Raw genomic sequence first — 55108 nt, forward strand, 5'->3', positions numbered from 1 at the left:
ACCGACGCGGTCGCCGCGGCCCTCGGCGCAGGCGCTCGCAATGTGCCCGAACGTGTCGGAACCGACGTCGCCGAAGTGCGCGGCGTCGGCCGCCCCGCCAATGCCGAAGGAATCCAGAACAAACAGGAATGCACGCGCCATCTACAAGGGGCTCTCAATTGCCGGTCCGCCAGACATAGGATCAGTCGCGGACGTTGGCAATTATCCGGCGACAGCTGACAGCTTCGCGGCACAGGGCTGTGCCGGTTCAGCAGTTCGTGCAGGGAACCGATGCGCTCATGCGGGGGCGCAGATAGTAGGTTTCCGACATCGGGATACTGGCGAAAGCCGCGCCCAGGCCAAGCGTCTGTTTGCTTGTGGGTGTCCAGACGATGACGGGCAGGTAGTCGAGGTTGCTTTCGACGCGGATGAGGAAGGTTCCTCTGATCTTGAGTGCCGTCGGCACCGTTGCCGGAGCGTCTTTGGGGGCGTCCATCGAGGCAGTGCCGTTCACGAGTTTGCGTGACCAGGCCACCTTTACGACAGGTGTCGGTTCATCGGTTATCTCGATCGCGGTGATCACGATCTTGCCGACACTGCGATTGTAGGGCTGCAGGATCGATTCACCGATCTTCATGATCGCATCGATCTCGGCCGTGGTGGTGGTCTGCTGCTGGGTGACGAGGTCGGCGACCATCGAGCCGACGCGGCTGACCTTCTTGTTGGTCTCGATCCCTTGCGAAACCTCCATGGTCACGAAGTAGAGCGACAACAGCAGCGGCGCGATGATGGCGAATTCGACGGCGGCAATACCGCGCCTGTCACCGACCAGCGCGCGAGCGCGACACCGCCATTGCTCCAGCAAGGATCGTGCTCCCGCGCAGAAAGACATGTTGCCCCTTTTCCCAGGTCCGCGGCTCTCGTGGCCGATCGGTTCACTCAGTCGTTAAACGGTTCGTTCTGCCAGGTGACGGTCGCGTATTGCAGGGTCTTGCCGTCCTTGAGGTTCGACATCGATGCCCGCATGAAATCTGTGATGACAGGCCACTTGTAGATGACCTGCAGCATGTTCTTGGACATCGAAGGGCCTGGTGTGACGGCAAAGCCTGTCGTGTCGACATCCCTGTCGCTGGTCAGTTTGAGCTTGACCTTTGCCGCTTCGGCAAAGGTCGGATAGCTGCGCAGATCGACGATAAGCTGGGCCTTGCAGTCCTTCGAGACCAGGACTGCAAGCTTCTCGCAAATCTTGTTCTTCAGTTTGTCCTCGGTGAAACCTGCCGCCTTTTCCTGGCCCGTGCGCAACTGCCGTGCAACTTCGTCGGCGGCATTGGCGAGCACCTGTTGCCCGGCAAACGCAATGCAGCTTTCCAGGATGGCAAAGACCAGCAGCGAGAACGGGATCGCCAGCACGGCGAATTCGATCGCTGTACTGCCGCTCCGGTTCCGCATGAACCTGATGAGGTGGCTTGGCTTGGATCCGTTCACATCAATGCCTTCTGCAACCGCTGCTGCGCTCATGTCCCGACCGCGTTCCGTGGTTCGCGTCGACGTATAAGGGAAAGCTGTTGAGGTCCGGTTTGAATGACCGGGAAAATTGTGCGAATCCGGTTTACCCGCGGCTAACCACGCGGCGCAGTGTCACGCATCGACACCTACTGGCTGGCGTTCATCTCGCTCTCGGACATCCGCTCGGCATCGCTCTTGTAGGAGCTCTCGCAATAGGGCGTGCAGGACAGCGTCTGGATCTCCGAACGCCGGTAGATGCGGACGGATGAGGCGTCATGGCGGATAACCGTCACCTGCTCGTCGACGATCGGGCTGCCGTCGGCATCGAGCACCACGAGGTTGGTGACTCCGAAACCCTTGCCGGTGAGCACGATGGTCGAGGCGTCCTGTATGGCAGCATCGGCGATCGCCGAATTGCCGACCACAATGGTATCGGCCGGGCGCGTGAGCCGCACGATCTTGGCCTGGTTCATCGTCACTTCAATGCCCGCGCCGGCATATGCGTATGTTGCGGCCGCGAGAGATGCCAGCCAGGCGCAGGTTCCCAGGACATAAAGGTTTGGCTTGGCCATGTCGTCGCCCCCTCGGCGGCTGTCGGTGTCGGTCCACTGTTCAATGGAAGATGAACGACTTTGGTGAACCAACGGTTAAGCGTTGCATGGTGACAACCATAGGGCGAGGCGGCATCCCTTTCGAACAGTCTTCATGTCACGTTGCCGGCGCCGAAGAACGCCTTCCCGAGGCAGGGGCCATCCCTGACAATTGTTGGGCTGCGCTTAGTTCGCAGTTAACCAAATGGAGCCAAGCCGCCACGAAAGGATTCGGTAAGGCTGTTTCTTAAGTCGATCGAAAGAGCTCCCCGCTAGGTTGCAGTCATCCGATCGACGACAAAGAAATGTTGGCGGAAGTGCTGTAACACGGAGCAAGGAGCTTATCATGTCGAACCTCATCGCACGTTTTGTGAAGGACGAATCCGGCGCGACCGCCATCGAATACGGTCTGATCGCCACGCTTATCGCGCTTGCCATCATCGTTGCCGCCGGCAGCGTCGGCACGCAGCTGGATGCACGCTTCGACGCCATCGCAACGGCGCTGACGCCCGCCCCGTAATATGGGCGCAAAGCCTCTCCGGCGCTTCAGTCGGTAAGGTTCACGGAAGGCTGCTCGCGTTGAGCAGCCTTTTTGCTTTCGGGCGGCAATCGATGGATCCCGCCGCCGGTTCATCGAAGCTTAATGCCGCTTCGTTAGCTTCGACCCATGTGGTGTGAATGGCGGAGATGTAGCCATGCTTGAAGCGTTGATTTTTGTCGTATTTCCCTTCTGCATGGTCTTTTCAGCCGTCTCCGACACCTTGTCGATGACGATCGCCAATCGTGTGCCGCTGCTGCTGCTCGGTGTGTTCCTCGTTGTTGCACCGCTAACTGGAATGGCGTGGGCGGATATCGGTTTGCATCTTGCCGCCGGTGCCTTGCTGCTGACGGTTACATTTGCTTTGTTTGCCTTTGGCGGCATGGGCGGCGGCGACGCAAAGCTGATCGCTGCCACCGGCGTCTGGATGGGGCTAGGTATGCCCCTGATGGAGTATCTGCTCACCTCGACGATCCTTGGTGGTGTCCTGACGCTCTCGATCCTGGCTTTCCGGAGTTCGTTGCTGTCTCGCGTCGTCAGCCAGAACATGTTCCTCAAGAACTTCTCCGAAGACGCAGGCGGCGTGCCCTATGGCATTGCCCTTGGGCTCGGCGGGCTCGTCACCTACCCGGCCTCGCCGCTGGCGGTCTGGGCAGTGGAGCGTCTGGCGTCACAATAGCCCTGCAGACACCACGCGTAAGAAACAATTAATCACGCTTGTAAGGACTGCATTAACCATAAGTTGACGATTGCCTATGCAAAGTCCGGCTTGGCTTGATGGGGTGCCAGGGCGAGGTTTCGGACAAATGGCTGCATCGCGACTGATGATACTGGGCGTAGCGGTCGCTGCCGCAGGCGGCGCCGGTTTTGTCGCCAAGAACATGTCGGCACCGCCGCCGGCCGAGGTCATTGTCGAGTCCGGCCCACAACAGCCACAGATTGCCCTTACGGATGTTCTGGTGCTGACCGCCGACGTGCCCATGGGTGGCACCGTCGAAAACAACATCGGCTGGCAGCCCTGGCCCAGTGACGGCGTCAATCCCAATTTCATTACCCGGGATGCCGAGCCCGAAGCGCTCGACAAGTTCAAAGCCTCAGTGGCGCGACTTGCCATGTACAGTGGCGAGCCGCTGCGCAAGTCCAAGCTGATCGGCGAAGGCCAGAGCTTCATGTCGGCGGTCCTGCCGTCCGGCATGCGCGCTGTCGCCACCACGATCTCCGCCGACACTTCGGCTGGTGGTTTCATCCTGCCCAACGACTATGTCGACGTCATCATGACGCGCCGCACCGACGCATCGAAATCCGGCGGCGGCTTCACCACCGAAACCATTCTCAGTAACATCCGCGTCCTGGCCATCGATCAGGCCATCCAGGAGGATGAGGAAGGCAAGAAGGTCAAGGTTGGCGAAACCGCCACGCTCGAGCTTACGCCGCAGCAGGCCGAAATCATCACCGTGGCGCAGCAGATGGCTGACCGACTGACACTGGCGCTGCGTTCGGTTGCCGACACCCAGCAGAAGAACCTCGCCGAGGCCGATTATCTGGTTTCCGGCTCAGGCAAGCGCGGAACGGTGCGGCTCATCAAATCTGGCGAGATTTCTGAATCGGGAGCACGGAAATGAGGTCCTGCATCAGACTTCTGGCGACCGCTGCCACAGCCCTTGGCATCCTGGCCGGCGGCTCCCTTGTTGCCAATCTCGCCCCGGCTTCCGCAGCCCAGGCCAAGATCGGCTCGAACACGACCAACAGCCAGCGCGTCAAGCTAGGTCTCAACAAATCGGTTGTCATCGACCTGCCGAGCGACGCCTATGACATCCTCGTCGCCAACCCGGCCGTTGCGGACGCCGTCACCCGTACGGCGCGGCGCATCTACCTGTTCGGCAAGGCGGTCGGTGAAACCAACATCTTCGTTTTTGGCCCCAATGGCGAGCAGATCGTCAGCCTCGATCTCTCTGTCGAGCGCGACGTTGCCGGCCTCGAGGATTACATCAAGCGCTTCATCCCCAGCGCCGACATCAAGGTCGAACTGCTGAACGACAACGTCGTGCTGACCGGCACCGTCGACACCCCGCTCGATGCCAAGCGCGCCGTCGACCTGGCGACGATCTTCGTGACAGGCGGTGAGGCGACGACTGGTCAGTATTCGCAGACTGCCTCCGGCGGATCCCAGAACGGCGGCGTCGATATCGATAACCCCGACCAGACGCGCCAGAAGAGCAAGATCGTCAACCTGCTCCAGATCGTCGGCGACGATCAGGTGATGCTGAAGGTCACCGTCGCCGAAGTCAGCCGCAACATCATGAAGCAGCTTGGCGTCAACATGCTGGCGAATGGCGGCGCAGACGGCATTAGTTGGGGCATAGCAAACGCCGCGACAGGCGGTCTGGGCGCGCCGTTATCGGGCAAAAACTTCTCATTGATTGGCAAGAATGGCCTTGAAGCCTCGATCAACGCCATGGATCAGGCAGGTGTCCTGAAAACCCTTGCCGAGCCGACCTTGACGGCAGTGTCGGGCGAGCAGGCGACTTTCCGCGTTGGCGGCGAGTACAACATGTTGCGAGAGGTTTCGGCGCCAAAGATGAACGACCAGGGCGTCGTCACCGACCCCGGCGGCCTCCGCTACGAGACGATGGAATATGGCATCAGCCTTGAGTTCAAGCCTGTCGTGCTCTCGCCTGGGCGCATCAGCCTGAAGGTTCGGACGGCGGTCTCCGAACCGACAAATGAATCACCGGGCGCCAGTGGTTCCAATCCGATGCTGCCGTCGTTGCGCAAGCGTCTTGCCGATACGACAGTCGAACTGCCCTCTGGTGGCTCGATGATGATTGCCGGTCTCGTTCGCGACGACGTCAAACAGATCATGGGCGGGGTGCCCGGTCTTTCGAAAGTGCCGATCCTTGGCACGTTGTTTCGCAGTCGCGACTTTATCCGCAATGAATCCGAATTGGTCATCATCGTGACCCCATATCTGGCGCGCCCGGTTGCACGCAATGAACTCGCCAAGCCTGACGACAATTTCAGCGTTGCCAGCGATGGCGCCGGTATTTTCCTCGGCCGCGTCAACCGGGTCTACGGCACCATGAAAACCGACAAGCCCATGGGCCGCTATCACGGCGTCGTCGGCTTCATTTACAAATGAGCGGGGATAGGGGCATGTCTCAGGCAATCTTCACACGTACCGCCGACCGCGACAGACCGGTCAATGCGCGCTTCCTTGGTTCACTGCTTGCAGCTGCCGCGGTGGCATTGCTGGCAGGCTGCGCCAATCGTGACAGCGTCGTCGTCGGCTCGATCCCCGACGACTACCGCACCAATCATCCCATCGTCATTGCCGAGAAGAACCAGACCCTCGACATTCCGGTGGGTGCTGGTGATACCGGCATTACCAGAGGGCAGAGGATTACTTTCGAAGGATACCTGCAGCATTATGATCGCAATGCGGCCCCGACGCTGACGATCATGACCCCTGCGGGCGGGGCCAACGACGCTGCAGCTTCGAGGACTGCCCGTGGCTTGATGAACGTCGCGATGAAGGCCGGCGTTCCCAGAAACCGGATCGCCATCACCCGCTACCAGAGCGAGTACCCCGAAGCATCGTCACCCATCCGCGTTGTTTACGCGGCGATGAGGGCGCAGACGGGCCGTTGCGGCACCTGGCCGGCGGATATCGCCGACACGACCGAGAACAAACTCCACGCCAATTTCGGCTGTTCCTATCAGAACAATCTCGCGGCGCAGATCGCCAACCCGGCAGACCTGCTCGGGCCACGCAAGCAATCCGAGATCGATGCCGAAAACCGCAACGTGGTGATCGACCAGTATCGAAAGCCGCCGGCTCCCTGGGATCCGGAAACATTCTATTGATGGGATTTGGGGGCAGTCAGACATGAGCAATCTCGCCTACGATTCCCCATCCGATGGGGCCGAGCTGTCGCAGCATGATCTTGACGTCATGCAGACCTTGAGGCCCGTGCCGCGCATTTCGATCCAGGCCTTCTGCGAGACAGACAGCGTCGCCGGGCCGATTGGCCGCGCCGGCGAGGACCGTCGGATGGCCAAGGCCCATCTCCAGGTCCATATGGGCGGTATCGAAACCGCCATCGAGGTCTACAGCGGCGCACCGACCCCGAATCTGATCATCCTGGAGTCGCGCAGCGAACCCAAGAGCTTGCTTGAGGCGTTGCATCGGCTGTCGGAATATTGCGACCCGAGTTCCAAGGTGGTGGTCATCGGCCATTACAACGACGTCGCGCTCTATCGCGAGCTGATCCGCTCGGGCATCTCGGAATATGTCGTGGCGCCTGTCTCCACCGCGGATGTCGTCAGCGTCATCTCCTCGATCTTCGTCGACCCCGACGCAGAGCCGATCGGACGCTCGATTGCGTTCGTCGGTGCCAAGGGCGGCGTGGGTTCCTCCACCATTGCCCACAACATCGCCTGGGCGATGTCGAGCCTGTTCAAGTCCGAGGTGGTCGTCGCCGATCTCGACCTGGCCTTTGGCACCGCCAACATCAACTTCGACCAGGACCCGGCCCAGGGCATCGCCGAGGCGGTGTTTGCGCCGGAACGTGTCGACGAGGTCTATCTCGACCGCCTGCTGGCCCAGTGCGCCGAGCATCTGTCGCTGCTTGCAGCACCCTCGACGCTTGAGCGCGTCTATGATTTCGACGCCGAGGCCTTCACATCGATCATCGACACGGCCCAGCGCAGCTCGCCGATGCTTGTGCTCGACGTACCCCATATCTGGAGCGGCTGGAGCAAGAACACACTGCTTCGCGCCGATGAGGTGGTCATCACGGCGACGCCCGAGCTGGCCAATCTGCGCAACACCAAGAACATGGTCGATATGCTGAAGCGGCTGCGGCCCAACGATCCGCCGCCCAGGTTGATTCTCAACCAGGCCGGGGTGCCGAAACGCCCTGAGATCACCGCCAAGGATTTCGCCGAGCCGCTTGGCATCTCGCCGTTGGCGGTCATCCCTTTCGACCCGCTGCTGTTCGGCAATGCCGCCAACAATGGACGCATGCTGGGCGAGATGGATGCCAAGAACGCGGTCGTCCAGACGATCAACGAGATCGCCCATGTTCTCACCGGCCGGTCCGAGGCCAAGGCCAAGAAGGCGTCCGCACTCGGTGGAATTCTCAGTCGGCTGAAAGCCCGCAAGAAGTGATGCCAGTGCGGCGGAGGTGTTAGTCGATCATGTTTGGCAGGAGAGGCAACGACGACGGTAATCGCCCCACGCCGGGGTTCCGTCCGCTCGCAACGACGCCGCCCCCCGCGGCATCGCCACAGGCCGCCGACACGCTGGTTGCTCCACGCCCCGCGGCGCCTGCGCCGGCTGCACCGGCAGCCGCGCCGCGGCGTAATTTCGAGCCGACGCCCTCCTATGCGCCAGAGCCGCGCAAGGCGCAGCGCGAGCGCAGCGAAAGCTATTACGACACCAAGAGCCAGGTGTTCTCGGCGCTGATCGACACCATCGATCTGTCGCAGCTTGCCAAGCTCGATCCTGAAAGCGCGCGTGAAGAAATCCGCGACATCGTCAACGACATCATCGCGATCAAGAACTTCGCGATGTCGATCTCCGAGCAGGAAGAGCTGCTTGAGGACATCTGCAACGACGTGCTCGGCTACGGCCCCCTCGAACCGCTGCTGGCGCGCGACGAAATCGCCGACATCATGGTCAACGGGGCCAAGAACGTCTACATCGAAGTCAACGGCAAGGTCGAGCAGACCTCGATCCGCTTCCGCGACAATCAGCAGTTGCTCAACATCTGCCAGCGTATCGTCAGCCAGGTCGGCCGCCGCGTCGACGAATCCTCCCCCATCTGCGATGCGCGCCTGCCCGACGGCTCGCGCGTCAACGTCATTGCGCCGCCATTGTCGATCGACGGCGCCGCCCTCACCATCCGCAAGTTCAAGAAAGACAAGCTGACGCTCGATCAGCTGGTCAAGTTCGGCGCGATCTCGCCACACGGCGCCGAAGTGCTGAAGATCATCGGCCGCGTCCGCTGCAACATCATCATCTCGGGCGGTACGGGCTCCGGCAAGACGACGTTGCTCAACTGTCTGACCAACTACATCGACCGCGACGAACGCGTCATCACCTGCGAGGACTCGGCGGAACTGCAACTGCAGCAGCCGCATGTCGTGCGCCTCGAAACGCGCCCGCCCAACCTGGAAGGCGAGGGCGAGGTGACGATGCGCGACCTGGTCAAGAACTGCCTGCGCATGCGGCCCGAGCGCATCATCGTCGGCGAAGTGCGCGGACCGGAGGTGTTCGACCTTTTGCAGGCGATGAACACCGGCCATGACGGCTCGATGGGCACCATTCACTCCAACAGCCCACGCGAATGCCTCAACCGTATCGAGGCGATGATCGCCATGGGCGGATATTCGTTGCCGCAGAAGACCGTGCGCGAGATCGTCGTCGGCTCCGTCGATATCATCATCCAGGCCGCCCGCCTGCGCGACGGTTCGCGCCGCATTACCCACATCACCGAGGTGATCGGTATGGAAGGCGACGTCATCATCACCCAGGATCTGGTGCTCTACAACATCAAAGGCGAGGACCAGAACGGCAGGCTGATCGGCAGCCACGTCTCGACGGGCATCGGTCGGCCGCACTTCTGGGATCGTGCTCGCTACTACGGTGAGGAAGCACGTCTGGCGACCGCACTCGAAGCCATGGAAAAGGCTTCGGATTGACATGCATAGGATGAGGATCTGACGCCATGTTCGGCCTCGACGCCATGATGCTGATCTTCGTTGTACTGGCCGGCTTGAGTGCCGGCGCGGTCGCCTATGCCTTCCTGTTCAACAGGATCGAGACCCAGGCCAACACCGACCGTCGCATGGCCTTGGTCAGGCAGACGGAGTCGGACAAGTCGGTGGTCAAGGCCTCGCGCGACCGGGTCGCCGAAGTCGCCAAAAGGCGCAAGTCGGTCCAGGATACTCTCAAGGAGCTCGAGGAAAAGCAGAAGGCCAAGGACCGCAACATCAAGAAGCCGCCGCTGCGCGTGCAGATCAGACAGGCCGGCATGTTGGTCACGATCGAGCGCTTCTACGTTTGTTCGGCGATCTGCGGTCTCGTCGTTACGTTGCTGGTCTATCTGGCGGGCGCGCCGCTGATCCTGCTGCCTGGCGCGCTGCTTGCCGGCAGCATTGGCTTGCCCAGGTGGTTCGTGTCCTTCCGTCGCGGCCGCCGCGTCAAGCAGTTCCTCGAGGAATTTCCCAATGCGCTCGACATCATCGTGCGCGCCGTGAAGTCAGGTCTCCCGCTCAATGATGGCATCCGCCTCATCGCTTCGGAATCGCCCGAACCCGTTCGCGGCGAATTCCGTCGCATGGTCGAGGCGCAGCAGGTGGGCATCTCCATCCCGGACGCTGCCTTGCGCATGACCGAGACAATGCCATGTCCCGAAGCCGGCTTCTTTGGCATCGTCATCCAGATTCAGAGCCAGGCGGGCGGCAATCTCTCCGAAGCGCTGGGCAATCTGTCGCGCGTGCTGCGCGACCGCAAGAAGATGAAGGCCAAGATTCAGGCGCTGTCGATGGAAGCCAAGGCCTCGGCCGCGATCATCGGTTCGTTGCCGGTCGTTGTCGCCGTGCTCGTCTTCTTCTCGAGCCCGAACTACATCATGCCGTTGTTTGTCACGAGCACCGGCCACCTCATCCTCGGCATTTCAGGCGTGTGGATGGCGATCGGCATCTTTGTGATGCGCAAGATGATGAACTTCGAGGTCTAGGCCGATGACGGACCAGGTTGTTAAATCGCTTACCGATCCGTCCTTCCTCATCGCGCTGCTCGTCGCGATCGCGGTGTTCGCGACTGTGTTCACCGTCCTGCCGTCGTTGAGCGGAAATCCGCTCAAGGGGCGCATGAAGGCGGTTGCCCTTGAGCGCGACGAGCTGCGCGCCAAGCAACGCATGCGCCTTGCCGCCGAAGCCGACCGCCGCCACAAGGGCCTGCGCGAGCAGCAGTCGATCGGTATGCGCAACATCGTCGAGCGGCTCGACCTGCGCCGGGCACTCGTCGACGAAGCGACGCTCAACAAGCTGAAGATCGCCGGTTTCCGCGGTCAGAACCCGCTGACGCGCTTCCTGTTCTTTCGTCTGGTCCTGCCGTTCGTCGGCCTGATGCTGGGCATACTCTACATCTTCGTGCTTGGCGCGTTCCCCGACAAGCCGTTCCTGATGAAGGTTTTCATCTGCATCGTTCTGGCATATGCCGGCTTCTACGCACCGGTGCTTTACGTCAACAACCGAGCCACCAAACGCAAGCAGTCGATCCAGGCGGCCTGGCCGGATGCGCTGGATTTGCTGTTGATCTGCGTCGAATCGGGCATGTCGGTGGAATCGGCGCTCCGCAAGGTTGCCGACGAGATCGGCGCGCAGTCTGTCGATCTCGCCGAGGAGTTCGTGCTCACCAATGCCGAGCTGTCCTACCTCACCGAACGCCGTCAGGCCTATGAAAACCTGGCCGGCCGTACAGGGCTTGATTCGGTCAAGTCCATCACCCAGGCGCTGATCCAGGCCGAGCGTTATGGTACGCCCGTCGCGCACGCGCTGCGCGTCCTGGCGGCCGAAAGCCGCGACATGCGCATGAACGCTGCGGAGAAGAAGGCGGCCGCACTGCCGCCCAAGCTCACCGTGCCGATGATCCTGTTCTTCCTGCCGGTGTTGTTTGCCGTCATCCTCGGCCCAGCCGGCATGCAGATCAGTGAGCGCGGCCTGATGGGCGACAAGCAGCAGTCAAGCAGCGAATAGGGCAGCACCCTTCATCGAGGCACAAAAAAGCCGCGTCATGACGCGGCTTCTTGCGTTGGCTCAGACGGTTCCGTCAGTTCTTCTTCGACTTGTCGTCCGCCTTGATCTGGTTCCATGCATTCTGCTGGGCCAGCATGCCCCTGAGGTAGCTGACATTGGCCTGCGCCTGCTCGGGCGAAAGCTCCTGGCTGGCAATCTGTTCGGCCTCGTCGAAGCGGCCCTGGAGCCCGACGGCAAGCGCCAGGTTCTGGCGCACGCGGCTGTCGGCGTCAGGCTGCGAAGCGGCCGAGCGGAGATAGGTCTCGGCCGATTTCAGGTCGCCTTCGAGCACATAGGACATGCCGAGATTGGACAGCACCGACGGTTCGTTCGGCTTGAGGTCGAGCGCCTTGCGATAGAGACCGCGCGCATCCTGGGTCTGGCCAAGCTGGTCGAGGATCGCGGCTTCCGCCGACACCAGCTTCCAGTCGGGATATTCAGGTGTCTGGGCGCGCCGCACGGCATCGAGCGCCGGCTGGAATTGTCCCGAGGCGGCGAGCGCCTTGCCATAGGCTGCGAGCACGTCGCGATCCTTGGGATAGCCGATGGCGAGCTTGCGCATCACCGCCAGCGACTGGTCGGTCTGACCCTTGATCTGCAACGCCGAGGCATATTGCAGTGCCACCGGCTTGTTGTTGGGGTCGCGGGCATAGGTCCGTCCGATCTGGTCGACGGAGCCGCCGATCGCACCCGTCGACATTGTGTCGACCGCTTTGCCGCGTCCGATCGAGCCGGTCGTCATCCTGGAGGCGCCGCAGCCGGCGACGCTTGCCATCAGCAGCGTCAGCAAAGCCATTCGGGCGAGGCGTTTTCCCGTTGCGTTCATCGAGCGATTGGTCAACATCGGCGACGGGTCTCCATTCGTTCGCGTGGCCGTTCACAGGCCATTTCCCCGCTTTGGAGAAATATTCTGTTAACCCTAACGGATGGTTAAGAACGCCTGACGGCACAGCCATCCGAGACTGAAGGAAGCCGAAATGCCGGTCGAACTGTTCGAGCAAAAGCCCTCCGACGCACTGCCGATCCACCTTGTCGCCAAGGGCGGTCTCGAAAATGCCGGGCTCGCTGCTGACGTCTTGGCCTGGGCCAATGCCAACGGCTTCGCCGGCGAGGCTGGAAAGGTGCTGGCAATCCCCGGCGCGGATGGCAGGCTTGCCGGAGCGCTGTTCGGCATCGGCAATGGCGACAGCGGGCTTGCCTTCGGCGCGCTTGCGCGCAACCTGCCCGAAGGCAACTGGCACTTCCAGGGCGCGCCGGCGCAGCCTGAACTGGCAACATTGGGTGCTTCCCTCGGGGGCTATGTCTTTACCCGCTACGGCAAGAAGCCGGGCAGGGCGCTTGGCCTCGAACTGCCCGCCGGTGTCGACATGGCACGGCTGCACCGCATCGTTGATGCGGTGTTCCTCGTCCGCGACCTGGTCAACACGCCGACCAACGACATGGGCCCGTCGGCGCTCGAAGCCGCGGTGCGCAAACTCGCCGGCGTCCATGGCGCCGACGTCAAGGTGACGCTCGGCGACGACCTTCTCACGCACAACTTCCCGATGATCCATGCTGTCGGCCGCGCCTCCGACGATGCGCCGCGCCTGATCGACCTGAGCTGGGGTCCCCAGGATGCACCCAAGGTCACGCTGGTTGGCAAGGGTGTCTGCTTCGACACCGGCGGCCTCGACATCAAGCCGGCATCCAGCATGCTTCTGATGAAGAAGGACATGGGGGGCGCCGCCAACGTCCTCGGCCTCGCCTCGATGATCATGGCGGCCCGGCTCAACGTCCGGCTGCGCGTGCTCATCCCGGCGGTCGAGAACGCGATCTCGGCCAACGCCTTCCGGCCGGGCGACGTGCTGCAGAGCCGCAAGGGCATATCAGTCGAGATCGGCAACACCGACGCCGAGGGCCGGCTGGTGCTGGCCGATGCGCTCGCCCTTGCCGATGACGAGCAGCCGCAAATGCTGATCGACATGGCAACGCTGACGGGTGCCGCGCGGGTGGCGCTCGGCCCCGACCTGCCGCCTTTCTACACCGACGACGAAGCACTCGCTGCCGATCTTGCCGCCGCATCGGTCACCGTCGAGGACCCGATCTGGCGCATGCCTCTGTGGAAGCCTTATGATTCGAAGCTGTCGTCGAAGATCGCCGACATGAACAACGTCACCACGGACGGTTTCGCCGGCTCGATCACCGCCGCCCTGTTCCTCAAGCGCTTCGTCGAGAAGACGCCAGGCTGGGCGCATTTCGACATCTTCGCCTGGAACCCGAGCGATCGTCCGCACGGTCCGACCGGCGGCGAAGCCCAGGCCATCCGCGCGCTGGAAAAGGTCATTTCGGCACGGTTTGGGTGAAATTGCCCTCACCCTCACCCTGACCCGTGACGGTGGAGGGGGCATCGGCGTAGCCGCTTATCCTTCTCCCCGTATTGCGGGGAGAAGGCGCTGGCAGGCGGATGAAGGGCGGTGCGAGATATCCGCCTTGCCCGCGCCGCAAATTCTTCATTAAATGAAACGGAACCGAAACAAATCTAATGGATGCTGGCGTCATGCCGATCGCGTTGCGTCCGAGCCAGTCACTGAGACTGCTGCAGCAGTTTTCCCTGTCCGAGGTGCGCGACGACGCACCCGACCTGACTTTGCGCCAGATGGCGATCCTGCTCACCATTTATCTCGACCCGCCGCCGCACACGGTGCGCGGGTTGGCGGCTCGCCTTGGCGTCAGCAAGCCCGTTATCACCCGCGCCCTCGACACCATGGGCGCGCTCAAGCTGGTGTCGCGCCACCGCGACGAGAGCGACAAGCGCAACGTGCTCATCCGGCGCACTGTTGAAGGCGCGCTCTATGTCGAGCGATTGGGCGATGCTATCATTGCCAAAGCCATGGAGCTTCCGATTTGACCGCCCGCGACAGCCGCCTTCACGCCTTCCGACCCGATCTCGCCGACGCCCGCCTGCAAGGCGAGGTCACCGCCGAGCGCTTCGTCGCCGGCCGTCCGGCGCGCATTTCCGCATCGGTCGCCGACGTCCGCAAGGCACCGCGCCCCGATTCCGGTCTCAACACCCAGCTGCTTTTTGGCGACGAGGTCGTTGTCTTCGAGGAAACCGAAGGCTTTGCCTGGCTCCAGGCTGAGCGCGACGGTTATGTCGGTTATGTCTCGTCAGGCGATCTTGCACCACGCGGCGCGGAACCGACCCATGTTGTCACCGCCTTGCGCAGCTTCGTCTATCCAGGTCCAGACATGAAGTCTCCGCGCAATGGCCAGCTCTCCATCGGCTCGCAGGTCACCGTTACCGGCTTCGCCGAAACGCGCGGCACGCGCTACGGGCTGCTGCCGTCGGGCGAGGCCGTGGTGCTGCAGCACCTGGCGCCGCTCGGCGCCAAATCAGACGATTTCGTCGCTGTTGCCGAAAGGCTGATCGACACGCCTTATCTTTGGGGAGGTTTCAGCGCCTTCGGCATCGATTGCTCGGGCCTCGTTCAGTTGTCGATGCGCATGACAGGCCGCAAGGTGCTGCGCGATTCCGACATGCAGGAGGCGTCGCTTGGCACCCCGGTCGATGCAGGTGCCGAATTTTCCCAGCTGCGGCGCGGCGACCTGGTCTTCTGGAAGGGCCATGTCGCAATCATGACCGATGGCGAAAACATGATCCACGCCAACGGCCACACCATGACCGTTGCCCGTGAAGGCCTGCGCCAGGCCATCGACCGCATCGGCTACCTCTATGGCGGTCCGACCAGCTTCCGGCGACCGTGAGGGGCAATCAGCTTCGGGCGGTCTTTGTGATCGTGGAGAAGCGCTCCGCGCCCTGCGTTTTCTTGCTTTGGCAATTGATGGGGCTTCGGGGCCGCAGTCATCCCGGAAACCGGAGCGCAACCGGACCATCGTCAAGCACGGCCGGGTCTTCGTCCCAGCGACCGTCATGAATGCATCCGCGAACCCAGACCCCCGGCCGCGCCGATCAACGGCTCCCGGGTCTCACTGCGCTCGCCTGGGACGACGGGCGCGACTAGCTTGCCCACAAGGGGAGAAGTGACGGCGCCCTCAATAGCCGGCGTTGCGGTCGACCACGTTCTCCAGCGCAGCCCCGCGTTCAAAGGCTTCCATCTGGCTAAGCATCGGCGCCACCAGATGCGCGGGGTCGGAGGTCGCCGCCGCGTGCGGGGTGACGAACACCTTGGGGTGGTTCCACAGCGGGCTGGTCTTGGGCAAGGGCTCGACCTCGAACACGTCGAGGCTGGCTTCCTTCAGCGTGCCGTCGTCGAGCGCGCGCAGGATGTCGGCGTCGCGCTGCAGCTTGCCGCGCCCCGCATTGATCAGCACGGCTCCGCCGAGGCCGTTGCGCCGGCGCAGTTCCTTGAGCAAGCCATAATTGATGATGCCCTTGGTCGTGTCGGTCAGCGGCAACAGCACGACGAGGATGTCGGTCGCGTTGAGGAACGGCACCAGCCCGGCATCGCCGGCAAAAGTGTTGATGCCGGCTAGTTCCTGCGGCCGACGACTCCAGCCATTGATGCGGAAGCCGACTGCCTTGAGCACGTCGGCTGCGGCGCGACCGAGATTGCCCATGCCCATGATGCCGACGGAGATGTCCTCGGCTGGCCGCTGCGGCGGCTCGTGCCAGGCTTTCTTGGTCTGCTGGGCGCGGTAGAGCTGGCCCTGGCGATGATGGTCGAGCACCCGCCACAGCACATACTCGCTCATGTGCTGGCTGAGATTGTCGGCAACCACGCGCACGATCGGCACATCGGGCAGGCCGGGGTCGGCAAAGACGTGGTCGACGCCGGCGCCGATCGAAAAGATCGCCTTGAGGTTCGGCAGCTTGGCGAGCGTGCCCGGCTTCTGCTTCCACACAACCGCATAGTCGATCGAAGGGTCGGCAGCGCCATCGGGTTCGAGCACTACCTCGCGCTCCGCCGACAGCAGCTCATACCAGCGCTGCGGGTTGAACCCGGTGATCGAAAGAAGGATCTTGCCCTTGGCCTTGGTCGACATGCTCTTCCCTTGCGCCTGCTATTCGCTGACCACACCTGTCGGCGCCGTCTCGATCCGGAATGCCGCCGAGATCAGCGCCCGAGTGTAGTCGGTTTGCGGGCGCTCGAAAATCTGTTCGGAGGGTCCCGCCTCAACCACCTTGCCATTGCGCATGACGATAACCTCGTTGGCCAGCGCCCGCACCACCTTGAGGTCGTGGCTGATGAACAGATAGGCAAGGTCGTGCCTGGCCTGCAGGTTGCGCAGCAGGTCGACGACCTGTGCCTGCACGCTCATGTCGAGCGCCGAGGTCGGCTCGTCGAGCATGACGAAGCGCGGCTTGAGCACCATGGCGCGCGCAATGGCGATGCGCTGGCGCTGGCCGCCGGAAAACTCATGCGGATAGCGGAAGCGCGTTTCGGGATCGAGGCCGACTTCGCGCAGCACATCGACGACCTTCTGGTCGCGCTCGGCTGCCTTCAGCCGGGGCTCGTGGATCTTGAGCCCTTCCTCGATGATGTCGGCCACCGACATGCGCGGGCTGAGCGAGCCGAACGGGTCCTGGAACACGATCTGCATCTCGCGGCGCAGCGGGCGCATGGCGCCGAAGCTGAACTTGTCGATCTCGCGGCCTTCGAAATCGATCCGGCCCTGCGACGAGATCATGCGGGTCAAGGCAAGCCCCAGTGTCGTCTTGCCGGATCCGGATTCGCCGACGACGCCGACGGTCTGGCCGGCGCGCACCGCAACGTCGATGCCGTCGACGGCCTTCACGTGGTCGACGGTCTTGCGGAAAAAGCCTTGCTTGATCGGGAACCAAACCTTGACGTCCGAGCCCTGCATCACCGTCTTGGCCGACACGTCGACAACCGGCGGCTTGCCCTTCGGCTCGGCAGCCAGCAGGTGGCGCGTGTAGCTGTGCTGCGGATTGTCGAAAATCTCCTTCGTCGGCCCGCTTTCGACGATCTGGCCCTTGGTCATGACGCAGACCCGGTCGGCGATGCGCCGGACGATGCCGAGGTCATGGGTGATGAACAGCATCGACATGCCCTTGCGGGCCTTCAGTTTGGCGAGCAGCTCGAGAATCTGGGCCTGGACCGTGACGTCGAGCGCCGTCGTCGGCTCGTCGGCGATCAGCAGTTCCGGTTCGTTGGCTAGCGCCATGGCGATCATCACGCGCTGACGCTGGCCGCCGGAGAGCTGGTGCGGATAGGCGTCGAGGCGCTTCTTGGGGTCGCGGATGCCGACCTCCTCGAGCAGTTCGAGCGTGCGCGCCTTGGCCTGCCGCTCGCCCATGCCCTGGTGCAGCGACAGCACCTCGACGATCTGCTGCTCGATCGTGTGCAGCGGGTTGAGCGAGGTCATCGGCTCCTGGAAGATCATGGTGATCTTGTTGCCGCGCACCTTGCGCAATGCGTTCTCGTTCAGGGAGAGCAGGTCCTGGCCGCCAAACATCATCTTGCCCGACGGGTGGCTTGCCGGCGGATAGGGCAGGAGCTTGAGCACCGACAGGGCCGACACCGACTTGCCGGAACCCGATTCGCCGACCAGCGCCACCGTCTCGCCCTTGGCGATGTCGAAGGAGATGTGGTCGACGGCCTTTGTCGTTGTGCCGCCCTGGCTGAAGGCGACCGAGAGGTCCTGGACGGAGAGGAGAGGGGCGGCGCTCACTTGAACGTCTTCCTTGGATCGAAGGCGTCGCGGGTCGCCTCGCCGATGAAGATCAGCAGCGACAGCATCACCGAGATGACGACGAAGCCGGACAAACCGAGCCACGGCGCGTTGAGATTGCGCTGGCCTTGCTTGAGCAGTTCGCCGAGCGAGGCCGAGCCGGGCGGCAGGCCGAAGCCGAGGAAGTCGAGCGACGTCAGCGTCGAGATCGAGCTGTTGAGGATGAAGGGCAGGAATGTCAGCGTCGCCACCATGGCGTTGGGCAGCAGGTGGCGGAAGATGATGGTGCGGTTGGGCACGCCGAGCGCTCGCGCGGCGTTGACGTATTCGAAATTGCGGGCGCGCAGGAACTCTGCCCGCACCACGCCGACCAGCGCCACCCAGGAAAACAGCAGCATCAGCCCAAGCAGGATGAAGAAGCCCGGCGGCAGGATCGCCGCGACGATCAGCAGCAGATAGAGCACCGGGATCGCCGACCAGATTTCGATGAAGCGCTGGAACAGAAGGTCAGTCCAGCCGCCGAAATAGCCCTGCATGGCGCCTGCGGTCACGCCGATCAGCGCCGAGCCGGCGGTCAGGATCAGGCCAAACAGCACCGAGATGCGGAAGCCGTAGATGACGCGGGCGAGCACGTCGCGGGCCTGGTCGTCGGTGCCGAGCCAGTTCCAGTTGCCGACAGTGCAGTTGGGATCGTCGACGCCAAGCGGATAGCGTTGGCACCGCACGTCCTTGGCATACATCCAGGACGGCTTGGCGGGTGCCGCCTCGGGGATTTCGTTGTTGGTGGTGCGGTAGGAATAGCGGACCGGCGGCCAGATCGCCCAGCCATTGGCCGCGATCGCCTCCTGCACCAACGAGATGCGGTAGTCGGTAACAGGCAGGAAGCCCTCGTCGCCGAGGAAGGTCTCCTCGCCATAGTCGCTGATAACAGGCGAGTAGAACTCGCCCTTGAAGCGGATCAGAAGCGGCCGGTCGTTGGCGATCAGTTCGGAGAACAGCGACAGCACGAACAGCACGAGGAAGATCCACAGTGACCAGTAACCGCGGCGGTTGGCCTTGAAGCTCAGCCAGCGCCGCTTGTTGATCGGCGAGAGCCAGGGCCGCTTGACCGGCACGGATACGGTGTCGACCGCCGACATCAGACGTCCCTCCGTTCGAAATCGATGCGCGGGTCGATCCAGGTGTAGAGCAGGTCGGAGATCAGGGCGACGAACAGCCCCATCAGCGAGAAGATGTAGAGATTGGCGAACACCACGGGGTAGTCGCGGTCGAGCACGGAACGGAAGCCGAGCAGGCCGAGCCCGTCGAGCGAGAAGATGTTCTCGATCAAGAGCGAGCCGGTGAAGAAGGCGGAGATGAAGGCACCCGGGAAGCCGGCGATGACGATCAGCATGGCATTGCGGAAGACATGGCCGTAGAGCACCCGGTGTTCGGACAGGCCCTTGGCGCGTGCGGTGACGACATACTGCTTGCGGATCTCGTCCAGAAACGAGTTCTTGGTGAGCAAAGTGGTGGTGGCGAAGGCTGACAGCACGAGCGCCGTCAGCGGCAGCGCCAGATGCCAGAGATAATCGAGCACTTTGCCGCCGAGTGAGAGCTGGTCGAAATTCTCCGAGGTCAGGCCGCGCAGCGGGAACCAGTCGAAGAACGAACCGCCGGCAAACACCACCATCAAAAGGATGGCGAACAGGAAGGCCGGGATGGCGTAGCCGATGATGATGATACCGCTGGTCCAGATGTCGAAGCTCGAACCATCCTTGACCGCCTTGCGGATGCCGAGCGGGATCGAGATCATGTAAGACAGGAGCGTGATCCAGATGCCGAGCGAGATCGACACCGGCATCTTCTCGAGGATCAGGTCGAGCACCGAGACGTCGCGGAAGTAGCTCTCGCCGAAGTCGAAGCGGATGTAGTTCCACAGCATCATGAAGAAGCGTTCGAGCGGCGGCTTGTCGAAGCCGAACTGCTTTTCAAGCTTGGCGATGAACTCCGGATCGAGGCCTTGCGCGCCGCGGTACTTGGACGAACCTTCGCCACCCGCTGGATCGAAGTTGTTGTTACCGCCGAGGTCGCCGCTGCTGCCCGACAGACGGTCGGCGGCGTCGCCGCCCTGGCCGGTCAGCTTGGCGATGACCTGCTCGACCGGCCCGCCCGGCGCGAACTGGATGACGGCAAACGAGATCGCCATGATGCCGAACAGGGTCGGGATCATCAGAAGGATGCGGCGGAGGATATAGGCGCCCATCAGGCGAAGCCCCTCGAACGGAGCGTGGGTTCAGTCCTAGAAATCTCAGGTCTTGCCAATACGTGCAGCCTTGTCCTTGTCGAACCACCACATCGCCTCGACGGGAAAGCCGAAGTCCGGCTTCGGCTCCTTGTAGCCGAACATGTCCCAGAAGGCGGCGCGGTGATTCGCCGAAAACCAATTTGGAATCCAGTCTTGCCGGGCGCGCAAGAGCCGGTCGAGCGCGCGCATGGCAACCGTCAGCGTTTCGCGATCCTTGGCCGCACCCACGGCGTCGATCAGCGCGTCGACGGCAGGATCGGCAGTGCCGGGCAGATTGGTCGAGCCCTGCAACTTGGCCGAGCGCGAGTGGAACAGCCCGTCGATCTCGTCGCGGCTGGGCGTCGCCGAAAACCCGGCCGCCGCCGAAATGGCATCGTAGTCGAAGCTTGTCTGCCGGGCCTGATACTGGGTCGAATCGACCAGGCGCAGCGTAGCTTCGATGCCGATCGCCTTCATGTTTTCGGCCCAGGGCGAGTACACACGCACGAAAGCGTCGTCGTCGACGAGGATTTCGAGCGTCAGCGCCTCGCCCTTGTCGTTGCGCAGCCTGCCATCCTTGCGGACCCAGCCGGCGTCGGAAAGCAGCTTCGACGCCTGGCCGAGCAGCTTGCGGTCGCGGCCCGAACCGTCCGAAGGCGGCTGCAGCACGGCTTCGCCGAAGGTCTCGTCGGGGATGCGGCCGCGGAACGGTTCGAGCAGCGCCAGTTCGGCTGGGGAGGGCAGGCCCTCGGCCTTGTAGGCCGATTTCTCGAATGTCGACTGCGAGCGTTCGTAGGAACCATAGAACAGGTTGCGCTTCGTCCATTCGAAATCGAAGCACAGGGCAATTGCCTGGCGCACGCGGGGATCGCGGAAACGCGCGCGGCGCTGGTTCAGCGCCATCGCCTGCATCGTTGGTCGCTTTTCGCTGGGAAACTCGCGCTTGATCACCTTGCCGGCCGTGAAGGCGGGGAAATCGTAGCCGGTGGCCCAGATGCGCGCCGTGGCTTCCTGGCGGAAATGGATGTCGCCTTTCTTGAAGGCTTCAAACGCTGCCTGCCGGTCCTGGTAGAATTCGACGCGGATGCGGTCGAAATTGTAGAGGCCGCGGCTGACCGGCAGGTCGCGGCCCCAATAGTCGGCGACGCGCTCGTATTCGATGGACTGACCGGGCGACACGCGGCCGACCTTGTAGGGGCCTGAACCGAGTGGCGCCTTGAGCTCCGACGCGTCGAACGGGTGGGTCTCGAAGAAAGCTTTGGCCGGAATGGCGTAGGTCGCGACATCAAGGATGGTGCGGTCCGACTGCTTGCCGTCGAAGGTCAGCCGCAGCGTATGCGGGTCGAGCGCCTTCGCCTCCTTGAGATGGCTGAGCGGCAGAAGCAGGTTGGGATGCCCGTCCTTCTTGAACAGGTCGAAGGCAAATACCGCGTCGTCGGCGGTGAACGGCGTGCCGTCGTTGAAGCGCGCCTCGGGCCGCAGCGCGAAGTCGAAGCTGTTGCGGTCGTCGGAAATCGTCACCGAACTGGCGAGCAGACCGTAGATTGCATCGGGCTCGTCGATCGCCCGCACCATCAGCGAATCGTAGCAAAGCTCCATGCGCGGCGGCGCGTCGCCCCTGGCGACGAAGGTGTTGAGCGTGTTGAAGGTCAGCGGGCTCTGGTTGAAGTACCAGTAGTTCGGCAAAAAATTGAATGTGCCGTCCTTGGGCGCGTCGAGATTGACGAAGTCGAAATGGGTGAAGTCGGGGCCGTATTTCAGGTCGCCGAAGGCCGACAGCCCGTGCAGTCCGGTGCCGGTCGGGCTCGCCGCGAAGGCGCGCCCCGGGATGAAGGGGGCGGCCGCTGCAGCTGCGCCGAGCGCGAGGAAGTCCCTGCGGGGGAGGCGCGCGCTCAATTGACGCCCTTGTATTTGGCGGCCAGCGCCGCTTCCTTGTCCTTGTCGATCCACCATGAATTGATATCAGCGCCGATGAAGCCCGGCTGCTTGTCGGGAATGCCGAACTTGTTCCAGTAGGCCAGCCACAGCACCGAGCGGTGGTATTGCGGCACGGCGTAATAGTTCCACAACAGCACGCGATCGAGCGCATGGGTGGCGGCCAAGAGGTCATCGCGGTCGGTGGCGAAGATGACGCGCTCGACCAGCGCATCGACGATAGGGTCGTTGATGCCCATGACATTGCGCGAACCGGGCTTGGCTGCGGCCTTCGATCCCCAGAAATCGCGCTGCTCATTGCCCGGCGACGACGACTGGTTGAGGATCGTCGTCGTCACGTCGAAATCGTAATTGTCGATCCGGTTGACGAACTGGCTGGTGTCGACCATGCGCAGCGTCGCATCGATGCCGAGCCGGCGCAGGCTATCGATGAAGGGGCTCGCTATGACCTCGTCGGTGGCGTCCTTGCCGAGGAATTCGATCTTGAACTGCTCGCCCTTGTCGTTCATCAGCTTGCCGCCCTTGGCGCGCCAGCCGGCCTCGGCGAACAGGCCGATCGCCTGGCGGAGATACTGCCGCTCGGCCTGCGGCGTGTCGTAGACCGGCAGCTTGAACTCCTCGGTGAACAGCTCCGGCGGCAGCTTGTCCTTGTACTGCGTCAACAGCTCCAGTTCCTTGCCGGCGGGCAAGCCGCTCGAGGCCAGGTCTTGGCCCTGGAAATAGCTGTTCGTACGGGTGTTGAGCCCGAAGAACAGGGTCCGGTTCATGTATTCGAAATTGTAAGCCAGCGTCAGCGCCTGCCTGACGCGGCGATCCTGGAACTGCGGGCGGCGTAAATTGAGCGCATAGCCTTGGAATGGCTCGCCCGAGGTCGTCTTGAATTCCTTCTTGATGACGTCACCTGCCTGGAGGGCGGGGAAATTATACTGCGTCGACCAGCGCCGCGAGCTGTTCTCCGGCTTGATGTCCTCCAGGCCGCCCTTCTTGAAGGCTTCCCATTCGGCGTTGTCGTCGAGGAAGTAAGCGTAGCGGCGCTTGTCGAAGTTGTTGCGCCCGACATTGACCCCGACATTTGCGCCCCAATAGTCGGGCACGCGTGTCCAGACGATCTCGGTGCCCGGTTTGAAGCTCTCGACCTTGTAGGCGCCCGAGCCCAACGGAATCTCGAGCGTCGGCCGGGTGATGTCGCGCTTCTTGCCCGCAGCGTCGGTTCCTTCCCACCAGTGCTTGGGCAAGACCACCAGGTCGCCCATGATCTTGGGCAGTTCCCGGTTGCCTTTCTGGTTGAAGCGGAAGGTCACCTCGCGTTCGCCCGTCGCCACCGCCTCGGTCACGTTGACGTAGTACTGGCCATATTGCGGGCTGTTGGCCTTCAGGACATTGAAAGACCAGATGACATCATCGGTCGTGATCGGCTGGCCGTCATGCCATTTGGCGCGCGGGTCGAGCCGATAGGTCGCGTAGGAGTAGTCGGCCGGAAACTTGTAGGCATCGGCGATCATCGGGTGGCTGGTGCTGGGCTCGTCTATCGACTGCTCCATCAGCGTTTCATAGATCAGTCCGCCGCCAAAGCCGACGAAACCGGCTGCCGGCAAGCCCTTGATGATGTAGGGATTGAAGCTGTCGAAGGTGCCCGGCGTCGTCGAGTTGAGCGTGCCGCCCTTGGGCGCGTTCGGATTGACGAAATCGTACTGCTTGAAATCCTGACCGTATTTGGAAACGCCGTTCAGGGTTGACGAGGTCTGCCATTCCTGGGCGTTGGCAGGTGCCGTCGACAGGGCCGCAACGGCGAGACCTGCAATCGCAAGAAACCTGGTCAGGCAAGCCTTCATCAAAATCCCCTTCGCCCGGTGCTTCGCGACACTCTAATTCATTCCCGGCGCATGGAAACCGGCCGTTCGACAAATGTCGCCTTATGTTTGCGCCACGCAACAAAAAAGCCGGGCTAAACCCGGCTTTTTCAAGATGCGAAGATTACAAATCGCTTAGTGAGCGGTGGCCGGAGCGGCGCCCTCTGCAGGAGCCGCAGGGGCTGCGCCTTCAGCCGGAGCTGCGGCAGGCGTGGCGGCCGGAGCAGCGTCAGCCGCGGGCAGCGGTGCCGGGCTGTCCGACTGCGAATTCAGGTAGGCGATCAGGTTTGCGCGCTCGTCATCCTTCTTGATGCCGGCGAAGCCCATCGCGGTGCCCTTGATGTAGCCCTTGGGCGACGTCAGGAAGTGGTTGAGGTGCTCGAAGTCCCAGACGACCTTGCCGCCTTCCGAGAATTCCTTCATCGGGCCCGAATAGCCGAAGCCCTCATGCGAGGCGATCGGACGGTTGACCACGCCCCACAGGTCCGGACCGACCTTGTTCGGGCCGCCCTTCTCGATCGAGTGGCAGGCAGTGCACTTCTTGAACACGGCAGCACCCGCCTCGGCGTTGGCGCTGGCCAGGAGCTGGGCGATCGGTACGGCAGCCGGAACAGCCTCGCCGCCGCCGGCACCTGCGCCGCCTTCTTCAGCGGCTTCGATGGCAAAGCCGGGCTTCTCTGGAACCGGGGCTGCGAAGATCGCGTCCGACACCAGCGAGATGGAGAACACCACAAAGGCAGTACCCAGCAGACCGCCAAGCACCTTGTTCATTTCAAATGAGTCCATACGCCCCTGGCTCCCTTATCCGGCCGATCACCATCCTCTGCGATCGCTGCCGTTCGTCGGTATCGTCTGTCGCCCGGCTGGCCGGGTCAAATCGCGCGGAAACTAGGTCTTTTGCTTGCCGGTTGCAACACCTATAAGGGCCCTTCCAGTGAGACCTTTTGACACTTTCCAACACCATTAGAAACAGTCGCCAAGCCATGTCCACCCTTGTCCTGATCCCCGCCCGCATGGCCTCGACACGCTTGCCGGGCAAGCCATTGGCCGACATCGCCGGCCGGCCGATGATCGTCCACGTAGCGGCCCGCGCGTCCGAATGCGGGCTCGGCCGCGTGGTCGTGGCGACCGACAGCGACGTGGTCGCGGAAACGGTGCGGACGCACGGCTTCGAGGCGGTCATGACACGCGCCGACCATGAGTCGGGTTCGGACCGCATCTTCGAGGCACTGACGACGCTCGATCCGAAGGGTACGGTCGACACCGTCGTCAATGTCCAGGGTGACCTGCCGACGATCGATCCCGCGATCATCCAGGCAGCACTTCGGCCGCTGGAGGACGAGTCGGTCGACATCTCGACGCTCGGTGTCGAAATCACCCGCCACGAGGAAAAGGTCGATCCCAACGTTCCCAAGATCATCGGTTCGCCACTGTCGGCCGGGCGGATGAGGGCACTCTACTTCACCCGTGCGACGGCGCCCTGGGGCGACGGCCCGCTCTATCATCATGTCGGGCTCTATGTTTACCGCCGCGCAGCGCTCGAACGCTTCGTCGGGCTCGGCCCGTCGCCGCTGGAAAAGCGCGAGCGTCTCGAGCAGCTGCGCGCGCTGGAAGCCGGCATGCGCATCGACGTCGAAATCGTCGACACGGTGCCGCTGGGCGTCGACACGCCGGAGCATCTCGAACGCGCGCGCGAACTTCTCTCGAACTAGAACAGACAGGCCGACCATGCCGACGACGACCAACAAGATTTCCTTCCAGGGCGAGCCGGGCGCCAATTCCGACACCGCCTGCCGCAACATGTTCCCCGACATGGAGCCGCTGCCCTGCGCGACCTTCGAAGATGCCTTCAACGCGGTGGAGACCGGCAAGGCCGATCTCGCCATGATCCCGATCGAGAACACGATCGCCGGCCGTGTCGCCGACATCCATCACCTGTTGCCTGAATCGAAGCTGCACATCGTCGGCGAGTATTTCCTGCCGATCCATTTCCAGCTGATGGTCCTGCCGGGCGTTCAGCGTTCCGAGATCAAGACCGTGCACAGCCACATCCACGCGCTCGGCCAGTGCCGCAAATACATCCGCAAGAACAGCTGGAAGCCGGTGATCGCCGGTGACACCGCGGGTGCCGCCAAGCTGGTGTCCGAGGTCAAGGACCGGACGATGGCGGCGCTCGCGCCACGTCTCGCCGCCTCGCTCTATGGCCTGGACATACTGGAAGAGAATGTCGAGGACACCGACAGCAACGTCACGCGCTTCGTCGTCCTGACCAAGAACAAGCAGTGGGTCGAGCGTCCGAGCCAGGATGCCAAGATGATGACGACCTTCATGTTCCGCGTCCGCAACGTACCGGCGGCGCTGTACAAGGCGATGGGCGGCTTCGCCACCAACGGCGTCAACATGACCAAGCTGGAGAGCTACCAGCTCGGCGCCTTCACTGCGACGCTGTTCTACGCCGACATCGAGGGCCATCCGGAGGACCCGGGTGTCACCCACGCGCTGGAGGAGCTGCGCTTCTTCTCACGCGAGGTGCGCATCCTCGGCGTCTACCCGGCGAGCGATTCCCGCGAGGCGTGGCAGGTCGCCGACTGAGCATTTCAGTCAGCCCTCGTTCGCCCAGGCGTGGATGAGCTGGTAGGCGATGGCATTTCCCGGCGGCACCCCGGAGCTCGCCGGGATGGGTGCCGGCGCGCAACCGCAGGACCTCCGCCAGGCCACTATCGTCTCGTCTCACCACAGATTGAATTGTGCGTTCGCTACACCTGGCGCAGCATCGGCTGGCTAGGACAAGCCCATGGGCACGGCCGCCATCCAGGGAGAATTGTGGGGCGCCAAGGCGCGCGACTGGGCCGAAGTCCAGGAACCCGCATGGCGGCCGGTGTTCGAAAATGTCACGACGCTGGTCGGCGTCGGGCGAGGTAAGAGGCTGCTCGATGTCGGCTGCGGCGCCGGTGGATTGCTAAGTCTTGCGCGAGAGCGTGGCGCGGCCGTCGCAGGCCTCGACGCGTCGGAAGCGCTGGCGGCCATCGCACGACAGCGCTTGCCTGACGCCAGCATCGAAGTCGGCGAGATGGAGGAATTGCCCTTCGTCGACGGCGCCTTCGACATCGTGACTGGCATCAACGCTTTCCAGTTCGCAGGCGACATGGTCCGCGCCCTAAGCGAGGCGGCTCGGGTTTGCCACGGCCGCGGCATTGTTTTCATGCTGGTTTGGGGCCAGCGCGACAAGAGCCAGTTGCAGCTGGCAGCGATGAGCGCTCTCGGGCCGTTGCTGCCGCCTTCGCCCGCATCTGCTGTGCCACCGCTTTCGAACCCGGGGGTGATCGAGGCGTTCATGAGCAGGGCCGGGCTTGAGCCGATCGATGACGGGCAACTTGACGCCACCATCGTCTTCCCCGGTAAGGACATAGCTTTGCGAGCCTTCGCTTCGGCCGGGATTGTCACGCGCGCCGAACGCCATTCGGGGGCCGACAGAGTTCGGGACGCGCTGGTCGATGCCATTGCGCCCTATGTATGCGCAGATGGTCAGGTCGCGCTTGCCAATCAGTTTCGCTGGGTGAAGGCGAGGCCTGCGCCCTAGTCGCTCTCCGCCCAGGTGCGGATGAGCTGGTGCGCGATGGCATGTCCCGGCGGCACCCTGAGCTCGCCGGGATGGGTGCCGGCGAGCATCTGCAGGACCTCCGCCCGGGGGAACCAGCGGCAGTCCTCAAGTTCGTCGGTGTCCCTTGAAATGTCCTCGTTCAGCGCCTCGCCATAGCAGCCGATCATCAGCGAGTAGGGGAACGGCCAGGGCTGGCTCGAATGGTAGACGACGCGACCGAGCCGGATGCCGGCTTCCTCGAGCGTTTCGCGCCGCACCGCCGCCTCGATGGTTTCGCCCGGCTCGATGAAGCCGGCGAGCGCCGAATAGACACCCGGCGCGAAATGCCGGCCGCGCCCCATCAGGCACTTGTCGCCCGACACCGTCAGCATGATGGCGACGGGGTCGGTGCGCGGGAAATGCTCGGTACCGCATCCCGTGCAGTGGCGCTTGTAGCCGCCGGCGCGCATTTCGGTTGCAGCACCACAGCGGCCACAGAAGCGGTGGCTGGCATGCCAGGCAAGCAGTGCCGCGCCCTGCGCCAGGGCGCCGAGACCGGCTTCGTCGGTCAGGCGTTGCGCCAGAATCGATCGGAAGTCGATGGATTTGATGTGCTCCGGTAGGCCCTCCTGCTCCGCAGCGACGGGCAGGGCCAGCATGGCGATTTCGTCAGCGCGGCCGAGCAGGATCGCCTCGCCGGTCCCAGCCCCCAGCGCCTCGGCTGCCGCGCGCGAGAAATAGGGGGTGGCCGACCCGCCGCTGAAATCGAGCAGCAACCGCCCTTGCGCGACCAGAATCAGTCTCGCGCCGGGTTCGGCGAGGGCCTTCACAGCCGAATCGTCGCTGCGCTTTTCCGACTGGCGGTCGATGATGTTGCCGGAGAAGCCGAGGAAATGGCTGGCTTCACGCTGGGGGGCGTCGAACAGGCTGAAAGGCATCTGGAACTCTGGTGTGCGTCAGGGCAGCGTTATAGAGCCGACTTGATGCTCTCGGCAAACCGGTGGAGATCGTCGCGGCGATAGGGCTGGCGCACGCCATGGCCCCAGACCGGGCCGGGCCAGCCGGGATCGCCCTCGGTGCGCGCGACGACGTGAAAATGCAGTTGCCGCACGATGTTGCCGAGCGCGCCGCTGTTGATCTTGGCGCAGCCGGTTGCACGCTTCAGCGCATGCGCCACCATGTTGCTCTCGAAGGTCAGCATCGCCTGGTCGAGCGGGGTCAGGTCATGGATTTCCTCGACGCCGGGGCGCTGCGGCACCAGCACCAGCCAAGGCCAGCGCTGGTCGTTCATGACGCGCAATTCGCAAAGGCCGAGCCACATCAGCGGTTCGCTGTCGGCGTCGAGACGCGAATCCAGCGTAAACCCGGCCTTGAGCCCCGAAATCATTGGCGTTTCCCTTGTTTGATCGAAGGCTAGAGTGTGGCTGTCACGGCTGCAAGCGAATCATTGAAAAGGTTGGCCCTGAAACGTTGGCGCACTGACGCACCGCGCGTTGCACCGATATGCTATGCGTCGAACGTCAGCGGAGATGCGCAATGTTTGCCGGTCAGCTTGCTCTGGTTCTCGCGGCCGCCTTTGCCGGTGCGGCATTCTACATCAATTTCGCCGAACAGCCCGCACGGCTTGGCCTCGACGACAAAAATCTGCTTGCCCAGTGGAAGCCGAGCTATGCCGCCGGCTTCACCATGCAGGCGAGCCTGGCATTCGCCTCCGGCATGCTCGGCCTTCTCACCGCCTGGCTGACCGCGGATTGGCGCTGGGTGGTGGGCGCCGCGCTGATGCTTGCCAATTGGCCCTATACGCTGCTTGGTATCATGCCGACCAACAAGCGCATCGAGGCTATACCGAACGAAGAGGGCGGTGTCGCATCCCGCAGGCTGATCGTGCATTGGGGCACGCTGCATGCGCTGCGCACCGGCCTCGGCATCGCGGCAACGCTTTCCTATCTCTGGGCGCTGAATTCCGGCGGTGCCTGATCGCCGCATCAACATGTCGCCCAAGGCTCTTGCAATTGGTGTGGCAATTGCCGATATGGAGGTTGGGAGGTTGGTGGTGGACGATCCACTCGCCAACCGGGTCAGGTCCGGAAGGAAGCAGCCCTAACGAGCCCGGAACGGGTCATTGTTCCAGCCTCCCGCCTCTTCGCCCTTCTCCGCGTCATTGACGGCGTTGCGCCGTGCGGGCGAAACTCGTTTCGCGGAATCGGCCCTCGTGGCCGTGGCAGGGGCGCCAATACCAACGGGCGAACGGGGCGGATGAGCGAAGCCGGACAGACCGATAAGACCAAGGACGGCGCCTATCGCGTTCTCGCACGCAAGTACCGTCCGGCGGATTTCACCGCACTCGTCGGCCAGGAGCCGATGGTCCAGACGCTCACCAACGCCTTTTCCTCGGGTCGTATCGCCCAAGCCTGGATGCTGACCGGCGTCCGCGGTGTCGGCAAGACCACCACCGCCCGCATCTTGGCGCGCGCGCTCAACTACAAGACCGCTGACATTGACCGCCCCTCGGTCGACCTGTCGGTGCTCGGCGAGCACTGCCAGTCGATCATGGAAGGACGCCACGTCGACGTCATCGAGATGGACGCCGCGTCCCACACCGGCATCGACGACATCAGGGATATCATCGACCGTGTCCGCTATGCGCCCGTGTCGGCGCGCTACAAGGTCTACATCATCGACGAGGTGCACATGCTCTCGACGCAGGCTTTCAACGGCCTGCTGAAGACGCTGGAAGAGCCGCCGCCCCACGTCAAGTTCATCTTCGCCACCACTGAAATCCGCAAGGTTCCGATCACGGTGCTGTCGCGCTGCCAGCGCTTCGACCTGCGCCGTATCGACGCCGGCAAGCTTGTCGGGCATCTCCGCAACATTGCCCGGCAGGAAGGCATTTCGGTCGAGGACGACGCGCTTGCCATGGTCGCGCGCGCGGCAGAGGGCTCGGCGCGCGATTCTTTGTCCATCCTCGACCAGGCCATTGCCCATGGCGGCGGTACGGTGACCACGGAAGCTGTACGCGCCATGCTCGGCCTTGCCGACCGGGCGCGGGTGGTCGACCTGTTCGAAAACATCATGAAGGGCGACATCGCCGCTGCCCTTGGCGAGCTGCGCGCCCAGTACGATACCGGCGCCGACCCGGTGGCTGTGCTCAACGATCTTGCCGAATTCACCCATCTGGTCACCCGCCTGCGCTTCGTGCCGTCGGCGGCCGACGACGCCTCGCTGTCCGAGGACGAGCGCAAGCGCGGCGTGGAATTCGCCCAGGCCTTGTCGGTGCGTGTGCTGTCGCGTGCCTGGCAGATGCTGCTCAAGGGCATTCCCGAGGTGCAGTCGTCCAATCGTCCGGTCAGTGCCGCCGAGATGGTGTTGATCCGGCTGGCGCATGCCGCCGATCTGCCCACTCTCGACGAGGCATTGAAATCCCTCGGCGACGCGCCGCCGCAGCCTTCCGGCGCACCGCGCAATGGCGGCATGCCCGCTGGCGGCGGCAATGGCGGAGGCGCTTCGGCCGTGTCGCAGGCGCGCATGCCGGTCAGCAATGGCGGCGGCCAGGCGATGCGCCTGGTTGAAAGCGCGCCAGCGCCTACGGCCTTTGTCGCGCCGACGCCGACGCCGGCGCCGACGCCGGCGCCGGAACCGGTTGTCGATGCCGTGCCTGTGCGCACCATCGCCGAACTCGCGAACCTTGCCGAAGCCAATCGCGAAATGGCCTTCAAGGTGCTGATCCGCCGTGCCGTGCGCCCGGTGCGCATCGAGCCCGGCCATATCGAATGCAGCCTGACTTCGGACGCCCCGCGTACCTTCCTCAACGATCTGACGGTGAAGCTGAAGGCCTGGACCGGACGTCACTGGATGGTGTCGCTGTCCAAGGAAGAAGGCGGGCCGACGCTTGCCGAGATCGAGGCGACCAAGCGCGAAGTCGCGCTGACAGACGCCAAGGCGGACCCGACGGTGGCGGCGATCCTGGCGCGCTTTCCCGGCGCCAAGATCATCGACGTGCGGCTGCCGACAACACCGGATGCGCCCGATATCGATACCGACACCGAGTTGCAGCCCGATCCGGGCATCGGTCTCGACAATGACGACGACGACCCGTTCTGAGACGACCCGTTCTGAGACGAAAGGACAAAGACGATGAAGGATCTCCTCGGCCTGATGGGCAAGGCGAAGGAAATGCAGGCCAAGCTGCAGGCCATGCAGGAAGAAGTTGCCCTGCTCGAAGCCACCGGCCAGTCCGGCGGCGGCCTCGTGACGGTAACCCTGTCCGGCAAGTCGGAAATGAAGGCGCTGAAGATCGATCCGTCGCTGCTTAGGGAAGGCGAGGGCGAGATCCTCGAGGACCTGATCGTCGCCGCGCATAACGATGCCAAGGCCAAGGTCGAGGCGACGATGCAGGAAAAGACCAAGGCGCTGACCGCCGGCCTGCCGATCCCGCCCGGCATGAAGCTGCCGTTCTGAGAATAGGCAATAGCGAGTAGCCAATGGCGGTGCGGCGCTTGAGGTTCAGGCGCCGTTCCTGATCTATCTGTTCACTGTTCTCCTAGAATCTGGTCACGACGCTGATCCCCAGTCCTTCGAACCGGTCCATGGCCATCAGCGCCGCCGGGGCGTCGTCGAGGCTGATGTGCTTGCCGACCAGCAATTGCGGGGCAAGCTTGCCTGCCTCGATCATCTGCATCATCGCCTCGTAGCGGAACGCCTGCATGCCGTGGCTGCCGAGGATTTCGAGTTCATGGGCGATCACCTTGCCCATCGGGATCCTGGGATCAGCATGGTCGCCGAGCATCAGCCCGACCTGGACGTGGCGGCCACGCCGGCGAAGGTTGGCGATCGAGTTGTAGCAGGTGGCGGGATGGCCGAGCGCGTCGAGCGACAGATGCGCACCGCCCGCCGTGAGCTCGCGCACCGCGCCGACGACATCGGTCTCGCGTGAGGCATTGATCGTCGCCACCGCACCCATTTTCCTGGCAAAGTCGAGCTTCTCATCCGAGAGGTCGATGGCGATTGCATTGGCGCCCGACGCTGCCGCGATCATGATCGCCGACAGGCCGACACCGCCGCAGCCGTGCACTGCCACCCATTCGCCTGGCTTGACACGGCCCTGGTCGACGACGGCGCGGAACGAGGTGATGAAGCGGCAGCCGAGGCTGGCTGCGGTGACGAAATCCATGCTGTCGGGCAGCCGCACCAGGTTGGTGTCGGCGAAATCGACAGCGACATATTCGGCGAACGAACCCCAGGCGGTGAAGCCCGGCTGGAACTGGTGTTCGCAGACCTGGTGATTGCCCGAGGTGCATTCAAAGCAGCGTCCGCAGCCGCCGACGAAGGGCACGGTGACGCGGTCGCCGGCCTTCCAGCGCGTGACCTGCCGGCCGGCGGCGACGACGACGCCGGCGAGTTCGTGGCCCGGCACATGCGGAAGGGTGATGTCGGCGTCGTGCCCCATCCAGCCATGCCAGTCGCTGCGGCAGAGCCCGGTGGCCTCGACCTTGATCACCACGCCGCCGGGTGCAGGCGCTGGTTCGGCGACAGTCTGGACCTTCGGCGGTTGCCCAAATTGTTCGAACAGCACGGCTTTCATGGTCGCCTCCAACTGATTTTCGGCCGCCACGATGCGTGCCTTTGCCTGTCATTGACCTGACCATAACGACCGGCCGTCGCAGAGGCGAGCCCGGCCAGGAGGCGCTGTCTGCCGCTCGGCCATCATTTTGCCCGAAACGGGCGCATTCTTGCTGCAATCTGGGGACGTGGCGGGCTTACGAGAGGGGCGCTTTTGATCGCCAAAAATTGGAAGATGCCGATTTTGGTCGGCGTCGTCGCCTCGCCGTTCATCGTTTCCGGGTGCACCACCAGCAAGCTCGCTGACGGGATCACCACGAGCTCGGTCCGTTCGGGTTCCTACGCCTATTCGGCGAAGGACAAGGAATGCCTGGCGCGCGCGATGTTCTTCGAATCCAACCGCTCGAGCCGCGATGGCCTCGTTGCCGTCGGCAGTGTCGTCATGAACCGGCTCAAGTCGGGCGAATATGGTGACACTGTCTGCGGCGTCGTCGGCCAGAAGGGCCAGTTCGCGCCCGGCGTGCTGTCGCGGCCGATGAATTCGCAGGCACTGCCCGACGTGCAGGCGGCAGCAGAATCCGTGCTCAAGGGCGAGCGCCACCCCAAGGTGAAGCCAGAGGTGATGTTCTTCCATACCGCCGGGCTGAAGTTCCCCTACAAGAACATGCACTACACCACAGTTGCCGGCGGCAATGCGTTTTACGAGAAGCGTAGCCGGCGCAAGCTGCCCGTGGCCGAGTCGGACACGATGGTCGCTTCCGCCGCACAGCCGACGCTGCCGGGCGTCGTCGAGCAGCAGCCGACCACGGTCGCTTCTGCCGGCTCCGACGCGGCGTTGGCCAGCGCGATGTCGTTTCAGGCGACACCGGAAAACGCCGACGCGATCGGCGCGCTCATTGCGAGCCAGGAACGGCCGATGGAATGAGGGATAGCGAATAGTCAGTAGCGAGTGGAGGAAAGAGGCGGCGGCCGCTCCTCGGCCCACTATTCACTACTCACCATTGCCTAGTCGTTTTATATCGCTTCCATGTCCAAGCGAATCGCCGGTCCCGAGATCGAACGCCTGATCCAGCTTCTGGCCAAGGTGCCGGGGCTCGGCCCGCGTTCGGCCCGCCGCGCCGCCCTTCACCTGATCAAGAAGAAAGAACAACTGCTGGCGCCGTTGGCCGCCGCCATGGGCGAGGCGGTCGACAAGGTCAGGGTGTGCTCGACCTGCGGCAATGTCGACACCTCCGATCCGTGCATGATCTGCACCGATCCACGCCGCGACCCCACCACCATCATCGTCGTCGAGGACGTGTCCGACCTCTGGGCGCTGGAGCGGGCCGGCGCGATGAATGCGAAATTCCATGTGCTCGGCGGCACGCTGTCGCCGCTCGACGGCGTCGGCCCCGACCAACTGACCATCAGGCAACTGGTCACCCGCATCGCCGAGGGCGGGGTCAGCGAGGTGATCCTGGCCGTCAACGCCACCGTCGAGGGCCAGACGACCGCGCATTATCTGACCGACCAGCTCTCCGGTTTCGACGTCAAGGTGACGAGGCTGGCGCATGGTGTGCCGGTCGGCGGCGAGCTCGATTATCTCGACGAGGGCACGCTGTCGGCCGCATTGAAGTCGCGGACTGTGTTTTGACGTAATTGGCTTGCAGGGAGGCTGGATGAGACTTTCGGCATTGTATTCGCCTCTTCGCACCCTCTGGCCTGCCGGCCTCCCGCGCAAGGTGGGAGAACAGCTGTCGCCACCGTCTCCGCCATTCACCAACATCGCAGAAAGAGCGGCGAGCCCGAAGCTGCCGATCTCCCCCCTTGCGGGGGAGATGGCCGGCAGGCCAGATGGGGGTGCGAAGAGGCGCGCCGTTTCCGTCTTGGCTACCCTTGCCGCCGCGCTAATCGCCTTCGCCGCCCCCGCTTCCGCCGCCAGGATCGACGACCAGTTCCAGGCCTGGCTCGCCAAGGACCTCTGGCCCGAAGCCAAGGCCAAGGGAATCTCCAAAGCGACGTTCGACGCTGCGTTCCAGGGCGTGTCGCCCAATCTCAAACTGCCCGATCTCGTGCTCCCCGGCGAAAAGCCGAAGACACCGAAGAAACAGCACCAGGCCGAGTTCGGCTCGCCCGGCAACTACTTCTCCGAAAAGACGCTCGGTGCCGTCACCTCAGGCGGGCGCGCGCGGGCGGGCGCAAATGCGAAGACACTCGCTGCGATCGAAAAGCGTTTCGGCGTGCCAGGCGGCGTGGTGCTGGCGATCTGGGGGCGCGAGTCGGGCTTCGGTGCCGCCAAGATGCCGTACGATGCCTTCGAGGTTCTCGGCACCAAGGCCTTCCTGGCGACCCGCAAGGAGATGTTCCGCAAGGAGTTGCTGGCCGGTTTGGAGATGGTCGAACGCGGGCTGGTCAGTCGCAAGGCAATGCGCTCGTCCTGGGCTGGTGCACTCGGCCAGCCGCAGTTCCTGCCGACCTCGTTCCTGAAGCATGCCGTGGATTTCGACGGCGACGGCCGCGCCGACATCTGGAACTCGACGCCTGACACGCTGGCCTCCATCGCCAACTATCTCGTCCATTATGGCTGGGCAAAGGGCCGCGACTGGGGTTTCGAGGTGTCGCTGCCGGAGAGCGTCACCTGTGCTCTGGAAGGCCCCGACCAAGGCAAGAAGATCTCGGACTGGGCCGCGATGGGTATCACCCGCGTTGGCGGCAAGCCGTTCCCTCAGAATGAGGCACGGGCCGAGGGTTTCCTGATGATGCCGGCGGGGCGCAACGGCCCGGCCTTCATTGTCACGCCCAATTTTTATGTGCTCAAGGAATACAACGAGAGCGACGTCTACGCGCTGTTCATCGGCCACGGCGCCGACCGGATCGCGTCCGGCGACCGACGTTTCGTGGGCAACTGGGGCAAGGTCGACGGGCTCTACCGCTCTGACGTCGCCACGATGCAGCGCGGCCTGGAAAAGCTCGGCTACGACGTCGGCGGCGCCGACGGTCTGCCGGGCTTCAAGACGCGCCGGTCGATCGGCGACTGGCAGGCGAAGAATGGCCGTGCGGCGACATGTTTTCCCGACAAGGGCCTCCTCGAGGCGATGCGGTAATTTCCTTCGCACCGTTTACGGGAGAAGGTGGCCCGAAGGGCCGCATGAGGGGACGGTGCCAACTTCCGAGTTCAGCCCTGCCCCTCACTCTGCTGTGCTCGCAAGCTCGCTTGGCTTCCCTCTCCTCGTAAACGGGGCGAAGGAACGGCTACGCCGCCTTCGCCAATCTGGCACCGACTTCCGCAAGAATCTCATACGAACGCTTGCGTGATTGATGGTCGAACACCTGGGCGGTGACCATCAGTTCGTCGGCACCGGTACGCGCGATGAATGCCTCGACGCCGCGCCGGACCGTGTCGCGTGAGCCGACGACGGCGCAGGCAAGCGTCTGGGACAACATCTGGCGCGCGACGGGGTCGAGCTCGCGCTCATAGCCCTCGAGCGGCGCGGGCAGGCGGCCGGGGCGGCCGCTGCGCAGGTTGACGAAGGCCTGCTGTACCGAACTGAACAGAAGCTTCGCCTCGGCGTCGGTGTCGGCGGCGACGATGTTGATGCCGGCCATGACATAGGGTTTGGCCAATCGCTCCGACGGCTGGAAGCGCGAGCGGTAGATCTCGATCGCATGGTCGAGCTCCGAAGGGGCGAAGTGCGAAGCGAAGGCGTAGGGCAGGCCAAGCATGGCGGCGAGCTGCGCGCCATAGAGACTTGATCCCAGCACCCAGACTTCGACCTGCTCGCCCTCGCCGGGCACGGCGCGGATGCGCTGTTCGGGCGTTGCCGGATCGAAATAGCTCATCAGCTCGACGACATCCTGCGGGAAATTGTCGACGCCGGCCTCGAGATTGCGGCGCAGGGCGCGCGCGGTCAGCATGTCGGTGCCGGGCGCCCGGCCGATGCCGAGGTCGATGCGGCCGGGGTGCAGGGCGGCAAGCGTGCCGAACTGTTCAGCGATGACCAGCGGCGCGTGGTTGGGCAGCATGATGCCGCCGGCGCCGACGCGAATGGTGCTGGTGCCGGCCGCGACATGGGCGATGACGACCGAGGTCGCAGCACTGGCGATGCCGGCCATGTTGTGGTGTTCGGCCAGCCAGTAGCGGTGGAAGCCGAGCTTCTCGGCGTGGCGGGCGAGGTCGAGCGTGTTCTTCAGCGATTGGGCGGCAGTGCTGCCTTCGGTGACCGGCGAAAGGTCGAGGACGGACAAGGTGGTCATGAGGCAGCTCCGGCGGGTGAGGACCCGCCGGATATAGGGAACGTCACCTGCGCAAACAAACCTTCCCGCCGAAGGTATGTTTTGGTCCAGTGGTTGAAGCGCTCTGGAGTGCTCTTCGGCTGCTCCGTCACGCCGCCGTGCCGATAGCGGAAACGCCCAGTTCCTTACGCACCAGCGGCGCCACCTTGGTGCCGTAGAGCTCGATCGCCTTCATGATCTTGTCGTGCGGCATGATGCCGATCGCCATCTGCAGCAGGAAGCGGTCATTCTTGAAGACATTGTGCTGGGCCACGATCTTCTCTGCCACCTGCTCCGGATTGCCGACGAACAGCGCGCCGTTGGCGCCGCGCGACTGGTCGAAATGCGCCCGCGACGTTGGGCCCCAGCCACGCTCGCGGCCGATGCGGTTCATCACCTCGGCCTGCGGCAGGTAGAAGTCGTCGGCCGCATGTTCGGTGGTCTCGCCGATGAAACCATGCACGTTGATGCTGGTGGCGAGCTTGGCCGGATCCTGGCCGGCGCGGCGCGCCGCCTCGCGGTAGAGATCGAAGAGCGGCGCGAAACGGGCCGGCTCGCCGCCGATGATGGCGAGCGCCAGCGGCAGGCCGAGCACGCCGGCACGTGCCGCCGACTGCGGCGTGCCGCCAATGGCGATCCAGATCGGCAAAAGCTCCTGATAGGGGCGGGGATAGACGCCGCGATCGTTGATCGGCGCCCGGTGTGTTCCTTGCCAGGTCACGCGTTCGCTGTCGCGCAATGCCAGGAGCAGATCGAGCTTCTCGGCGAAGAGCTCGTCATAGTCCTCGAGGTTGTAGCCGAACAGCGGAAACGATTCGATGAACGAGCCGCGACCGGCCATGATCTCGGCGCGGCCACCCGACAACTGGTCGAGGGTGGCGAACTGCTGGAACACACGCACCGGATCGTCCGAAGACAGCACGGTAACGGCGCTGGTCAAGCGGATGCGCTTGGTGCGCTCGGCAGCGGCGGCAAGTGCGATGACGGGTGCCGAGGCGGCATAGTCGGGGCGGTGGTGTTCACCCAGGCCGAAAACGTCGAGCCCGACCTGGTCGGCCAGCTCGATTTCCTCGATCAGATTGCGCAACCGCTGGTGGGCTCCGATGGCACCAGGCCCCGGCTCTGGGCTAACGTCTGCAAAAGTGTAGAGGCCAAGTTCCATGATCTCTGGTCCTGTCGCTATTGTTTGTGCTAGAGGTAGCCATCGCTCCACGAGGTCGCCAGACGCGATCTAGTGAACAATCCATATCGAGATTGGCGTCAAAGAGCGTTTCCTATCCGCAACATCACGCGAATTCATGGGAGACATGCCTTTTTGGCGCTTGAACTATGCCTTCGCGCGCGTATGTAAGCGGCGCGAAGTGACTCTAGGGAAATCAAATTGGCAATCTACCGAGAAAAAGACGCCTTTGAGCGGCGGAACGCCGCCAATGACGCAAAGAAAGCCCTCCTCGAAAAGTACAAGGCACGCCCCGCAGCTGACGATCCGGCCGTTCTGGCCCGTCAGGCCGAGCGCAAGGCAATCCTCGAGGCTCGCGCCATCCGTGAAGCCGAGAAGGAAAAGCTGAGGCAAGAGCGCCTGGCCCGCGAAGCCGTTGAAAAGGCCGAACGCGAAGCCAAGGCTGAAGCAGAACGTCTCGCCGCCGAAGAGGCCGCACAGGCTGAAGCAAAGGCGCGCGAGGCAGAGGAAGGCGATCGCATCGCCCGCCTGCTCGCCGACGAAGCCGAGCGCAAGGCCAAGCGCGACGCGCGTTACGCCGCGCGCAAGGCGCGTGGCAAGCGCATGCCGCCTTCGGCCAACTACGGCTGAACGCAGGTCGACCTTCGCCTGCACTCGCCGGAATGACGCATCGGCCCGTTAGTCGGGCTCGATAGCGCAAAACTCACATCGTCAGCGATTCGCGACCGGGGACTTGCCAAGCCCCGGGCGCGGATCGCTTTTGTGCGTCCGACGCACAATGCGTCGACCCCTGTGGATGTCAGGGCGTGCCAGATGAGAAATTGGGAAAGGTGAAGCCCGCCCGTTTCGGGCGGGCCGCCGCAAGTCTGCGGATCAGGCGACCAGCTTGAGGCCGACGATGCCCGAGACGATCAGGCCGATGCAGGCGAGGCGAAGTGCTGTGGCGGGCTCGCCGAGCAGCCAGATGCCAAGCATCGCGGTGCCGACTGTGCCGATACCGGTCCAGATCGCGTATGCCGTGCCGACCGGCAGCGTCTTCAGTGCCAGGCCGAGCAGGCCGAGACTGACGATCATCGAGGCGATAGTGAGCACCGTCGGCATCGGTTTGGTAAAGCCTTCGGTGTATTTCAGGCCGATGGCCCAGCCGATTTCGAAAATTCCCGCGAAAAACAGATAAGTCCAAGCCATGGAACGCTCCAATGGGATGGCGGGTCGTCCCGGCCGGTTTTTAGGGGAAGCGCAGGGCCGTCCCTGCGCCCGCTCAGATAGGACTTTCGCGAGAGAAGTTCAACCCGCGCCCGGCCGCGACAGCCGGGCGGGGTCTGCGTCGTGCCCGTGAGGACTACTTGTCCTTAAGCTTGGTCGCTTGCACCGGAGGCGCCTTGAAAGCCGGCGCAGGTGCTGGCTTCTTGGCGTCTTTCTTGGGTTTCCGGGCTTCTTTCCCGGCTTTCATCGCACCCTTGGCCATGATTCGTTTCTCCCGCTGCTGAGAAGTGGAGTGAAACGCGAAGTTGTCCGGCTTGCAAGAGGGGTCTTGAGCGCCGGGAGCGCCGGACGCCAAGGCCGCGAAAATGACTTGAGCGGGACCTCACGCTCGCTAAAGTCGCTGCGGTGAGGGACCGATGGCAGGACACTCCGGCTCCAGGCTAGTGATCTTTGCGGCTATTGCCGGCAATCTGCTGATTGCCGTCACCAAGTTCGTCGCCGCTGCCTTCACCGGCAGTTCGGCGATGCTGTCGGAAGGCGTGCATTCGCTCGTCGACACCGGCAATGGACTTTTGCTGCTCTACGGGCTGCATCGCGCCGCCCGGCCGCCTGATCTCACTCACCCGCTCGGCCATGGCCGCGAGCTCTATTTCTGGAGCTTCATCGTTGCCCTGCTGGTCTTCGCGCTTGGTGCCGGCGTGGCCTTCTATGAAGGCATCGTCCACATTCTCCACCCCGCGCCGATCGAGAATCCGCTCGTCAACTATGTGGTGCTTGGCGCCTGCATGGTGTTCGAGGGCGGCTCGTGGTTGGTTGCGCTCAGAGAACTCCGCCGCAGCAAGGGCAGTTTCGGCTACATCCAGGCGGTGCGACGGAGCAAGGACCCGAGCGTCTACACGGTGCTGTTTGAAGACAGTGCCGCCTTGCTGGGCCTGGTCATTGCCTTTGCCGGCATCTTTGCCGCGCATTATTTCGAGCAGCCCTGGCTCGACGGTGCCGCCTCGATCGGCATCAGCCTGATCCTTGGCGCCACGGCGGTGTTCCTGGCGCGTGAGAGCAAGGGTTTGCTGATGGGCGAGCCGGCTTCGGCGGACGTGCAGGCGGCGATACTGGCGATCGCCCAGGCCGATCCCGCCGTCGAGCAAGCTAATGGCGTGCTGACAGTGCATCTGGGGCCGGAGCAGGTGGTTACCGGGCTCAGCCTCGACTTCGTCGACCACATCTCGGCGGCGAAGATCGAAGCCTGCGTCGAAAGACTGGAGGCGAAGCTCAAGGCCGAAGTTCCCGAGGTGACGTCGGTGTTCGTCAAGCCGCAGACGTCGCAGCGATGGAAGCTGCGTCATGACCGGATCGTGAACCCGAAGGCAGGGACGCCGATGCCCGAAGGCGGCTAGTGTGCCCGGGAATCACGCACTGCAGGACAGGAGGAGTTCGAAGTGAAGATCGAAGGCGGGTGCCATTGTGGCGCCATTACCTACAAGGCCGAAGTCGACCCGGAGAAGACGGCGATCTGCCATTGCACCGATTGCCAGAAACTGACCGGAACGGCCTTTCGCGTCACCGTTCCGGTGCCGGAGGACAAGATCGCGTTTTCGGGAGCGCCGAAGATTTACGTCAAGACAGGCGACAGCGGCAACAAACGCGCGCAGGGCTTCTGCCCCGAATGTGGCTCGCACCTGTTCGCCACTTCGGTCGGTGACGGACCCAAGGTCTATGGGTTGAGGACCGGAACTTCGGACCAGCGCGAGCAACTGGTGCCCCGCAAACAGGTCTGGCACCGATCGGCGTTGCACTGGCTGCCGGAGTTCGACGGCATGGAGACGGTGGAGAAACAGTCCTGAGGGCAGTGCTTTGCTGCGCTAGTCGCTTTCCTCGACGACGCGCAGCCTGAGCTGCCCAGTCTTGGAATCGGCAGCCCGGGCGCCCGGAGGCTGGGGCTTGGCCGTAACTTCCGCCTCGCCGGCATGGCCCGTGCCGAATTCCAGCGCCTCGATCTTTTCGCCGCGTTTGGTGACCTTGGACGACGATACGAGGATGTCGTCGATGTCCTTGCTCGACTGATCGAAATGCGTCTTGAGTTTACGCACGCGTTCGTCGAGGCGGCCGACATCTTCCATCAGGCGGATGACCTCGCCCTGGATCAGGTGCGCTTGTTCGCGCATGCGGGCGTCCTTGAGGATCGCCTGGATGACCTGGATCGACAGCATCAGCAGTGACGGCGACACGATGACGACGCGGGCGCGGTGGGCACGCTGCACCAGCGATTCGAAGTTCTCGTGGATTTCGGCGAAGATCGATTCCGAGGGCACGAACATGAAGGCGGTGTCCTGGGTCTCGCCCGAGATCAGGTACTTGTCGGCGATCGCCTTGATGTGGACTTCGAGATCGCGCCGGAAGGCCTGGGCGGCATATTTCTGCGCTTCAACCGCGCCTTCGGTATCGGCTGCCGCGCGAATGGCGTTCCACGCCTCGAGCGGAAACTTGGCGTCGATGACAAGTGACGGCGCGCCGTTCGGCATCCTGACAAGACAGTCCGGCCGGTTGTTGTTCGACAGCGTCGCCTGGAATTCGTAGGCGCCGAGCGGCAGGCCGTCGGCGACGATCGTCTCCATGCGCGACTGGCCGAAGGCGCCGCGCGTCTGCTTGTTGGAGAGGATCGCCTGCAGTTGCACCACCTGGCCGGCAAGCGACTGGATGTTGCCTTGTGCGGTATCGATGACCGCCAGCCGCTCCTGCAGCTTGGCCAGGCTCTCATGCGTCGATTTGGTCTGCTCGGTCATTGTCTGGCCAAGGCGGCCGGTCATGGCGTCGAGACGTTGGCTCAGCGATTGGGTCAGCTCCGCCTGGCGCGAGCCGAAGATTTCGGCCACCGTGCCGAGCCGGCCCTGCATCTCCGCCTGCGCCTGCAGGATACCCGCCATGCGGGCCTCGGCATCGCGGGCGTGGTCGGCGGCCTCGGCGGCTGCAACCGCGCGCGCCTTGGCCGAGCGCCACAGCGCCACCATCAGGACGACGACAAGTGCGACGAACAGCACGGCTGCAAACAGCAGCGCCTGCCCGAGCGTGAGCACGGAGGCGCCAAGCTGGGCGATGGGGGCGGACAGGATGCTGGAAAGCTCGTTCATGGCGCGCACCATAGCCGATTCGCACAAAAGGTTCAGATCAAAACGGGAACATCCTGGATCGAGCCCTGTTGACGGTTTTCGCCTGACATCCTAGTTGATGCGCATGACCATCAAGCCGCTCATCATCCTGCCCGATCCGCTCCTGCGCCTGGTTTCCAAGCCGGTCGAGCGCATCGACGACGCCACCCGCAAGTTCGCGCGCGACATGCTCGACACCATGTATGACGCGCCGGGCATCGGCCTTGCCGCCATCCAGGTCGGCGAGCCGCTGCGCATGCTGGTGATCGACCTTGCCAAGGAAGGCGAAGAGCCGGCGCCGATGACGGTCATCAATCCCGAGATCGTCTCGCGTAGCGACGATCGCTCGATCTATGAGGAAGGCTGCCTCTCGATCCCGGACTATTACGCCGAGGTCGAGCGCCCGGCCAAGGTGCGGGTCAAATATCTCGACGAGAACGCCAAGGAGCAGGAAGTCGAGGCCGACGGTCTGCTGGCCACCTGCCTGCAGCACGAGATCGACCATCTCGATGGCGTGCTGTTCATCGACTACATCTCCAAGCTCAAGCGCGACATGGTGATGAAGAAGTTCAAGAAGCTTGCCAAGGACCGTCCGCCGAGCCGCATGGTGGGGTGAGAGCCTGGCCGACCGGAGACTTCGACGGGCTTGACCTGAAGCTCGTAAACCCGTTTGAAGCGATGGCCTGAACGGTCGGCCGGCGCCGTCCGGGGCTGTGCGGGATAGCCGGAACAGAATGAGCCTTCGCGTCATCTTCATGGGCACGCCGGATTTTTCCGTGCCGACGCTGCGTGCGATATCAGAAGCCGGCCACGAGGTCGTTGCCGTCTATTCGCAGCCGCCGCGCGCCGCAGGGCGCCGCGGGCTGGAGCTGACGCCGTCGCCGGTGCAGCGCGAGGCCGAGCGGCTGGGCATCGAGGTGCGCACGCCGCTGTCGCTGAAGGGGGAGGCCGAACAGGCGGCCTTTGCCCAGCTTAAGGCCGACGTCGCAGTGGTCGTTGCATACGGTTTGCTGCTACCCAAGGCCATTCTTCAGGGCACGCGGCTTGGCTGCTACAACGGCCATGCCTCGCTGCTGCCGCGCTGGCGCGGGGCGGCTCCGATCCAGCGCGCCATCATGGCGGGCGATGCGGAAACCGGCATGATGGTCATGCGGATGGAAGAGGGATTGGACACCGGACCGGTGGCTCGACTTGAAAAAGTCGCGATTGGACCCGACATGACGGCCGGTGAGCTGCACGATCGCCTGATGGCGGCAGGCGCTTTGCTGATGGTGGACGCTCTCGCAGAGCTCGAAGCGGGCAAGCTGGAAACGGTGCCGCAGCCATCGGAAGGCGTGACCTACGCCAAAAAAATCGATAAAGCGGAGACGCGGATCGATTGGACCTTGCCGGCGACGGCGGTCGACAACAATATCCGCGGCCTATCGCCATTCCCCGGCGCATGGTGCGAAATCGAAATCGGCGGACGAACCGAGCGCTTGAAAATACTGCGCTCGCAACGCGCCGCTGGACAAGGAGAGCCGGGAACGGTTCTCGACGACCGGTTGGAGATTGCCTGCGGCGACGCTGCCGTGAGGTTGGTCGAGGTACAAAGGGCGGGAGGAAAACCCGTCACCGCGGATGAATTCCTGCGCGGTGCCAAGATCGAAAAAGGAATGAAGTTGTCATGAGCATGATGTCGATTAGGGCAGCTACGCCCCGCGACCGCGAGGCGATCCGCCTCGTAGAAGAACACGCCTTCGGGCAGCAGGCCGAGGCTGGTCTCGTCGATGCGCTGGTTGCCGAAGGCGATGCGGTCGTCGAACTGGTGGCTGAAGAGGATGGCGATGTGGTTGGCCACATCCTGTTTTCCAGGCTTTACATCCAGAACGGCGGCAAGACGGTTCCGGCGGTGGCGCTCGCCCCGCTGGCGGTCGAGCCCGATTTCCACGGCACCGGCATCGGTGGCGCGCTGGTCCGCGAAGCCCACATCCGGCTCAAGGATGCCGGCGAGACGATCGCCGTGGTGCTTGGCGATCCGGCCTATTATGGCCGCTTCGGCTACAGCCACGAGCGTGCAGCAGGGTTCGAGAGCGACTACCAGTGCGACGCGCTGCAGGCCCTGGCCTGGGGCGAGGCGCCCGAGACGGGCAAGCTGGTCTATGCCTCGGCCTTCGGTACTGCTCTTGCCGCGTAAAGCGGCCGGAGCTTTGACTGCACATGCCGCGCTATCGCCTTGATCTGGAATATGATGGTCGCGCCTATGCCGGGTGGCAGCGGCAGGCTGGCCTGCACACCGTGCAGGCGGCGATCGAGCAGGCGATCCTGAAGTTCTCGGGCGACGAAATCTCGCTGCGCGGCGCCGGCCGCACCGATGCGGGCGTGCATGCCACGGCTCAGGTCGCTCATGCCGACCTGACCAAGGCCTGGGCCGACGACAAGGTGCGCGACGCCGTCAACGCGCATCTGCAGATGGCCGGCGAAACCGTCGCCATCATCGCCGCCCGGCAAGTGCCTGACGAGTTCGATGCCCGCTTCTCCGCCACCGGGCGGCACTATATCTACCGTATTCTCAACCGACGCGCGCCGGCAGCGCTCGAGCGTGGCAAGGTCTGGTGGGTGCCCAAGCGCCTCGACCACGAGGCGATGGCGGACGCCGCCAAGCTCCTGCTCGGCCGGCATGATTTCACCACCTTCCGCTCGACGCAGTGCCAGGCGAACAGCCCGCTCAGGACGCTTGCCCAACTCGACGTGACGCGCAGCGGCGACATGATCGAAGTCAGGACGTCGGCGCGCTCGTTCCTTCACAATCAGGTCCGCTCGATGGTCGGCAGCCTGAAACGCGTCGGCGAGGGCGGCTGGACTGCCGACGACCTCAAGGCAGCCCTCGACGCACGCAACCGCGCCGCCTGCGGCCAGGTCGCGCCGCCCGACGGGCTCTATCTCAGCGGCGTCGATTATTGATCTCTAGAGTTGCGCTGCTTGGGGCGGAAAGCCGCGGCGCACTTGTCCTTGAATTGCTTCAGTAGATCGGATTGGTTCCGAGCTTCGGCGCCGGCCAGTCCTGGGTGATCCCGGGCTGTACAGGCCGTTCGAGATAGGTCGACAGCACGACATAGCTGCGCGTCGAGGTCACGCCTGGCGTGTCGTAGATGCGGGCGAGCAGCCCCTCCAGCGCGCGCGTGTCCTCGGTCCGCACCTTGAGCAGGATGCAGGCGTCGCCGGCAACCGTGTGGATTTCCTCGACCTCCGGAAACGACGAGACCGCCATCAGTTCCGGCGTCTTGCCCCAACCCCTGGTGTCGACATGGACGAAGGCCAGCAGCGGCTTGCCGACAGACCTCGGATCGGCCATGGCCACGGTCTGGCGGATGGCACCGGACCGGCGCATGCGCTTGACCCGCTCATGCGCCGCCGGCGCCGACAGGCCTGCCTTTTCGCCCAGTTCGGCGTAGGAGACCGTCGCGTCCTCGACCAGCACGCCTAACAGCCTTCGGTCGGCGGTATCGATCGAGCGCTCCGGCAGGCGGTTCTGCCGAATGCCGTCTGTTTCTTCATCCATCCGGAAATTCTCCGTTGAAGCCGAACATCATTCGGAGAATATGCGCCAATGTCGAACGTTGATCAAACACTTCCCGCTGCTGCCGAACCCGTGGCCCGCATTCCCCGGGCTGCCTATCTATTGACCGGCTGCATTGCCGTCATCGGTTCCAATTCGCTGGTCCTCGGCCCGATCGCGCCCGAGGTTGCGGCAGGCTTCGGCAGTTCCGTGCCGGTGGTCATGACGGCGGCCTCAGCCTTCGGGTTGGGCACCGCGGCAAGTGCCCTCTTCCTTGCCCGCTACATCGACCGCTTCGGCGCCAAGCGCATGTTGCAGCGGGCGCTGGCGTTGCTGGCCGTAGCCCTTTTGGCCAGTGCCGCGGCACCCCAGGTCATTGTGCTGGTCGCAGCGCAATTGCTGGCCGGCATCGCGGCCGGAATAGCCCTACCGGCGATCTATGCCAGCGCCGCGGCCGTTGCTCCACCCGGCCGCGAAAGCGGAACCATCGGCGTCGTGCTGACCGGCTGGACGCTGTCGATGGTCGCCGGCGTGTCGATGTCTGCCGTGCTCGCCGACCTCGTTCACTGGCGCGCGGTATTCGGCGCGGTGGCGCTGCTTTCTGCCATTGCGCTGGCAGCGATTTCGGCGATGTCGGCCGACGACAAGCCGGCCGGCGGTGTCGCTCCAGCGCCGCTGGGAGCGCTGGCGACGCCCGGCATCGTCCCGTTGTTGATCGCCTGTGGCGCCTTCATGACGGCGTTTTACGGCGTCTATGGCTATCTCGGCGATCATCTGCATCAGGCGCTCGGCCGGCCGGTCAGCGCCAATGGCCTCGCCGCCATTTCCTACGGCATCGGTTTCGGTGCCGCCGCACTGCTGGACGGCATTGTCGACCGCCTCGGCGCCCGGCGCGTCATGCCGATAGCCTATCTCGGCGTGGCAGCAATCTATGTGCTCATCGCGGCAGTCGCCGGCACTTTCACCATCCTGATCGCCACCATGGCCTTGTGGGGCTTGGGCAACCATTTCGGCTTGAACGTGCTGGTCATGCGCCTGTCCGCGCTCGACCCTAGCAGGCGTGGAACCATCATGGGGCTGAACAGCGCGGTGACCTATCTTGCCGTGTCGGTCGGCACCACCGCCTTCGGTCCGCTCTACGCCAATTACGGCTTTGCCGCTTCGGCAGTCGTTGCGGCCGTACTGATGCTAGGTGCTGCCGCTGCTGCCTGGCGTTGAGCTGCGGGCGCGGGGCGTTCAGGCCGGCAACTGGATGCCGAACAGGGCCTGCAGCGCAAACAGCACCAGCAGCGACACGAAGAACATGCCGGCGAAGACGGCCGACCCGATCGCCGCACCCTTGCCGATGGTGGCGTTGGTCATGCGCCAGGTGAACACCATCGCGAGTGCGAACACCGCCAACGACAGCAGCGAAACAACGTTGTCAGCCGCCGGAAACAGCATGCGGGCGAGCGCTGCCGGCAGCATCAGCCAGGCGATGATCGCGGACGTCCAGTTGCTGGCGACGACGTAATGGACGAAACGGTCGCCGATGCCGACGCGTGGCGCCACCAGTGCCAGCACGATGAGCGGCAAGACCCAGGCGCCGATGTCGACCATCGCCAGTCGGACGACGATCCCGAAGCGGCTGGCGAACGTCGCCGTCTCCAGCGCGACGTCATTGGACACCCCGGCCCAGCCGACAACGAGGGCGGGAACGGCAACCAGGATTGCGAAGAACGAATTCCAGAAGCCGTCGGCGCTGAGATCGAGCTGGCGCAGGCCGTCGGCCTTGCCCAGCATCAGCCGCCAGGCGCCCGCCAGATTCTGCTCGATTTCATCGCTTGCCAGCATCAGGGCCATTCGTCATCCGAACCAGTCTGCGAGGAACTGCTGGTAGACCTGTGTCAGCTGTTCGAGCTCGGCAAGCGGCACGCGCTCGTCGACCATGTGCATGGTCTTGCCGACGAGCCCGAACTCGACGACCGGGCAGTAGTCCTTGATGAAGCGTGCATCGGAGGTGCCGCCCGTCGTCGATAGTTTGGGCTTGCGTCCGGTGACGCGCTTGATGGAGCCGGCAAGCGCATCGATCAGCTTGTCGTTGCGGGTCAGGAAGACGTGGCTCGGCCGGTCGCGCCAGACGAGCTCGAACTCGACCGGCTCCTTGCGGCCCTTGCGGTACTTCTTGCGCCCGCTCGCCTTGTCCAACCGGTTATGGATCTCGGCCTGCAGCGTCTCGGCCGTCCAGCTGTCGTTGAAGCGGATGTTGAAGCTGGCGGTAGCCTTGGCCGGAATGACGTTCGTCGCCGGATTGCCGACGTCGAAGGTGGTGACCTCCAGGTTCGATGGCTGGAAATCCTTGGTGCCCTTGTCGAAGACCGGGTTGAGCAGCGCATCGACCAGGGTCATCAGCCCGCGCACCGGGTTGTCGGCGAGATGCGGATAGGCGGCGTGGCCTTGCCTGCCGTTGACGGTGATGGTGGCCGAGATCGAACCCCGGCGGCCGATCTTGATCATGTCGCCGAGCGCATCGGGGTTGGTCGGCTCGCCGACCAGCGATGCGTCCCACTTTTCGCCGCGCGAGGCCGCCCATTCGAGCAGCTTGACCGTGCCGTTGATCGACGGGCCTTCCTCGTCGCCGGTGATCAGCAGCGAAATCGAACCTTTCGGGCCGCCATGGGCTTCGACGTGGCGGGCGACGGCGGCGATGAAGCAAGCGATGCCGCCCTTCATGTCGACGGCGCCGCGGCCATACATTTCGCCATTGTCGATGGCTGCCGAAAACGGCGGATGCTTCCACGCCGCCTCGTCGCCGATCGGCACCACGTCGGTATGGCCGGCAAACATCAGATGCGGCCCGTTGCCCGAGCGGCGGGCATAGAGGTTCTCGACGTCAGGCGTGCCGTCCTCGGAAAAGGTCGGGCGGTCGACGGCGAAGCCGAGCGGCTTCAGCATGGTCTCAAGTGCGGACAGCGCACCGCCTTCGGTCGGCGTAACCGACGGGCAGCGGATGAGGGCGGCGAGGTTTTCGGCGGGATCTGTCGGCAGTTTCATGGCGACAGCGATAATCGAATCGCCGGTTCCTGTCACGACGGTCGTTTGTACCAGCGACATCGGCCTCCAGCTTCGCAAAAGCGTGGGGCGATCAGGCGCGGCCCTGGTCACGAGCGCCGCAACGGGCAAGCGTCGATGTCGAGATTGAACGCGGCAACGGGTGAGACGACGTCACCTACGATTTTTAAGTCGGTCCTTAAGTCTCCTGCAATCAGCTGCTGGCATTGTCGCGGCATGAGAATTGCCACGATCACCCACTGGGCCTACGGCATCACTGTCGTCCTGACGGCGCTTTCCGGCGTTTCGTTCATCCTGTCGTCCAACAGCGCCCTCCAGGAGCGCGCTGCGGCCGAGGAGCATCTCACGCTCGACACGCTGGCCGAAGATCTTGCCCTTGGTGCGGAAATGCGCAGCGACGAAGCGAGGCTTTACGTGATGCGCGGTGAGGTGCGCCATCTCCAGGCGTTTCGCGTGCAAGAGGCTGCGGAACGGCGGCTGGAGACCGTTGCGTCGGACCTGGCGGCCCGCGATCCCGCGCCGGCAGAAGCTGCGGCGCTGCGTGCGATCAATGCTCACGCGGACGAGCTGGACAAGCTCGAGGCAGCCGCCATAACGGCCTATCAGAACGGCGACAAGACGACCGCGCAGGAAGCTCTTTTCGGCGCCGAACACGAACGGGTCCAGAATGCGCTGCTTCAGACGGTCACCCATTTCCGCGACCTGACCGCAGCGCGCACGACTGCGGCACTCGATGCGGCTCGCGACCGCAGCAACTGGTGGAGCCTTGTCGCCAAGGTCATGCTGGCGACCACGGGGGCGCTGTTCGTGGCCGTGCTCTATTTCGTTCTCAGCCGCCGGGTAGCGACGCCGTTGCGCCACATGACCGGGATCGTCAGCCGGCTGGCCAAGCAGGACTACAGCGTCGAGGTTCCGGTCAATCGTCGGGCCGACGAAATCGGCGAGATGAGCGATGCCATCGAGGGCTTCCGCACGAACCTGATCGAGCGTGAAAAACTCGACGCCGAACGGCGTGCCGACCAGCATATGAAAGACCTCATCCTCCAGATGATGCACCGCGTGCAGGCATGCCGTGACCAGTTGGAGCTGACGGACGTGGTCGTGCGCTTCGCGCCACAGATTTTCCCCGACCTTGCCGGCGGCCTCTATGTCCTCAACGAAGGCAAGACAGCGCTGGCACGTGTCGGCCTCTGGCTCGATCCGGATCACTCCGCGGCGGAGTTCCCGGCCACGGCCTGCTGGGGTCTGCGGCGCGGCCGTACTCATCACAGCGGCGGCAGCGGCGCCGACGTTCCCTGCCAGCACGTGGATCCGCCTGGCGTCGCGACGCTCTGCGTGCCCCTGACGGCCCAGGGCGACATGATCGGGCTGCTCTATCTCGAAGAGCGCGTCGATGGCGCGCTCGAGCCGGCAGGGCCGCGGCTTTACCTCGAACTCATTGCCGAGAATGTCGGCCTTGCCATTGCCAATCTGCAATTGCAGGCAAAGCTGACGGCACTTGCGGTGAGCGATCCGCTCACCGGCCTGTTCAATCGTCGGTTCCTCGACGAGACGCTGCGGCGGCACGCCCGGGACCACCGGGACGAGCCGCTCGCCTGCCTGATGATCGACATCGACCATTTCAAGCGCTTCAACGATCAGTTCGGCCATGACGCCGGCGACCTCGTCATGCAATTCGTCGGGCAGTCGCTGCGCGAAGCCTGTGCGTCGTCCGGCGATGCTTTCCGCTTCGGCGGCGAGGAATTCACCGCCCTTCTGCCGTCCTTCGGCGAGGCGGACGCGATGGTGCTTGCCGACATGCTGCGCGACAAGATCGGCGGCGTCGCACTCTCTTATGCCGGCCAGCGTCTCGGCGCCGTCTCCGTCTCCGTCGGCGTGGCGGTGTCCCCGGCGGGCGGTTCGGTCGAGACACTTGTGACGCGTGCCGACGCGGCCCTGCTGGAGGCGAAAGCCGGCGGCCGCAACCGGACGATTGCTGCAAGCAACATCAGAAAATCGGCCTGAGGCGCAGGTCGGCTCCCTGCCGGCGACCGCCATGATGCCATGCTCCCCGGTCTGGCAGGCATTGCCACGCCGGGTCTGCTGTCGCTTATAGTGGACTTCGGGAGGGCGCATGGCCAAGGATCATCGGATGATCGTCGTCGCTGGTGCCGGCAGCATCGGCTGCCACGCCGGGGCGTGCCTGGCGCTGGCCGGGCGCGACGTGAGCCTGTTGGCGCGGCCTCGCGTCACTGCCGCGATCAAGGCCGGCGGCCTGCGGGTCAGCGACATCGACGGCTTCGACCGCCTGCTTGCCGCCGGCGCCATCGCAGTCACGATCGACCCCTCGGTGCTGTCCCACGCCGATGTCGTGCTGGTTGCCGTCAAGAGCGGCGACACAGCCGCCATGGCCGAGCTTGTCGCCCGGCATGCGCCGGAAAGTGCCGTCGTCGTCAGTTTGCAGAACGGCATCGACAACGCAGCCAAGCTGCGCGCAGCGCTCGGCCGGCGCCGGGTGGTGGCCGGAATGGTACCGTTCAACGTCGTCCAGTCGGCCGAAGGCGAGCTGCCGCTCCGTGTCCACCGCGCCAGTGCCGGGACGGTGCTGATCGAGGCCGGAGACGAGCGTCTGCGCGAGCTGCTCGACGTCGAGGGCTTTGCGGTCGCCACCCACACCGACATGCCGGCCGTCCAGTGGGGTAAGCTTTTGATGAACCTCAACAATGCGCTTGTCGCGCTGTCCGGATTGCCGCTGGCGGCACAACTGGCGGACGCCAGCTGGCGCCGCATCCTCGCCGGGCAGATCGACGAGGCGCTGGCGGCGATGAAGGCGAATGGCATCGTTCCCGCAAAGGCAGCGGCAGTGCCGCCCGCATTGTTGCCGACGGTACTGCGCCTGCCCGACTGGCTGTTCCTGCGCCTGGCCAGGCGCATGCTGGCCATCGACCCGACGGCGCGCTCGTCGATGTGGGAGGACCTGCAACGGCGGCGCGGGACCGAGATCGATGCGCTTCAGGGCACCATCCTCGGGCTCGCGCGAAAAGCCGGCACCCCGGCCACGCTGACCGAGCGCATCGTCGCCCTGGTGCGCGACGCGGAAGCCAGGGGCAAGGGGTCGCCCAGGCTGAAGCCGGAGCAGGTTGCCGGCAGCTAGCGCCGGGCTGTTTCGATCATCGTGATCTTCTGCCAGATCTTGCGCGACAGGTTCGAGCCGAGCTCCTCGATGTCGTTGACCGCCTTCAGCACGACGTCGTCATTGACCGATTGCGCGAAAAGGGCGGCCAGCTTGCCGGTCAGCGACAGCATTTCGGAGCAATAGTCGAGATAACGCGCAAGGTCCGCCGACTTGGTGATGCGTGCCGGCGAATGCGGGGTCGGGCTGAAGCTTTCAGACAGCGTTGCCGGATCCTTGGTCAGCTGGTGCATGTCGATGACGTGGATCAGCGAGCGCAGCCCGTGCAGTTGCCTGAACGTGCGCTTGCGCTTGATGTGTTCCTCGACGCGGATCAGCGCGAGGAAACCGAGCCCAGCGAGGATCAGCGTGTTGAGCGAGGCCTCGATGCCTTGCACGAAATCGAACGCGCCGGTCGAGATGCGGTCGAAGGACAGGATCGTGCCGATGAACAGGAAGATGCCGGCGCCCGACGCGATGGCAAGCCCGATCAGGATGCGCAGCCACCAGATCGGCTGCTCCAGCGCCTTGGCCGAAGCGGCGAGGTCGCGTGCCAGGCGGACAAGCTCCTGGCTGACGCGGGACAGGCCGGCATCGGGGAACCGTTCGCTCACGCGCTGGCTCAACGTCTCGGCTGTTGCGATGATCTTGGCCGGGTCGAGCGTTCTGTAAGACATCGAACCCGGGCCTTTTTGCGCGGTTACTTCGGCGCGTTGGTGGTGTTACCGAACTGGTTCGGGCCCGGCGTGCCGGGGAAGAAGCACAGCGCGATGAAGGCAAAGATCGACACCACCGGGATGAACAGCGCGACCGCAAACAGGCCGGGTTTGTCGAAGTCATGCAGGCGTTTGACGCTGAAGGCGATATGCGCCCACAGGAAGGTCAGGAAGGTTGCGCCGAACAGCATCGACCAGACCTGCGCCGCACCGCTTTCGGGGTGCACACGCATGAACTGGTAGAGCGGGAACGACATCACCACCAGCATGAACAGGAAGCCGAGCAGGTAGGCCGCGCGGTTGACGCGGCCCGAAAAGCGAAAGAACAACCAGAAGAAATCGACGTTGTTAGGCAAGCGGATCCGGTCCGAATTGGTTGGCGCCCCTGGTGCCTTCGAGGATGCCGAGTTCGACCAGGATCCAGATGGCGCCGATGACGGGCACGAGTGCGATCAGGCTCCACCAGCCCGACTTGTCGCGGTCATGCCAGCGTTTGGCATAGATTGCCAGTGCGAAATAGATCATGCCGATGGTGACGATGATGGAGATGACGCCGGCGCCTGAGTTGCCGATGTCGAGGCCGAGCATCATGTCGAGCAGGTTGGCGACGATGCTGACGACGATCATCACGCCGATGCCGGCCCAGAACTTGGCCCGGTTGATACGACCATCGAAGCTGGTCAGAAGATACTTCCAGTCCATTTCACCCCTCCGAAGCCAACCGGCGCACATTTCTCGTGCGCCGGTCGAAGTTGCTTCGGTTTCAGTGAAAGATCAATCGCGCAGCAGTTCGTTGATCGAGGTCTTGGACCGGGTCTTGGCGTCGACGCGCTTGACGATGACGGCGCAGTAGAGGCTTGGGCCGGCATCGCCGTTCGGCAACGGCTTGCCCGGCAGCGAGCCGGCGACGACGACCGAATTGGCCGGCACTTCGCCGTAGAACACTTCGCCGGTGGCGCGGTCGACGATCTTGGTCGACTGGCCGATGAACACGCCCATGCCGAGCACCGAGCCTTCGCGCACGATGCAGCCCTCGACGACCTCCGAGCGCGCGCCGATGAAGCAGTTGTCCTCGATGATGGTCGGGCCGGCCTGCATCGGCTCGAGCACGCCACCGATGCCGACGCCGCCGGACAGGTGCACGTTCTTGCCGATCTGGGCGCAGGAGCCGACCGAGGCCCAGGTGTCGACCATGGTGCCGGTGTCGACATAGGCGCCGACATTGACGAAGGACGGCATCAAAACGGCTCCCGGAGCGACGAAGGCCGACTTGCGCACGACGGCTGAAGGCACGGCGCGGAAGCCGGCCTTTTCGAAGTCGACAGCACCCCAGCCGTCAAACTTGGACGGCACCTTGTCCCACCACGAGCCGCCGCCGGGCGCGCCCGAGATCAGCTCCATCGGGTTGAGGCGGAAGGACAGCAGCACCGCCTTCTTGAGCCACTGGTTGACCTGCCACTTGCCGTCGTCCTGGCGCTGGGCGACACGGGCCGTACCCTTGTCCAAAAGGTCGAGTGCGGTCTCGATGGCGTCGCGGATTTCGCCGCGGGTCGACGTCGAAATGCCGTCGCGTTCCTCGAACGCCCGATCAATTGTCTTTTCCAGGCTGGCGAGATCGGGCTTCGACATAA

Annotated in this window: 58 protein-coding genes and 1 other RNA gene (1 of these 59 running past the window's edge); 32 read left to right on the forward strand and 27 right to left on the reverse strand. The window is 63.9% G+C overall.

The genetic code is table 11. The features are described from left to right. The 4 genes from Amn_RS03705 to Amn_RS03720 all read right to left on the reverse strand — a co-directional run. On the reverse strand, window positions 1-141 hold the 5' portion of the coding sequence (locus tag Amn_RS03705) for a phosphopentomutase (RefSeq protein ID WP_067965739.1). 1098 nt of this gene lie to the left of the window's left edge; 141 of the gene's 1239 nt are visible here — the first part of the coding sequence; the start codon lies at window positions 139-141; its stop codon lies beyond the left edge, outside the window. 106 nt (window positions 142-247) lie between these two features. After that, window positions 248-844 carry a TadE/TadG family type IV pilus assembly protein gene (locus Amn_RS03710; RefSeq protein ID WP_246340911.1) on the reverse strand — a complete coding sequence of 199 codons (597 nt, stop codon included), beginning with the start codon at window positions 842-844 and terminating at the stop codon, window positions 248-250. 74 nt (window positions 845-918) lie between these two features. Beyond that, window positions 919-1497, reverse strand: a complete 579-nt coding sequence (locus Amn_RS03715; protein ID WP_067965736.1) for a TadE/TadG family type IV pilus assembly protein — start codon at window positions 1495-1497, stop codon at window positions 919-921. A gap of 134 nt (window positions 1498-1631) precedes the next feature. Next, on the reverse strand, window positions 1632-2057 hold the full coding sequence (locus Amn_RS03720) for a pilus assembly protein N-terminal domain-containing protein (protein WP_067965734.1): 426 nt from the start codon (window positions 2055-2057) through the stop codon (window positions 1632-1634). 364 nt (window positions 2058-2421) lie between these two features. Here Amn_RS03720 and Amn_RS03725 point away from each other — a divergent pair, with 364 nt between their 5' ends. The 9 genes from Amn_RS03725 to Amn_RS03765 all read left to right on the forward strand — a co-directional run bounded on the left by Amn_RS03725 (window position 2422) and on the right by Amn_RS03765 (window position 11379). Continuing rightward, window positions 2422-2595 carry a Flp family type IVb pilin gene (locus Amn_RS03725; RefSeq protein ID WP_083948712.1) on the forward strand — a complete coding sequence of 58 codons (174 nt, stop codon included), beginning with the start codon at window positions 2422-2424 and terminating at the stop codon, window positions 2593-2595. 175 nt (window positions 2596-2770) lie between these two features. Further along, window positions 2771-3292 carry an A24 family peptidase gene (locus Amn_RS03730; RefSeq protein ID WP_067965732.1) on the forward strand — a complete coding sequence of 174 codons (522 nt, stop codon included), beginning with the start codon at window positions 2771-2773 and terminating at the stop codon, window positions 3290-3292. A gap of 127 nt (window positions 3293-3419) precedes the next feature. Next, the gene (gene cpaB / locus Amn_RS03735; RefSeq protein ID WP_067965731.1) at window positions 3420-4235 is read left to right on the forward strand and encodes a Flp pilus assembly protein CpaB; all 816 of its coding nucleotides are present in this window, start codon (window positions 3420-3422) and stop codon (window positions 4233-4235) included. Beyond that, a complete protein-coding gene (locus Amn_RS03740; protein WP_067965729.1) occupies window positions 4232-5752 on the forward strand; it encodes a type II and III secretion system protein family protein in 1521 nt (506 codons plus the stop codon). Before cpaB ends, Amn_RS03740 begins: the two co-directional genes overlap by 4 nt. A gap of 101 nt (window positions 5753-5853) precedes the next feature. Further along, window positions 5854-6477, forward strand: coding sequence for a CpaD family pilus assembly protein (locus tag Amn_RS03745; RefSeq protein WP_502874748.1), 624 nt, complete (start codon window positions 5854-5856; stop codon window positions 6475-6477). A gap of 22 nt (window positions 6478-6499) precedes the next feature. After that, window positions 6500-7783 carry a CpaE/TadZ family protein gene (locus tag Amn_RS03750; RefSeq protein ID WP_154385932.1) on the forward strand — a complete coding sequence of 428 codons (1284 nt, stop codon included), beginning with the start codon at window positions 6500-6502 and terminating at the stop codon, window positions 7781-7783. Between the two features lie 29 nt (window positions 7784-7812). Next, a complete protein-coding gene (locus tag Amn_RS03755; RefSeq protein WP_182575140.1) occupies window positions 7813-9318 on the forward strand; it encodes a TadA family conjugal transfer-associated ATPase in 1506 nt (501 codons plus the stop codon). Between the two features lie 26 nt (window positions 9319-9344). Continuing rightward, entirely contained in the window at window positions 9345-10358 is a 1014-nt protein-coding gene (locus Amn_RS03760) for a type II secretion system F family protein (RefSeq protein ID WP_154385930.1), read from the forward strand. 4 nt (window positions 10359-10362) lie between these two features. Next, window positions 10363-11379, forward strand: a complete 1017-nt coding sequence (locus Amn_RS03765) for a type II secretion system F family protein (RefSeq protein ID WP_067965719.1) — start codon at window positions 10363-10365, stop codon at window positions 11377-11379. Window positions 11380-11452: 73 nt separating this feature from the next. On the opposite strand, the gene Amn_RS03770 is transcribed toward Amn_RS03765, so the two are convergent. Beyond that, window positions 11453-12262 carry a tetratricopeptide repeat protein gene (locus tag Amn_RS03770; protein WP_154385929.1) on the reverse strand — a complete coding sequence of 270 codons (810 nt, stop codon included), beginning with the start codon at window positions 12260-12262 and terminating at the stop codon, window positions 11453-11455. A gap of 133 nt (window positions 12263-12395) precedes the next feature. Between Amn_RS03770 and Amn_RS03775 the strand changes: the two genes are divergently transcribed. From Amn_RS03775 to Amn_RS03785, 3 genes are all read left to right on the forward strand, one after another. Beyond that, on the forward strand, window positions 12396-13760 hold the full coding sequence (locus Amn_RS03775; protein ID WP_154385928.1) for a leucyl aminopeptidase family protein: 1365 nt from the start codon (window positions 12396-12398) through the stop codon (window positions 13758-13760). A 194-nt stretch (window positions 13761-13954) separates the two neighbouring features. Next, window positions 13955-14305 carry a MarR family winged helix-turn-helix transcriptional regulator gene (locus tag Amn_RS03780; RefSeq protein ID WP_067967155.1) on the forward strand — a complete coding sequence of 117 codons (351 nt, stop codon included), beginning with the start codon at window positions 13955-13957 and terminating at the stop codon, window positions 14303-14305. Next, entirely contained in the window at window positions 14302-15162 is an 861-nt protein-coding gene (locus Amn_RS03785; protein WP_067965713.1) for a C40 family peptidase, read from the forward strand. Before Amn_RS03780 ends, Amn_RS03785 begins: the two co-directional genes overlap by 4 nt. 288 nt (window positions 15163-15450) lie before the next feature. Here Amn_RS03785 and Amn_RS03790 read toward each other — a convergent pair whose 3' ends face one another. The 7 genes from Amn_RS03790 to Amn_RS03820 all read right to left on the reverse strand — a co-directional run bounded on the left by Amn_RS03790 (window position 15451) and on the right by Amn_RS03820 (window position 24888). Continuing rightward, on the reverse strand, window positions 15451-16401 hold the full coding sequence (locus tag Amn_RS03790) for a 2-hydroxyacid dehydrogenase (RefSeq protein ID WP_067965711.1): 951 nt from the start codon (window positions 16399-16401) through the stop codon (window positions 15451-15453). Window positions 16402-16419: 18 nt separating this feature from the next. Next, complete coding sequence (locus tag Amn_RS03795; protein WP_067965709.1) at window positions 16420-18051, reverse strand: ABC transporter ATP-binding protein; 1632 nt, start codon at window positions 18049-18051, stop codon at window positions 16420-16422. Next, complete coding sequence (locus Amn_RS03800) at window positions 18048-19190, reverse strand: ABC transporter permease (protein WP_067965707.1); 1143 nt, start codon at window positions 19188-19190, stop codon at window positions 18048-18050. Before Amn_RS03800 ends, Amn_RS03795 begins: the two co-directional genes overlap by 4 nt. After that, window positions 19190-20296 (reverse strand): microcin C ABC transporter permease YejB, encoded by a 1107-nt coding sequence (locus Amn_RS03805; protein ID WP_154385926.1) that lies wholly within the window; start codon window positions 20294-20296, stop codon window positions 19190-19192. Before Amn_RS03805 ends, Amn_RS03800 begins: the two co-directional genes overlap by 1 nt. 45 nt (window positions 20297-20341) lie before the next feature. Beyond that, complete coding sequence (locus Amn_RS03810) at window positions 20342-22213, reverse strand: extracellular solute-binding protein (RefSeq protein WP_286294597.1); 1872 nt, start codon at window positions 22211-22213, stop codon at window positions 20342-20344. After that, on the reverse strand, window positions 22210-24084 hold the full coding sequence (locus Amn_RS03815; protein WP_083948710.1) for an extracellular solute-binding protein: 1875 nt from the start codon (window positions 24082-24084) through the stop codon (window positions 22210-22212). Before Amn_RS03815 ends, Amn_RS03810 begins: the two co-directional genes overlap by 4 nt. 153 nt (window positions 24085-24237) lie before the next feature. After that, complete coding sequence (locus Amn_RS03820; RefSeq protein ID WP_286294598.1) at window positions 24238-24888, reverse strand: c-type cytochrome; 651 nt, start codon at window positions 24886-24888, stop codon at window positions 24238-24240. A gap of 197 nt (window positions 24889-25085) precedes the next feature. On the opposite strand from Amn_RS03820, the gene Amn_RS03825 reads away from it, so the two are divergent. The 3 genes from Amn_RS03825 (at window position 25086) to Amn_RS03835 (ending at window position 27682) form a co-directional block, all read left to right on the forward strand. After that, window positions 25086-25814 (forward strand): 3-deoxy-manno-octulosonate cytidylyltransferase, encoded by a 729-nt coding sequence (locus tag Amn_RS03825; RefSeq protein WP_286294599.1) that lies wholly within the window; start codon window positions 25086-25088, stop codon window positions 25812-25814. Between the two features lie 16 nt (window positions 25815-25830). After that, window positions 25831-26694, forward strand: a complete 864-nt coding sequence (locus tag Amn_RS03830) for a prephenate dehydratase (protein ID WP_067965694.1) — start codon at window positions 25831-25833, stop codon at window positions 26692-26694. A 202-nt stretch (window positions 26695-26896) separates the two neighbouring features. Continuing rightward, window positions 26897-27682, forward strand: a complete 786-nt coding sequence (locus Amn_RS03835; protein WP_286294600.1) for a class I SAM-dependent methyltransferase — start codon at window positions 26897-26899, stop codon at window positions 27680-27682. Here the strand turns inward: Amn_RS03835 and nudC are convergent. Beyond that, window positions 27679-28620, reverse strand: a complete 942-nt coding sequence (gene nudC / locus Amn_RS03840) for an NAD(+) diphosphatase (RefSeq protein ID WP_286294601.1) — start codon at window positions 28618-28620, stop codon at window positions 27679-27681. The genes Amn_RS03835 and nudC overlap by 4 nt on opposite strands. Window positions 28621-28649: 29 nt before the next feature. Next, window positions 28650-29069, reverse strand: a complete 420-nt coding sequence (locus tag Amn_RS03845) for an HIT domain-containing protein (RefSeq protein WP_067965687.1) — start codon at window positions 29067-29069, stop codon at window positions 28650-28652. Window positions 29070-29218: 149 nt separating this feature from the next. On the opposite strand from Amn_RS03845, the gene Amn_RS03850 reads away from it, so the two are divergent. From Amn_RS03850 to Amn_RS03865, 4 genes are all read left to right on the forward strand, one after another. After that, window positions 29219-29659 carry an anthrone oxygenase family protein gene (locus Amn_RS03850; protein ID WP_067965685.1) on the forward strand — a complete coding sequence of 147 codons (441 nt, stop codon included), beginning with the start codon at window positions 29219-29221 and terminating at the stop codon, window positions 29657-29659. A 65-nt stretch (window positions 29660-29724) separates the two neighbouring features. Further along, window positions 29725-29821, forward strand: an RNA gene (gene ffs / locus Amn_RS03855) — signal recognition particle sRNA small type. A gap of 117 nt (window positions 29822-29938) precedes the next feature. Continuing rightward, complete coding sequence (locus Amn_RS03860) at window positions 29939-31783, forward strand: DNA polymerase III subunit gamma/tau (RefSeq protein WP_154385922.1); 1845 nt, start codon at window positions 29939-29941, stop codon at window positions 31781-31783. A gap of 33 nt (window positions 31784-31816) precedes the next feature. Further along, on the forward strand, window positions 31817-32140 hold the full coding sequence (locus tag Amn_RS03865) for a YbaB/EbfC family nucleoid-associated protein (RefSeq protein WP_067965675.1): 324 nt from the start codon (window positions 31817-31819) through the stop codon (window positions 32138-32140). An 82-nt stretch (window positions 32141-32222) separates the two neighbouring features. On the opposite strand, the gene Amn_RS03870 is transcribed toward Amn_RS03865, so the two are convergent. Beyond that, a complete protein-coding gene (locus Amn_RS03870; protein WP_154385921.1) occupies window positions 32223-33263 on the reverse strand; it encodes a zinc-dependent alcohol dehydrogenase family protein in 1041 nt (346 codons plus the stop codon). A gap of 213 nt (window positions 33264-33476) precedes the next feature. Between Amn_RS03870 and Amn_RS03875 the strand changes: the two genes are divergently transcribed. The 3 genes from Amn_RS03875 to Amn_RS03885 all read left to right on the forward strand — a co-directional run bounded on the left by Amn_RS03875 (window position 33477) and on the right by Amn_RS03885 (window position 36324). Beyond that, on the forward strand, window positions 33477-34166 hold the full coding sequence (locus Amn_RS03875; RefSeq protein ID WP_286294604.1) for a cell wall hydrolase: 690 nt from the start codon (window positions 33477-33479) through the stop codon (window positions 34164-34166). 102 nt (window positions 34167-34268) lie between these two features. After that, a complete protein-coding gene (recR, locus tag Amn_RS03880) occupies window positions 34269-34874 on the forward strand; it encodes a recombination mediator RecR (RefSeq protein ID WP_067965671.1) in 606 nt (201 codons plus the stop codon). A 184-nt stretch (window positions 34875-35058) separates the two neighbouring features. Beyond that, window positions 35059-36324 carry a lytic murein transglycosylase gene (locus tag Amn_RS03885; RefSeq protein WP_154385919.1) on the forward strand — a complete coding sequence of 422 codons (1266 nt, stop codon included), beginning with the start codon at window positions 35059-35061 and terminating at the stop codon, window positions 36322-36324. Between the two features lie 148 nt (window positions 36325-36472). Here Amn_RS03885 and Amn_RS03890 read toward each other — a convergent pair whose 3' ends face one another. Then, window positions 36473-37474, reverse strand: a complete 1002-nt coding sequence (locus Amn_RS03890; protein ID WP_067965669.1) for an LLM class flavin-dependent oxidoreductase — start codon at window positions 37472-37474, stop codon at window positions 36473-36475. A 127-nt stretch (window positions 37475-37601) separates the two neighbouring features. Beyond that, window positions 37602-38654: an LLM class flavin-dependent oxidoreductase gene (locus Amn_RS03895; protein ID WP_067965667.1), complete on the reverse strand. Its 1053-nt coding sequence runs from the start codon at window positions 38652-38654 to the stop codon at window positions 37602-37604. 219 nt (window positions 38655-38873) lie between these two features. Between Amn_RS03895 and Amn_RS03900 the strand changes: the two genes are divergently transcribed. Then, window positions 38874-39302, forward strand: a complete 429-nt coding sequence (locus tag Amn_RS03900; RefSeq protein WP_067965665.1) for a DUF6481 family protein — start codon at window positions 38874-38876, stop codon at window positions 39300-39302. Window positions 39303-39545: 243 nt separating this feature from the next. Here the strand turns inward: Amn_RS03900 and sugE are convergent, their stop codons facing one another. Together sugE and Amn_RS03910 are read right to left on the reverse strand one after the other, a co-directional pair. Beyond that, window positions 39546-39860, reverse strand: coding sequence for a quaternary ammonium compound efflux SMR transporter SugE (gene sugE, locus Amn_RS03905; protein WP_067965664.1), 315 nt, complete (start codon window positions 39858-39860; stop codon window positions 39546-39548). A gap of 154 nt (window positions 39861-40014) precedes the next feature. Continuing rightward, a complete protein-coding gene (locus tag Amn_RS03910; RefSeq protein WP_018426265.1) occupies window positions 40015-40140 on the reverse strand; it encodes a hypothetical protein in 126 nt (41 codons plus the stop codon). 154 nt (window positions 40141-40294) lie between these two features. Here Amn_RS03910 and Amn_RS03915 point away from each other — a divergent pair, with 154 nt between their 5' ends. Both Amn_RS03915 and Amn_RS03920 read left to right on the forward strand, forming a co-directional pair. Continuing rightward, window positions 40295-41272, forward strand: a complete 978-nt coding sequence (locus Amn_RS03915; protein ID WP_286294605.1) for a cation diffusion facilitator family transporter — start codon at window positions 40295-40297, stop codon at window positions 41270-41272. 42 nt (window positions 41273-41314) lie between these two features. Next, complete coding sequence (locus Amn_RS03920; protein ID WP_067965660.1) at window positions 41315-41719, forward strand: GFA family protein; 405 nt, start codon at window positions 41315-41317, stop codon at window positions 41717-41719. An 18-nt stretch (window positions 41720-41737) separates the two neighbouring features. Here the strand turns inward: Amn_RS03920 and Amn_RS03925 are convergent, their stop codons facing one another. Further along, window positions 41738-43003 (reverse strand): DNA recombination protein RmuC, encoded by a 1266-nt coding sequence (locus tag Amn_RS03925; RefSeq protein WP_067967144.1) that lies wholly within the window; start codon window positions 43001-43003, stop codon window positions 41738-41740. Between the two features lie 103 nt (window positions 43004-43106). On the opposite strand from Amn_RS03925, the gene def reads away from it, so the two are divergent. The 4 genes from def (at window position 43107) to truA (ending at window position 45964) form a co-directional block, all read left to right on the forward strand. Then, window positions 43107-43637: a peptide deformylase gene (def, locus tag Amn_RS03930; RefSeq protein WP_067967142.1), complete on the forward strand. Its 531-nt coding sequence runs from the start codon at window positions 43107-43109 to the stop codon at window positions 43635-43637. A 118-nt stretch (window positions 43638-43755) separates the two neighbouring features. After that, window positions 43756-44691, forward strand: coding sequence for a methionyl-tRNA formyltransferase (gene fmt / locus Amn_RS03935; protein ID WP_154385917.1), 936 nt, complete (start codon window positions 43756-43758; stop codon window positions 44689-44691). Beyond that, window positions 44688-45197: a GNAT family N-acetyltransferase gene (locus Amn_RS03940; protein WP_067965654.1), complete on the forward strand. Its 510-nt coding sequence runs from the start codon at window positions 44688-44690 to the stop codon at window positions 45195-45197. The genes fmt and Amn_RS03940 overlap by 4 nt, the downstream gene beginning before the upstream one ends. Before the next feature lie 23 nt (window positions 45198-45220). Continuing rightward, a complete protein-coding gene (gene truA / locus Amn_RS03945; RefSeq protein WP_067965652.1) occupies window positions 45221-45964 on the forward strand; it encodes a tRNA pseudouridine(38-40) synthase TruA in 744 nt (247 codons plus the stop codon). A 58-nt stretch (window positions 45965-46022) separates the two neighbouring features. On the opposite strand, the gene Amn_RS03950 is transcribed toward truA, so the two are convergent. After that, window positions 46023-46562, reverse strand: coding sequence for an Lrp/AsnC family transcriptional regulator (locus Amn_RS03950; protein ID WP_067965650.1), 540 nt, complete (start codon window positions 46560-46562; stop codon window positions 46023-46025). Window positions 46563-46610: 48 nt separating this feature from the next. Between Amn_RS03950 and Amn_RS03955 the strand changes: the two genes are divergently transcribed. Then, on the forward strand, window positions 46611-47777 hold the full coding sequence (locus Amn_RS03955; protein ID WP_067965647.1) for an MFS transporter: 1167 nt from the start codon (window positions 46611-46613) through the stop codon (window positions 47775-47777). 18 nt (window positions 47778-47795) lie between these two features. On the opposite strand, the gene Amn_RS03960 is transcribed toward Amn_RS03955, so the two are convergent. Together Amn_RS03960 and dapE are read right to left on the reverse strand one after the other, a co-directional pair. Next, window positions 47796-48392, reverse strand: a complete 597-nt coding sequence (locus Amn_RS03960) for a transporter (RefSeq protein ID WP_067967141.1) — start codon at window positions 48390-48392, stop codon at window positions 47796-47798. A 12-nt stretch (window positions 48393-48404) separates the two neighbouring features. Next, window positions 48405-49592 carry a succinyl-diaminopimelate desuccinylase gene (gene dapE, locus Amn_RS03965; RefSeq protein WP_067967139.1) on the reverse strand — a complete coding sequence of 396 codons (1188 nt, stop codon included), beginning with the start codon at window positions 49590-49592 and terminating at the stop codon, window positions 48405-48407. A gap of 234 nt (window positions 49593-49826) precedes the next feature. On the opposite strand from dapE, the gene Amn_RS03970 reads away from it, so the two are divergent. Both Amn_RS03970 and Amn_RS03975 read left to right on the forward strand, forming a co-directional pair. Beyond that, window positions 49827-51614, forward strand: a complete 1788-nt coding sequence (locus Amn_RS03970) for a diguanylate cyclase (protein ID WP_067965645.1) — start codon at window positions 49827-49829, stop codon at window positions 51612-51614. 109 nt (window positions 51615-51723) lie between these two features. Then, window positions 51724-52743: a 2-dehydropantoate 2-reductase gene (locus tag Amn_RS03975; protein ID WP_067965643.1), complete on the forward strand. Its 1020-nt coding sequence runs from the start codon at window positions 51724-51726 to the stop codon at window positions 52741-52743. Here the strand turns inward: Amn_RS03975 and Amn_RS03980 are convergent. From Amn_RS03980 to dapD, 4 genes are all read right to left on the reverse strand, one after another. After that, a complete protein-coding gene (locus tag Amn_RS03980) occupies window positions 52740-53438 on the reverse strand; it encodes a hypothetical protein (RefSeq protein WP_154385915.1) in 699 nt (232 codons plus the stop codon). The genes Amn_RS03975 and Amn_RS03980 overlap by 4 nt on opposite strands. 23 nt (window positions 53439-53461) lie before the next feature. After that, a complete protein-coding gene (locus tag Amn_RS03985) occupies window positions 53462-53833 on the reverse strand; it encodes a DUF805 domain-containing protein (RefSeq protein ID WP_067965639.1) in 372 nt (123 codons plus the stop codon). Further along, window positions 53826-54179, reverse strand: coding sequence for a DUF805 domain-containing protein (locus Amn_RS03990; RefSeq protein WP_067965636.1), 354 nt, complete (start codon window positions 54177-54179; stop codon window positions 53826-53828). The genes Amn_RS03985 and Amn_RS03990 overlap by 8 nt, the downstream gene beginning before the upstream one ends. A gap of 72 nt (window positions 54180-54251) precedes the next feature. Then, the gene (gene dapD, locus Amn_RS03995) at window positions 54252-55106 is read right to left on the reverse strand and encodes a 2,3,4,5-tetrahydropyridine-2,6-dicarboxylate N-succinyltransferase (RefSeq protein ID WP_067965635.1); all 855 of its coding nucleotides are present in this window, start codon (window positions 55104-55106) and stop codon (window positions 54252-54254) included. Between the last annotated feature and the right edge of the window lie 2 nt (window positions 55107-55108).

The organism is Aminobacter sp. Y103A (assembly GCF_030294925.1).
In the GTDB taxonomy this organism is placed as follows: domain Bacteria; phylum Pseudomonadota; class Alphaproteobacteria; order Rhizobiales; family Rhizobiaceae; genus Aminobacter; species Aminobacter ciceronei.

Bases quoted from the DNA above. Each gene is read 5' to 3' on its own strand.
- Amn_RS03875 (WP_286294604.1), top strand. From the start codon at position 33,477: ATGCCGATTTTGGTCGGCGTCGTCGCCTCGCCGTTCATCGTTTCCGGG.
- Amn_RS03805 (WP_154385926.1), bottom strand. From the start codon at position 20,296: ATGGGCGCCTATATCCTCCGCCGCATCCTTCTGATGATCCCGACCCTG.
- Amn_RS03765 (WP_067965719.1), top strand. From the start codon at position 10,363: ATGACGGACCAGGTTGTTAAATCGCTTACCGATCCGTCCTTCCTCATC.
- Amn_RS03825 (WP_286294599.1), top strand. From the start codon at position 25,086: ATGTCCACCCTTGTCCTGATCCCCGCCCGCATGGCCTCGACACGCTTG.
- Amn_RS03915 (WP_286294605.1), top strand. From the start codon at position 40,295: ATGGCAGGACACTCCGGCTCCAGGCTAGTGATCTTTGCGGCTATTGCC.
- fmt (WP_154385917.1), top strand. From the start codon at position 43,756: ATGAGCCTTCGCGTCATCTTCATGGGCACGCCGGATTTTTCCGTGCCG.
- truA (WP_067965652.1), top strand. From the start codon at position 45,221: ATGCCGCGCTATCGCCTTGATCTGGAATATGATGGTCGCGCCTATGCC.
- Amn_RS03755 (WP_182575140.1), top strand. From the start codon at position 7,813: ATGTTTGGCAGGAGAGGCAACGACGACGGTAATCGCCCCACGCCGGGG.
- Amn_RS03715 (WP_067965736.1), bottom strand. From the start codon at position 1,497: ATGAGCGCAGCAGCGGTTGCAGAAGGCATTGATGTGAACGGATCCAAG.
- cpaB (WP_067965731.1), top strand. From the start codon at position 3,420: ATGGCTGCATCGCGACTGATGATACTGGGCGTAGCGGTCGCTGCCGCA.
- Amn_RS03910 (WP_018426265.1), bottom strand. From the start codon at position 40,140: ATGGCCAAGGGTGCGATGAAAGCCGGGAAAGAAGCCCGGAAACCCAAG.
- Amn_RS03750 (WP_154385932.1), top strand. From the start codon at position 6,500: ATGAGCAATCTCGCCTACGATTCCCCATCCGATGGGGCCGAGCTGTCG.
- sugE (WP_067965664.1), bottom strand. From the start codon at position 39,860: ATGGCTTGGACTTATCTGTTTTTCGCGGGAATTTTCGAAATCGGCTGG.
- Amn_RS03815 (WP_083948710.1), bottom strand. From the start codon at position 24,084: ATGAAGGCTTGCCTGACCAGGTTTCTTGCGATTGCAGGTCTCGCCGTT.
- Amn_RS03720 (WP_067965734.1), bottom strand. From the start codon at position 2,057: ATGGCCAAGCCAAACCTTTATGTCCTGGGAACCTGCGCCTGGCTGGCA.
- Amn_RS03730 (WP_067965732.1), top strand. From the start codon at position 2,771: ATGCTTGAAGCGTTGATTTTTGTCGTATTTCCCTTCTGCATGGTCTTT.
- Amn_RS03845 (WP_067965687.1), bottom strand. From the start codon at position 29,069: ATGATTTCGGGGCTCAAGGCCGGGTTTACGCTGGATTCGCGTCTCGAC.
- Amn_RS03925 (WP_067967144.1), bottom strand. From the start codon at position 43,003: ATGAACGAGCTTTCCAGCATCCTGTCCGCCCCCATCGCCCAGCTTGGC.
- Amn_RS03850 (WP_067965685.1), top strand. From the start codon at position 29,219: ATGTTTGCCGGTCAGCTTGCTCTGGTTCTCGCGGCCGCCTTTGCCGGT.
- Amn_RS03870 (WP_154385921.1), bottom strand. From the start codon at position 33,263: ATGAAAGCCGTGCTGTTCGAACAATTTGGGCAACCGCCGAAGGTCCAG.
- Amn_RS03885 (WP_154385919.1), top strand. From the start codon at position 35,059: ATGGCCGGCAGGCCAGATGGGGGTGCGAAGAGGCGCGCCGTTTCCGTC.
- Amn_RS03725 (WP_083948712.1), top strand. From the start codon at position 2,422: ATGTCGAACCTCATCGCACGTTTTGTGAAGGACGAATCCGGCGCGACC.
- Amn_RS03830 (WP_067965694.1), top strand. From the start codon at position 25,831: ATGCCGACGACGACCAACAAGATTTCCTTCCAGGGCGAGCCGGGCGCC.
- Amn_RS03890 (WP_067965669.1), bottom strand. From the start codon at position 37,474: ATGACCACCTTGTCCGTCCTCGACCTTTCGCCGGTCACCGAAGGCAGC.
- Amn_RS03790 (WP_067965711.1), bottom strand. From the start codon at position 16,401: ATGTCGACCAAGGCCAAGGGCAAGATCCTTCTTTCGATCACCGGGTTC.
- Amn_RS03990 (WP_067965636.1), bottom strand. From the start codon at position 54,179: ATGGACTGGAAGTATCTTCTGACCAGCTTCGATGGTCGTATCAACCGG.
- Amn_RS03950 (WP_067965650.1), bottom strand. From the start codon at position 46,562: ATGGATGAAGAAACAGACGGCATTCGGCAGAACCGCCTGCCGGAGCGC.
- Amn_RS03775 (WP_154385928.1), top strand. From the start codon at position 12,396: ATGCCGGTCGAACTGTTCGAGCAAAAGCCCTCCGACGCACTGCCGATC.
- Amn_RS03770 (WP_154385929.1), bottom strand. From the start codon at position 12,262: ATGTTGACCAATCGCTCGATGAACGCAACGGGAAAACGCCTCGCCCGA.
- Amn_RS03960 (WP_067967141.1), bottom strand. From the start codon at position 48,392: ATGCTGGCAAGCGATGAAATCGAGCAGAATCTGGCGGGCGCCTGGCGG.
- Amn_RS03835 (WP_286294600.1), top strand. From the start codon at position 26,897: ATGGGCACGGCCGCCATCCAGGGAGAATTGTGGGGCGCCAAGGCGCGC.
- dapD (WP_067965635.1), bottom strand. From the start codon at position 55,106: ATGTCGAAGCCCGATCTCGCCAGCCTGGAAAAGACAATTGATCGGGCG.
- Amn_RS03800 (WP_067965707.1), bottom strand. From the start codon at position 19,190: ATGTCGGCGGTCGACACCGTATCCGTGCCGGTCAAGCGGCCCTGGCTC.
- Amn_RS03955 (WP_067965647.1), top strand. From the start codon at position 46,611: ATGTCGAACGTTGATCAAACACTTCCCGCTGCTGCCGAACCCGTGGCC.
- nudC (WP_286294601.1), bottom strand. From the start codon at position 28,620: ATGCCTTTCAGCCTGTTCGACGCCCCCCAGCGTGAAGCCAGCCATTTC.
- Amn_RS03860 (WP_154385922.1), top strand. From the start codon at position 29,939: ATGAGCGAAGCCGGACAGACCGATAAGACCAAGGACGGCGCCTATCGC.
- Amn_RS03940 (WP_067965654.1), top strand. From the start codon at position 44,688: ATGAGCATGATGTCGATTAGGGCAGCTACGCCCCGCGACCGCGAGGCG.
- Amn_RS03970 (WP_067965645.1), top strand. From the start codon at position 49,827: ATGAGAATTGCCACGATCACCCACTGGGCCTACGGCATCACTGTCGTC.
- Amn_RS03865 (WP_067965675.1), top strand. From the start codon at position 31,817: ATGAAGGATCTCCTCGGCCTGATGGGCAAGGCGAAGGAAATGCAGGCC.
- def (WP_067967142.1), top strand. From the start codon at position 43,107: ATGACCATCAAGCCGCTCATCATCCTGCCCGATCCGCTCCTGCGCCTG.
- dapE (WP_067967139.1), bottom strand. From the start codon at position 49,592: ATGAAACTGCCGACAGATCCCGCCGAAAACCTCGCCGCCCTCATCCGC.
- Amn_RS03895 (WP_067965667.1), bottom strand. From the start codon at position 38,654: ATGGAACTTGGCCTCTACACTTTTGCAGACGTTAGCCCAGAGCCGGGG.
- Amn_RS03740 (WP_067965729.1), top strand. From the start codon at position 4,232: ATGAGGTCCTGCATCAGACTTCTGGCGACCGCTGCCACAGCCCTTGGC.
- Amn_RS03760 (WP_154385930.1), top strand. From the start codon at position 9,345: ATGTTCGGCCTCGACGCCATGATGCTGATCTTCGTTGTACTGGCCGGC.
- Amn_RS03780 (WP_067967155.1), top strand. From the start codon at position 13,955: ATGCCGATCGCGTTGCGTCCGAGCCAGTCACTGAGACTGCTGCAGCAG.
- Amn_RS03980 (WP_154385915.1), bottom strand. From the start codon at position 53,438: ATGTCTTACAGAACGCTCGACCCGGCCAAGATCATCGCAACAGCCGAG.
- recR (WP_067965671.1), top strand. From the start codon at position 34,269: ATGTCCAAGCGAATCGCCGGTCCCGAGATCGAACGCCTGATCCAGCTT.
- Amn_RS03975 (WP_067965643.1), top strand. From the start codon at position 51,724: ATGGCCAAGGATCATCGGATGATCGTCGTCGCTGGTGCCGGCAGCATC.
- Amn_RS03820 (WP_286294598.1), bottom strand. From the start codon at position 24,888: ATGGACTCATTTGAAATGAACAAGGTGCTTGGCGGTCTGCTGGGTACT.